52 protein-coding genes (1 of these 52 running past the window's edge) are annotated in these 49,556 nt (G+C 71.1%); 30 read left to right on the forward strand and 22 right to left on the reverse strand.

The features are described from left to right. The 3 genes from IE140_RS10000 to IE140_RS10010 all read left to right on the forward strand — a co-directional run. Window positions 1–673 carry the end of an ABC-F family ATP-binding cassette domain-containing protein gene (locus tag IE140_RS10000; RefSeq protein ID WP_032761379.1) on the forward strand. 926 nt of this gene lie to the left of the window's left edge, so the window shows 673 of its 1,599 coding nt (coding positions 927–1,599); its start codon lies off the left edge, out of view; the stop codon is at window positions 671–673. A 342-nt stretch (window positions 674–1,015) separates the two neighbouring features. After that, window positions 1,016–1,237, forward strand: coding sequence for a helix-turn-helix domain-containing protein (locus IE140_RS10005; protein WP_006123601.1), 222 nt, complete (start codon window positions 1,016–1,018; stop codon window positions 1,235–1,237). A 146-nt stretch (window positions 1,238–1,383) separates the two neighbouring features. Next, the gene (locus tag IE140_RS10010) at window positions 1,384–2,175 is read left to right on the forward strand and encodes an enoyl-CoA hydratase/isomerase family protein (protein ID WP_150193801.1); all 792 of its coding nucleotides are present in this window, start codon (window positions 1,384–1,386) and stop codon (window positions 2,173–2,175) included. A 17-nt stretch (window positions 2,176–2,192) separates the two neighbouring features. On the opposite strand, the gene IE140_RS10015 is transcribed toward IE140_RS10010, so the two are convergent. Continuing rightward, window positions 2,193–3,044 (reverse strand): hypothetical protein, encoded by an 852-nt coding sequence (locus tag IE140_RS10015; protein WP_150193802.1) that lies wholly within the window; start codon window positions 3,042–3,044, stop codon window positions 2,193–2,195. Window positions 3,045–3,138: 94 nt separating this feature from the next. Between IE140_RS10015 and IE140_RS10020 the strand changes: the two genes are divergently transcribed. The 5 genes from IE140_RS10020 to amaP are packed head-to-tail and all read left to right on the forward strand — an operon-like array spanning window position 3,139 to window position 5,454. Next, window positions 3,139–3,609 (forward strand): Asp23/Gls24 family envelope stress response protein, encoded by a 471-nt coding sequence (locus IE140_RS10020; protein ID WP_150193803.1) that lies wholly within the window; start codon window positions 3,139–3,141, stop codon window positions 3,607–3,609. A 45-nt stretch (window positions 3,610–3,654) separates the two neighbouring features. Further along, entirely contained in the window at window positions 3,655–3,846 is a 192-nt protein-coding gene (locus IE140_RS10025) for a hypothetical protein (protein WP_006123598.1), read from the forward strand. Continuing rightward, window positions 3,843–4,193 carry an Asp23/Gls24 family envelope stress response protein gene (locus IE140_RS10030; protein WP_030813868.1) on the forward strand — a complete coding sequence of 117 codons (351 nt, stop codon included), beginning with the start codon at window positions 3,843–3,845 and terminating at the stop codon, window positions 4,191–4,193. The genes IE140_RS10025 and IE140_RS10030 overlap by 4 nt, the downstream gene beginning before the upstream one ends. Further along, window positions 4,190–4,870: a DUF6286 domain-containing protein gene (locus tag IE140_RS10035; RefSeq protein WP_150193804.1), complete on the forward strand. Its 681-nt coding sequence runs from the start codon at window positions 4,190–4,192 to the stop codon at window positions 4,868–4,870. Before IE140_RS10030 ends, IE140_RS10035 begins: the two co-directional genes overlap by 4 nt. 5 nt (window positions 4,871–4,875) lie before the next feature. Next, window positions 4,876–5,454, forward strand: a complete 579-nt coding sequence (gene amaP / locus IE140_RS10040; protein WP_150193805.1) for an alkaline shock response membrane anchor protein AmaP — start codon at window positions 4,876–4,878, stop codon at window positions 5,452–5,454. Between the two features lie 28 nt (window positions 5,455–5,482). Here the strand turns inward: amaP and IE140_RS10045 are convergent, their stop codons facing one another. The 6 genes from IE140_RS10045 to IE140_RS10070 form a co-directional block, all read right to left on the reverse strand. Beyond that, window positions 5,483–6,238, reverse strand: a complete 756-nt coding sequence (locus tag IE140_RS10045; RefSeq protein ID WP_088573989.1) for an SDR family oxidoreductase — start codon at window positions 6,236–6,238, stop codon at window positions 5,483–5,485. 4 nt (window positions 6,239–6,242) lie between these two features. Continuing rightward, complete coding sequence (locus tag IE140_RS10050; protein WP_150193806.1) at window positions 6,243–8,036, reverse strand: glycoside hydrolase family 15 protein; 1,794 nt, start codon at window positions 8,034–8,036, stop codon at window positions 6,243–6,245. 70 nt (window positions 8,037–8,106) lie between these two features. Next, entirely contained in the window at window positions 8,107–8,913 is an 807-nt protein-coding gene (locus tag IE140_RS10055; RefSeq protein WP_150193807.1) for an SURF1 family cytochrome oxidase biogenesis protein, read from the reverse strand. A gap of 78 nt (window positions 8,914–8,991) precedes the next feature. Beyond that, entirely contained in the window at window positions 8,992–9,225 is a 234-nt protein-coding gene (locus IE140_RS10060; protein ID WP_150193808.1) for a metallothionein, read from the reverse strand. Window positions 9,226–9,288: 63 nt separating this feature from the next. Then, entirely contained in the window at window positions 9,289–10,320 is a 1,032-nt protein-coding gene (locus IE140_RS10065; RefSeq protein WP_150193809.1) for a DEDDh family exonuclease, read from the reverse strand. Between the two features lie 53 nt (window positions 10,321–10,373). Further along, window positions 10,374–13,466: an NACHT domain-containing protein gene (locus IE140_RS10070; protein ID WP_189460289.1), complete on the reverse strand. Its 3,093-nt coding sequence runs from the start codon at window positions 13,464–13,466 to the stop codon at window positions 10,374–10,376. A gap of 149 nt (window positions 13,467–13,615) precedes the next feature. On the opposite strand from IE140_RS10070, the gene IE140_RS10075 reads away from it, so the two are divergent. Together IE140_RS10075 and IE140_RS10080 are read left to right on the forward strand one after the other, a co-directional pair. After that, window positions 13,616–14,539 (forward strand): sterol desaturase family protein, encoded by a 924-nt coding sequence (locus IE140_RS10075; RefSeq protein ID WP_150193810.1) that lies wholly within the window; start codon window positions 13,616–13,618, stop codon window positions 14,537–14,539. Then, window positions 14,536–15,243, forward strand: coding sequence for a lysoplasmalogenase (locus IE140_RS10080; protein WP_150193811.1), 708 nt, complete (start codon window positions 14,536–14,538; stop codon window positions 15,241–15,243). Before IE140_RS10075 ends, IE140_RS10080 begins: the two co-directional genes overlap by 4 nt. Before the next feature lie 106 nt (window positions 15,244–15,349). On the opposite strand, the gene IE140_RS10085 is transcribed toward IE140_RS10080, so the two are convergent. Beyond that, window positions 15,350–16,888: a S8 family peptidase gene (locus tag IE140_RS10085; protein ID WP_150193812.1), complete on the reverse strand. Its 1,539-nt coding sequence runs from the start codon at window positions 16,886–16,888 to the stop codon at window positions 15,350–15,352. Between the two features lie 345 nt (window positions 16,889–17,233). Here IE140_RS10085 and IE140_RS10090 point away from each other — a divergent pair, with 345 nt between their 5' ends. The 3 genes from IE140_RS10090 (at window position 17,234) to moaA (ending at window position 20,424) form a co-directional block, all read left to right on the forward strand. Further along, window positions 17,234–17,602 (forward strand): DUF485 domain-containing protein, encoded by a 369-nt coding sequence (locus IE140_RS10090; RefSeq protein WP_032761361.1) that lies wholly within the window; start codon window positions 17,234–17,236, stop codon window positions 17,600–17,602. Next, window positions 17,599–19,242, forward strand: coding sequence for a monocarboxylic acid transporter (locus tag IE140_RS10095; RefSeq protein ID WP_093444435.1), 1,644 nt, complete (start codon window positions 17,599–17,601; stop codon window positions 19,240–19,242). Before IE140_RS10090 ends, IE140_RS10095 begins: the two co-directional genes overlap by 4 nt. Before the next feature lie 192 nt (window positions 19,243–19,434). Continuing rightward, window positions 19,435–20,424: a GTP 3',8-cyclase MoaA gene (gene moaA, locus IE140_RS10100; protein ID WP_032761358.1), complete on the forward strand. Its 990-nt coding sequence runs from the start codon at window positions 19,435–19,437 to the stop codon at window positions 20,422–20,424. 47 nt (window positions 20,425–20,471) lie between these two features. Here moaA and IE140_RS10105 read toward each other — a convergent pair whose 3' ends face one another. After that, window positions 20,472–20,735: a hypothetical protein gene (locus tag IE140_RS10105; RefSeq protein ID WP_150193813.1), complete on the reverse strand. Its 264-nt coding sequence runs from the start codon at window positions 20,733–20,735 to the stop codon at window positions 20,472–20,474. 241 nt (window positions 20,736–20,976) lie between these two features. Then, the gene (locus tag IE140_RS10110) at window positions 20,977–21,354 is read right to left on the reverse strand and encodes a DUF3099 domain-containing protein (RefSeq protein WP_032761356.1); all 378 of its coding nucleotides are present in this window, start codon (window positions 21,352–21,354) and stop codon (window positions 20,977–20,979) included. A 201-nt stretch (window positions 21,355–21,555) separates the two neighbouring features. Here IE140_RS10110 and IE140_RS10115 point away from each other — a divergent pair, with 201 nt between their 5' ends. Further along, window positions 21,556–21,834, forward strand: a complete 279-nt coding sequence (locus tag IE140_RS10115) for a GlsB/YeaQ/YmgE family stress response membrane protein (protein ID WP_006123578.1) — start codon at window positions 21,556–21,558, stop codon at window positions 21,832–21,834. A gap of 77 nt (window positions 21,835–21,911) precedes the next feature. Here the strand turns inward: IE140_RS10115 and tyrS are convergent, their stop codons facing one another. From tyrS to IE140_RS10130, 3 genes are all read right to left on the reverse strand, one after another. Next, a complete protein-coding gene (gene tyrS / locus IE140_RS10120; RefSeq protein WP_032761354.1) occupies window positions 21,912–23,183 on the reverse strand; it encodes a tyrosine--tRNA ligase in 1,272 nt (423 codons plus the stop codon). A 74-nt stretch (window positions 23,184–23,257) separates the two neighbouring features. Continuing rightward, on the reverse strand, window positions 23,258–24,652 hold the full coding sequence (locus tag IE140_RS10125; RefSeq protein ID WP_093444432.1) for a metallopeptidase TldD-related protein: 1,395 nt from the start codon (window positions 24,650–24,652) through the stop codon (window positions 23,258–23,260). Beyond that, complete coding sequence (locus tag IE140_RS10130) at window positions 24,649–26,172, reverse strand: TldD/PmbA family protein (RefSeq protein WP_150193814.1); 1,524 nt, start codon at window positions 26,170–26,172, stop codon at window positions 24,649–24,651. Before IE140_RS10130 ends, IE140_RS10125 begins: the two co-directional genes overlap by 4 nt. A 239-nt stretch (window positions 26,173–26,411) precedes the next feature. Here IE140_RS10130 and fabG point away from each other — a divergent pair, with 239 nt between their 5' ends. The 3 genes from fabG (at window position 26,412) to IE140_RS10145 (ending at window position 28,451) form a co-directional block, all read left to right on the forward strand. Continuing rightward, the gene (gene fabG, locus IE140_RS10135; protein WP_030813927.1) at window positions 26,412–27,131 is read left to right on the forward strand and encodes a 3-oxoacyl-[acyl-carrier-protein] reductase; all 720 of its coding nucleotides are present in this window, start codon (window positions 26,412–26,414) and stop codon (window positions 27,129–27,131) included. A 5-nt stretch (window positions 27,132–27,136) separates the two neighbouring features. Next, window positions 27,137–27,904, forward strand: a complete 768-nt coding sequence (gene fabI, locus IE140_RS10140) for an enoyl-ACP reductase FabI (RefSeq protein WP_093444429.1) — start codon at window positions 27,137–27,139, stop codon at window positions 27,902–27,904. A 175-nt stretch (window positions 27,905–28,079) separates the two neighbouring features. Continuing rightward, window positions 28,080–28,451: a hypothetical protein gene (locus tag IE140_RS10145; protein ID WP_093444428.1), complete on the forward strand. Its 372-nt coding sequence runs from the start codon at window positions 28,080–28,082 to the stop codon at window positions 28,449–28,451. A 25-nt stretch (window positions 28,452–28,476) separates the two neighbouring features. Here the strand turns inward: IE140_RS10145 and IE140_RS10150 are convergent, their stop codons facing one another. Then, a complete protein-coding gene (locus IE140_RS10150) occupies window positions 28,477–29,151 on the reverse strand; it encodes a FadR/GntR family transcriptional regulator (protein WP_150193815.1) in 675 nt (224 codons plus the stop codon). 127 nt (window positions 29,152–29,278) lie between these two features. Between IE140_RS10150 and IE140_RS10155 the strand changes: the two genes are divergently transcribed. The 4 genes from IE140_RS10155 to IE140_RS10165 all read left to right on the forward strand — a co-directional run bounded on the left by IE140_RS10155 (window position 29,279) and on the right by IE140_RS10165 (window position 31,676). After that, window positions 29,279–30,577 carry a CynX/NimT family MFS transporter gene (locus IE140_RS10155; RefSeq protein WP_150193816.1) on the forward strand — a complete coding sequence of 433 codons (1,299 nt, stop codon included), beginning with the start codon at window positions 29,279–29,281 and terminating at the stop codon, window positions 30,575–30,577. 17 nt (window positions 30,578–30,594) lie between these two features. Further along, window positions 30,595–30,711: an SGM_5486 family transporter-associated protein gene (locus IE140_RS36385; RefSeq protein WP_006123569.1), complete on the forward strand. Its 117-nt coding sequence runs from the start codon at window positions 30,595–30,597 to the stop codon at window positions 30,709–30,711. Between the two features lie 147 nt (window positions 30,712–30,858). Beyond that, window positions 30,859–31,065 (forward strand): hypothetical protein, encoded by a 207-nt coding sequence (locus IE140_RS10160; protein WP_010070308.1) that lies wholly within the window; start codon window positions 30,859–30,861, stop codon window positions 31,063–31,065. Between the two features lie 92 nt (window positions 31,066–31,157). Further along, on the forward strand, window positions 31,158–31,676 hold the full coding sequence (locus IE140_RS10165; RefSeq protein ID WP_109178081.1) for a SixA phosphatase family protein: 519 nt from the start codon (window positions 31,158–31,160) through the stop codon (window positions 31,674–31,676). An 82-nt stretch (window positions 31,677–31,758) separates the two neighbouring features. On the opposite strand, the gene serB is transcribed toward IE140_RS10165, so the two are convergent. Next, window positions 31,759–33,063 carry a phosphoserine phosphatase SerB gene (serB, locus tag IE140_RS10170; RefSeq protein WP_150193817.1) on the reverse strand — a complete coding sequence of 435 codons (1,305 nt, stop codon included), beginning with the start codon at window positions 33,061–33,063 and terminating at the stop codon, window positions 31,759–31,761. Window positions 33,064–33,432: 369 nt separating this feature from the next. On the opposite strand from serB, the gene IE140_RS10175 reads away from it, so the two are divergent. After that, window positions 33,433–36,048 (forward strand): ABC transporter ATP-binding protein/permease, encoded by a 2,616-nt coding sequence (locus IE140_RS10175; protein WP_150193818.1) that lies wholly within the window; start codon window positions 33,433–33,435, stop codon window positions 36,046–36,048. 93 nt (window positions 36,049–36,141) lie between these two features. Here the strand turns inward: IE140_RS10175 and IE140_RS10180 are convergent, their stop codons facing one another. The 3 genes from IE140_RS10180 to IE140_RS10190 all read right to left on the reverse strand — a co-directional run bounded on the left by IE140_RS10180 (window position 36,142) and on the right by IE140_RS10190 (window position 39,169). After that, complete coding sequence (locus IE140_RS10180) at window positions 36,142–36,918, reverse strand: transglycosylase SLT domain-containing protein (protein WP_006123564.1); 777 nt, start codon at window positions 36,916–36,918, stop codon at window positions 36,142–36,144. Window positions 36,919–37,190: 272 nt separating this feature from the next. Further along, on the reverse strand, window positions 37,191–38,450 hold the full coding sequence (locus IE140_RS10185; protein ID WP_189460291.1) for an S-adenosylmethionine:tRNA ribosyltransferase-isomerase: 1,260 nt from the start codon (window positions 38,448–38,450) through the stop codon (window positions 37,191–37,193). Continuing rightward, window positions 38,447–39,169 (reverse strand): SDR family NAD(P)-dependent oxidoreductase, encoded by a 723-nt coding sequence (locus IE140_RS10190; RefSeq protein ID WP_189460293.1) that lies wholly within the window; start codon window positions 39,167–39,169, stop codon window positions 38,447–38,449. The genes IE140_RS10185 and IE140_RS10190 overlap by 4 nt, the downstream gene beginning before the upstream one ends. Before the next feature lie 243 nt (window positions 39,170–39,412). Here IE140_RS10190 and IE140_RS10195 point away from each other — a divergent pair, with 243 nt between their 5' ends. From IE140_RS10195 to IE140_RS10205, 3 genes are all read left to right on the forward strand, one after another. After that, on the forward strand, window positions 39,413–40,558 hold the full coding sequence (locus tag IE140_RS10195) for a GAF domain-containing sensor histidine kinase (RefSeq protein WP_093444424.1): 1,146 nt from the start codon (window positions 39,413–39,415) through the stop codon (window positions 40,556–40,558). Beyond that, window positions 40,551–41,195 (forward strand): response regulator, encoded by a 645-nt coding sequence (locus tag IE140_RS10200; protein ID WP_150197634.1) that lies wholly within the window; start codon window positions 40,551–40,553, stop codon window positions 41,193–41,195. The genes IE140_RS10195 and IE140_RS10200 overlap by 8 nt, the downstream gene beginning before the upstream one ends. Window positions 41,196–41,342: 147 nt before the next feature. Next, window positions 41,343–41,594, forward strand: a complete 252-nt coding sequence (locus IE140_RS10205; RefSeq protein WP_093444423.1) for a chaplin family protein — start codon at window positions 41,343–41,345, stop codon at window positions 41,592–41,594. A gap of 285 nt (window positions 41,595–41,879) precedes the next feature. Here IE140_RS10205 and IE140_RS10210 read toward each other — a convergent pair whose 3' ends face one another. Next, entirely contained in the window at window positions 41,880–42,665 is a 786-nt protein-coding gene (locus tag IE140_RS10210; RefSeq protein WP_032761338.1) for an Rv1486c family protein, read from the reverse strand. A 144-nt stretch (window positions 42,666–42,809) separates the two neighbouring features. Here IE140_RS10210 and IE140_RS10215 point away from each other — a divergent pair, with 144 nt between their 5' ends. From IE140_RS10215 to IE140_RS10230, 4 genes are all read left to right on the forward strand, one after another. Next, complete coding sequence (locus IE140_RS10215; protein WP_150197633.1) at window positions 42,810–43,607, forward strand: ABC transporter ATP-binding protein; 798 nt, start codon at window positions 42,810–42,812, stop codon at window positions 43,605–43,607. A gap of 106 nt (window positions 43,608–43,713) precedes the next feature. Continuing rightward, window positions 43,714–44,142 (forward strand): NfeD family protein, encoded by a 429-nt coding sequence (locus tag IE140_RS10220; protein WP_093444422.1) that lies wholly within the window; start codon window positions 43,714–43,716, stop codon window positions 44,140–44,142. A 164-nt stretch (window positions 44,143–44,306) separates the two neighbouring features. Then, complete coding sequence (locus tag IE140_RS10225) at window positions 44,307–45,287, forward strand: SPFH domain-containing protein (RefSeq protein WP_032761334.1); 981 nt, start codon at window positions 44,307–44,309, stop codon at window positions 45,285–45,287. Window positions 45,288–45,365: 78 nt separating this feature from the next. Continuing rightward, window positions 45,366–46,139, forward strand: coding sequence for a sulfite exporter TauE/SafE family protein (locus IE140_RS10230; protein ID WP_373296152.1), 774 nt, complete (start codon window positions 45,366–45,368; stop codon window positions 46,137–46,139). Window positions 46,140–46,201: 62 nt separating this feature from the next. On the opposite strand, the gene IE140_RS10235 is transcribed toward IE140_RS10230, so the two are convergent. The 3 genes from IE140_RS10235 to IE140_RS10245 form a co-directional block, all read right to left on the reverse strand. Continuing rightward, window positions 46,202–46,714, reverse strand: a complete 513-nt coding sequence (locus IE140_RS10235) for an HNH endonuclease (protein WP_030586321.1) — start codon at window positions 46,712–46,714, stop codon at window positions 46,202–46,204. A 138-nt stretch (window positions 46,715–46,852) separates the two neighbouring features. Further along, window positions 46,853–47,389, reverse strand: a complete 537-nt coding sequence (locus IE140_RS10240; RefSeq protein ID WP_006123545.1) for a YbhB/YbcL family Raf kinase inhibitor-like protein — start codon at window positions 47,387–47,389, stop codon at window positions 46,853–46,855. Between the two features lie 96 nt (window positions 47,390–47,485). Further along, window positions 47,486–48,268, reverse strand: a complete 783-nt coding sequence (locus IE140_RS10245) for a sporulation protein (protein ID WP_032769970.1) — start codon at window positions 48,266–48,268, stop codon at window positions 47,486–47,488. A gap of 87 nt (window positions 48,269–48,355) precedes the next feature. On the opposite strand from IE140_RS10245, the gene IE140_RS10250 reads away from it, so the two are divergent. Continuing rightward, window positions 48,356–49,009, forward strand: coding sequence for a DNA-3-methyladenine glycosylase (locus IE140_RS10250; RefSeq protein WP_093444421.1), 654 nt, complete (start codon window positions 48,356–48,358; stop codon window positions 49,007–49,009). Window positions 49,010–49,556: the final 547 nt, after the last annotated feature.

Consider the following 49,556-nt stretch of genomic DNA (forward strand, 5'->3'; position numbering starts at 1 on the left):
GGTCGCCAAGCTCCGCTTCCCCGAGCCCGCCCCCTGCGGCAAGACCCCGCTGATGGCGGAGGGCCTGTCCAAGTCGTACGGCTCGCTGGAGATCTTCACCGACGTCGACCTCGCCATCGACAAGGGCTCCCGCGTCGTCATCCTCGGCCTCAACGGCGCCGGCAAGACCACGCTGCTGCGTCTGCTCGGCGGCGCCGAGAAGCCCGACACCGGCGAGATCATCCAGGGCCACGGCCTCAAGCTCGGGTACTACGCCCAGGAGCACGAGACCCTCGACCCCGAGCGCACGGTCCTGGAGAACATGCGCTCCGCCGCCCCCGACCTCGACCTCGTCGAGGTCCGCAAGACGCTCGGCTCGTTCCTCTTCTCCGGCGACGACGTCGACAAGCCCGCGGGCGTGCTCTCCGGCGGCGAGAAGACCCGGCTCGCGCTCGCGACCCTGGTGGTCTCCTCCGCCAACGTGCTCCTGCTCGACGAGCCCACCAACAACCTCGACCCCGCCAGCCGTGAGGAGATCCTCGGCGCGCTGCGCACCTACAAGGGCGCCGTCGTCCTCGTCACCCACGACGAGGGCGCTGTCGAGGCGCTCCAGCCGGAGCGGATCATCCTGCTCCCGGACGGTGTCGAGGACCTCTGGGGAGCGGACTACCGCGACCTCGTCGCCCTCGCCTGATCCATCGGAGCCCCTGCCCGATCCACCGGGGATGGATCATTCGGCCTACGCGTGATCCGTCATCTGCGTGAGAGCGTCTCGTACTCCGGTGGTGCGCCCGGCGCTCACCCGTCGCGCGCCCCATTTCCGGATGCTCCGCCCCGTACGGCCCTGACCTGCCGGTTCTCCGGTCGGTGAGGGCCGTGCGCCCTTGTGCGCCCGCAGGAATCAGGGATTCCGCTCGTGTTGACGCGCCTCTCGTCAGGGAAACCGCTCGCACGGACCTTGCCGAATGGGTGGCCAGGAAGCGCGGGAGGGGTGATCATGAGAAGTCCAGAGCGCACTTCCCATGAGGAGGCACGGGTGGCCGAGACTCTGAAGAAGGGCAGCCGGGTTACCGGCGCCGCGCGTGACAAGCTCGCGGCAGACCTGAAGAAGAAGTACGACTCCGGTGCGAGCATCAGGGCGCTGGCCGAGGAAACCGGCCGCTCCTACGGGTTCGTCCACCGGATGCTCAGCGAGTCCGGAGTGACGCTGCGGGGACGCGGCGGCGCGACACGGGGCAAGAAGGCCGCTTCGGCCTGAGGCCTCCGCGTTCTCGGCGCCATCGGCGTCATTCGGGACCGACGGATTTCGGGGTGGCCACCCGGCTGACCGCAAGGTCGCCCGGGTGGTTACTGTTCAGTCACTTAGTTTCTGAGTGCTGACTGCACCCGATCCGGAGGCGCCCCATGACCTCGCTCGACACTGTGCTCGACAAGGACGGCGTACGGCTCACCGTCGACGATGCCGTCGCCACGGTGACGCTCACCAACCCGGCCAAGCGCAACGCTCAGTCTCCCGCTCTGTGGCGGGCGTTGACCGAGGCCGGACGGGCGCTGCCCGGTACGGTGCGGGTCGTGGTGCTCCGCGGCGAGGGCAAGTCCTTCTCCGCGGGCCTCGACCGGCAGGCCTTCACCCCCGAGGGCTTCGACGGCGAGCCGTCGTTCCTCGACATGGCGCGCGGCCCGGAGGCCGAGCTCGACGCGACCATCGCCGAGTACCAGGAGGCGTTCACCTGGTGGCGCCGCAACGACCTCGTGTCGATCGCGACGGTCCAGGGCCACGCCATCGGCGCCGGCTTCCAGCTCGCCCTCGCCTGCGATCTGCGGATCGCCGCCGAGGACGTGCAGTTCGCCATGCGCGAGACCAGCCTCGGTCTCGTTCCCGACCTCACGGGCACCCACCCCCTGGTGAACCTCGTGGGGTATGCCCGCGCGCTCGAAATCTGCGCCACGGGCCGCTTCGTCCACGCGGAGGAGGCCGAGCGCACCGGCCTCGCCAACCTCGTGGTCCCCGCCGACCAGCTCGACGCGGCTGCCCGCGACCTCGCGGGGGCCCTGGTGGCAGCGCCCCGCGACGCCGTCGTCGAGACGAAGGCCCTCCTCGCCGGTGCGCTCTCGCGCGACTACGAACAGCAGCGCGTCGCCGAGCGCGCCGCCCAGGGCCGCCGGCTCCGCGACCTGGCGGGCATCACCGACTGACGCCCCGGCGGGGGCGGTCAGGCGTCGGTGCGGCCGGGCTCGCCCGCCGGCGCCCCGCCCGGCCCCACCACATCCGTGACCAGCACCGACACCGGCAGCCGTTCCTCCGTGACCGCCGCCACCGCCGTACGCACCGACCGGGCGACATCCAGCGCCCGGCGGTCCCCGGCCGTCGCCACCTCGACCCGGACGTGGTCCCGCGCGGTATGTACCGGGCTGCCCAGGACCCGGGTCAGCGAGACGACGCCCGGCGTCCCGGCGGCCGCCGTCGCCACCGGGTCCTGCGGCTCCGCGATCCCTGCGGTCGGCGCGGCCGGGGACGCGGTCACCTGATCGGACGCACCGCCCTCCAGCAATGCCGTCACCGTCAGGTCCACCTCGGTGATCTCCAGGCCCAGCCGGGCGGCGGCGGCCGTCAGGAGTGCCGCGCGCAGGGCCGCCGCGGTGTCCGGCAGCGGCCGGTCCGGGACCGCCGAGAACTCCGCCTCGATCCGCAGCGGCCCCGTCGGCAGAGCGCTCGGCGGAGCCGGAGGCGCCTTTGCGCCTCTCCTGCCCACCGCGCCTCCTCGGTCCGCCGGGGCTTGCGGTCCGCCGGGGCCGCCCCCGCCCCCGGCCCTCGCGCCCGTCACCGTACCGACCGCCACCGAGTCCTCCCCGGGGGCCGCCTCCACCGCCAGGCCGATCCTCAGCTCCCCGAGCACCGCCCCGGGACGGGCCGCCGCCCCGCGCAGCACCGACGCGGCAGCCGTCTCGGCGATCCACACCCCGTCCGCCGGATCACCCAGCGGCAGCAACCGGCCGAGACCCAGCCGTTCCCGTACCCCAGCGGTCCATCCGTCGGCCCTCCGCGGGCCCCGCTCCGTCGTCATCGCCCCAGCCTGCCGCATCCACGGCGCGGGATGGGGAAAGCGCACTTAACGTGGGCAGGGAAGTCCACCCCCTGTCCCGAAGGGAAGAGCGGCGATGACTGAGAGTTCCCAGCGCAACAACCCCGGCGGCGGTTCGGGCGACAAGTCCCTCGGCAAGCGCGGCGGCGGTGACCCCGGGACCCGGGGCCGTACGACCATCGCCGACGGCGTCGTCGAGAAGATCGCCGGGATGGCGGCACGCGATGTCGTCGGCGTCCACGCCATGGGCAGCGGCCTGTCGCGGACGTTCGGCGCGGTCCGCGACCGGGTCCCCGGCGGCGGCAAGTCCGTCACCCGCGGTGTGAAGGCGGAGGTCGGCGAGTCCCAGGCGGCCCTCGACCTGGAGATCGTCGTCGACTACGGCGTGTCCATCGCCGACGTGGCCCGGGACGTCCGCGAGAACGTCGTCTCCGCGGTGGAGCGTATGACGGGTCTCGAAGTCGTCGAGGTCAACATCGCGGTCAGCGACGTCAAGCTGCCCGACGAGGACGACGACGAGGACGAGACCGAGCAGCGGGTCCAGTAGCCCTTCCGCACCTTCCGTCGCACGGCAGTTGAGGAGAGAGACACGATGAGCATGGCTGTCGCCGGTCTGCTGGCCGGCATGGCGCTCGGGTTCGCCGGATACTTCGGTGGCTTCGGAGCCTTCGTCCTGGTGGCCGCGCTGGGCGCGATCGGCTTCATCGCCGGCCGCTTCCTGGACGGTGACCTGGAGCCCGGCGACTTCTTCCGGAGTCGCGAGCGCGGCGACCGGCGACGGTGACGGCGGTGACCGGCCGGGTCGCCGCCGCCGAACGGGGCGAGACCCGGATCGCCGACCGAGTCGTCGCCAAGATCGCCGCCCAGGCGGCGAAGGAAGCGGTCGAGGAACCGCCCGCGGACGGGGCGTCCCCGCGTGCCACGGTCACCGTGCACCGTGACGCCGCCCGGGTCCGGGTCAGCCTGGAGCTCGGCTACCCCAGCGACATCGGCCGCCAGTGCGGTGCCGTACGCCGCCGGGTCGCCCAGCGGGTCAAGGCGCTGGCCGGCATGGAGGTGCCCGAAGTGGCCGTCCAGGTCGAACGGCTGCACCCCGCCGGAGCGAACGCCGCACACGGGAGGATCCGATGACCGAACCCGGCGAACCGACCGGCTCCACCCGGCGGATGCCCACCGTGGAGCAGAGCGACGACGCGCACACCCCCGCCCCGGACGGGCCGGCCGATGCCCGTGGACCGGTCCCGACCCTGGAACAGGGCGACGGCCGGGCCGGCCGCTTCTGGTCCGCGCGCCGGGTCCCGGCCGCGCTGCTGGCCCTCGTGCTCCTCGGCGCGGCCGGACTGCTCCTCTACGACATCGCCGCCGTACGGGCCGATCACCCGGCCATGCAGTGGCGCCGCTCGCTGGCCGACGGCCTGGCCGAACAGCGCCTGGACGACACCCCCGTGCTCGTCGGCGCCGGGGTGGCCGCGGCGATCGGTCTCTGGCTGATCCTGCTGGCCCTCACCCCCGGACTGCGTGACCTGCTGCCGATGCGCCGCGACCGCGCCGACATCCGGGCCGGACTCGACCGCACCGCCGCGGCCCTCGTGCTGCGGGACCGGGCCGTCGAGGTGTCCGGCGTGCAGTCCGTACGGGTCAGGATGGGACGGCGGAAGGCGAAGGTGCGGGCGCTCTCGCACTTCCGGGCACTCGACGACGTACGGACCGACCTGGACGCCGTGCTGAAGGAGGCCGTCCGGGAACTGGGCCTGGCCAGGCCGCCGGCCCTCTCCGTCCAGGTGCACCGACCGGCGAAGAAGGGATGAGCCGCATGCGCTCCACCGTCAACCGGGTCCTGCTGGCCCTGGCCGGGCTGGTGCTGGTCGTCGTCGGCGGAGCCGTGCTCGCCACCGGACTCGGCGCGTCCGTACCGTCCTGGTGGCCCTGGGACGGCAGACACGACGTGCTGCTCAGCGCGGCCGACCGGCACCGCTGGCGCGACGACGGCTGGTGGTGGCCGACGGTGATCGCCGTCCTGGCCGTCCTCGTGGTCCTCGCCCTGTGGTGGTTCCTCGCCCAGCTCCGCCGCGGCCGGCTCACCGAGATCCTGGTGGACAGCGGCGACGGCGAAGGGGCCCGGCTGCGGGGCCGCGCCCTGGAGGGCGTGCTCGCCGCGGAGGCGGGCGAACTGGACGGAGTGGCCCGCGCCCAGGCGATGCTGACCGGCCGCCGCACCGAGCCGCGGGCCCGGCTCCGGCTGCTGATGGAGCCGCACGCGGCCCCGCTCGGCACGCTGAACGCGGTCGCCGACGGGGCGCTGGCGCACGCCCGAGTCTCGGCCGGTCTGGGCGAGCTCCCCGCCGAGGTGCGCCTCAAGGCCGTCAAGCACCGCGCGGAACGGGTGTCCTGACGGCCCTTCGGCGTACCGGAGCCTGTCGTCAGAAGCCGTGCCGGAACCCGCCGTCGACCGGGACCATGATCCCCGTGAGGTACGAGGCGGCGGGGGAGAGCAGGAAGGCCGCGGTCTTCCCGAACTCCTCCGGCGTCCCGTAGCGCCGCAGCGGGATCCGCGCCTCGTTCGCGGTACGGGCGGCCTCCGCGTCGCCGGACAGCGCGTCCAGCTCGCGGACCCGGTCGGTGTCGATCCGGGCGGGCAGCACGCCCACCACCCGGATGCCGCGCGGGCCCAGCTCGTCGGCGAGCGACTTGGCGAAACCGGCGAGACCGGGACGCAGCCCGTTGGAGATGGTCAGCCCTGCGATCGGCTCATGGACCGACCCGGAGAGCACGAAGCCGATCACGCCGCCCTCGCCGAGCGCGGCCGCCGCCGTCCGGGCCAACCGCACCGCACCGAGGAACACCGTCTCGAACGCCGTCTGCCACTGGTCGTCCGTGTTGTCCGCGAGGAAGCCGGGGGCGGGTCCGCCGACGCTGACGAGGATGCCGTCGAGCCGCCCGAAACGTTCCCGCGCGGTGTCCACCAGGCGCTGGGCGGCGCTCGGGTCGGCGTTGTCGGCGGCGAGCCCCAGCACGTCCCCGCCCAGCTCGGCGGCGGCCTCCTCGACGGACTTCTCGTCCCGGCCGGTGATGATCACTTTCGCGCCGTCGGCGGCCAGCGCCCGTGCCGTGGCGTTGCCGAGGCCCCGGGTCGCTCCGGTGACGATGTAGACGCGGTCCTTCAGTCCAAGATCCATGGCCCTATCCTGCCGGGTCGTCCCCGGCCAGGTCGACAGCGGAGTTCACCAGTCCGATATGGCTGAAGGCCTGCGGGAAGTTGCCGAGCTGCCGCCCCGCCGCCACGTCGTACTCCTCAGCCAGCAGCCCCATGTCGTTGCGCAGCTGAAGCAGATGCTCGAACAGCTCCCGCGCCTCGTCCGGCCTGCCGATCCGCTCCAACGCGTCCACCAGCCAGAACGAGCAGGCGAGGAAGGCCCCCTCATCGCCCGGCAGTCCGTCCACGGAGGCGCCCTCGGTGCTGTAGCGGCGGACCAGCCCGTCGCTGCCCAGCTCGGCGCGGACCGCGTCGACCGTGCCGATCACCCGGGGGTCGTCCGGCGGCAGGAACCCGGTCCGCACGATGAGCAGCGTCGCGGCGTCCAGCTCCCGTGACCCGTAGGACTGGGTGAAGGTGTTCCGCTCGGGGTCGTACCCCTTCTCGCAGACCTCGGCGTGCACGGCGTCCCGCATGGCCCGCCACCGGTCGGCGTCGCCGGGCAGCTCCGGGTTCTCCTCCAGCGAGCGCACCGCCCGGTCGGCGGCGACCCAGGCCATCACCTTGGAGTGCACGAAGTGCCGCCGCGCGCCCCGGATCTCCCACAGCCCCTCGTCCGGCTCGCGCCAGCTCGACTCCAGGAAGCCCAGCAGGCTGAGCTGGAGGTTCCAGGCGTGCGGCTTGTCGTCGAGCCCGGCGACGCGGGCCAGCCGGAGCGCGTCGATGACCTCGCCGTACACATCGAGCTGACGCTGCCGCACGGCCGCGTTCCCGATCCGCACCGGACGGGAGTGCTCGTATCCGGCGAGCCAGGGCAGCTCCATCTCGGGGAGCCGGCGCTCGCCCGCCAGCCCGTACATGATCTGGAGGTCGGCCGGGTCCCCGGCGACGGCCCGCAGCAGCCAGTCCCGCCAGGCCTCCGCCTCCGCCAGATAGCCGGCCGAGACCATCGCCCCGAGGGTCAGCGTGGCGTCCCGCAGCCAGCAGAAGCGGTAGTCCCAGTTCCGTACGCCGCCGATCTCCTCCGGCAACGAGGTGGTCGGGGCCGCCACGATGCCGCCGGTCGGGGCGTACGTCAGCGCCTTGAGCGTGATCAGCGAACGCAGCACCGCGTCGCGGTAGGGCCCCTCGTACGTGCACCGCTCGGTCCACTTCGCCCAGTCGTGCAGCGTGTGCTTCAGCGCCTTGTGCGGGTCGATCAGCTTCGGGCGCGGCGAGTGCGAGGGGTGCCAGGTCAGTACGAACGCCACGCTCTCGCCCTCGGCGACGGTGAACGAGGAGCAGGTGCTGAACTGCTGGCCCCACGTCTTGACCGGCGGCTCGCTGCGCAGCCACACGGAGTCGGGTCCCGCGACGGCGACCCGGTGGCCGTGGGACTTGCGCACCCAGGGCACCACGGACCCGAAGTCGAAGCGCAGCCGCAGCACCGAACTCATGTCGACGGTGCCGCTGACACCCTCGACGATCCGCATCAGGTCCGGCGCCTTGTCGCGCTGCGGCATGAAGTCGACGACCTTCACCGTGCCGGTCCGCGTCTCCCAGTACGTCTCCAGGACCAGGGAGTCCTTCACATACGCACGCCGGGTACAGGTGTCCGAGGGGCCCGCTCCCTTGGGCGCGATGCGCCAGTGGCCGTTCTCCTCGGTGCCGAGCAGGGCGGCGAAGCAGGCGCCGGAATCGAAGCGGGGCAGGCAGAGCCAGTCGACGGAACCGTTCCTGCCGACGAGCGCGGCGGTCTGGAGATCGCCGATCAGGGCGTAGTCCTCGATGCGTTGGGTCACGCCTGGCGTTTTCCCGAACCGGGCGGTCGTCAACCAGCCCGTGCCCCCCGACGGGTGTGTGCCGTGAGTCTCAGGCGCTCGCCGGCTCGGGCTGCTCGGAGGTGTCGGCCGTGGCCTTCTTCTCGGCCGCGGCCTCCTCACGGTCGCGCTTCTCCCGGCGTACGAGAACGATCCACCCGACCGGGACGGCGGCGACGAACAGCCACCACTGGACGGCGTAAGCCATGTGCGGGCCGATCGAGCTGTCGTCGGGGCGGGCGATCTGCTCGGGCAGATCACCGGACGGCACGGGCTCGGTCTGCTCGATGTATCCGCCGAGGACCTTCCGGGACAGCAGCTGGGACTGCTGCTCGCTGTTGATCAGCATCACCTGCCGGTCCGGCAGTCCCGCCAGGTCCTTGATGCCGCTGCTGCCGGTCGTCTCGTCCGCCTTCAGACGGCCGGTGACGGTCACTTCGCCCCGGGGTGCGGGCGGCACGTCGGGGAAGGAGGTCTGGTTCGGCGCGGCCGGGACCCAGCCCCGGTTGACCAGGACGGTACCGCCGTCCTTGAGGTCCAGCGGGGTCAGGACGTGGACGCCGATGCGGTCGTCGTCCGAGGTCCGGCGGCGGACGACCACCTCGTGCTCGGTGTCGAACGTGCCCGTCGCGGTGACCGTCCGCCAGTAGTCCGAGCGGGGGACGGTGTGCCCGGTGGAGGTGAGGTCGGTGACGGGGACCGGCTGCGCGTCGAGGTTCCGCGAGATCAGCGCGTTCTGCTCGACCCGGTGCTCGTGCTTGTGGAACTGCCAGAAACCCAGCTCGATCATCGTCGGGATCAGCGCGAGGCCGAGCAGGGTGAGGATCACCCACTGCCGGGTCAACAGGAAGCGGTACACCCCATGACCGTACAACCGGGGCCATGGGGTGCGGCACTCAGGGGTGCTGCCGGGCAAGCCCGACAATGAGGCGAATCGTCACACTTTGTCCACGATGCCCGCCTTCCCTTCGGCGCGGGCGCAGTGGGCGCCGCAGTACCAGTGCCCGTCGGCCTCGACGCCCTGCCCGATCACCTGGACCCGGCAGTGCTCGCAGATCGGCGCCATGCGGTGGATGGCGCAGGAGAAGCAGTCGAAGATGTGCACCGCACCTTGTGCGTGCACCTCGAAGGACATGCCGTAGTCGTTTCCGCAAACCTCACAACGTGCCATGCGCCACAGGGTGGGACGCCGGGCGGCCCCGGGCGAGCGGCTGCCGGGCGAGTCGTGCCCGGTTCACTCCGATGACGCGGTCGCCTCCGGTGGCGGCGGGGACGCCTGCTGCGGAAGGACGGCCCCGTCGACGGGGGCCACATCGCGCAGCAGATGGGTGAAGGCGCTCTCCTCCAGGATCGGCGTGCCGAAGGACTTGGCCTTCTGCGTCTTGGAGGTGGCCGCGTCCGGATCGTTGGTCACCAGCAGACTCGTCAGCCGCGACACGCTGGTCGCCACATGGAGCCCGGCCTCGATCGCCCGGTCCTCCAGCAGCTCCCGGTCGATCGAGGTGTCCCCGGAGAACGCCACCCGCATCCCCTGCTTGAGCGGCTTCTCCTTCTCGTACCGCCCCGGATTGGGATACGGGCAGGCCGGCCGCTTCCGCGAGGGCCGCCAGCTGTTCGGCTGCCGCACGGCCCGATACCCGACGCGCGGGGTGACGGGGGAGTCGGACCACTCGGTCAGCGGCCGGCACTCCAGCAACGGCAGCCGCACCCCGCCCCGGGCCGCCGCGTGCAGACTCGGCCGGAACGCCTCGGCCAGCACCCGGGCGTCGTCCAGGGCGTGGTGGGCCTGCTGCTGGACGACCCCGAAGTGCGCGGCGAGGGAGGCCAGCTTGTGGTTGGGCAGCGGCAGCCGCAGCTCCTTGGCGAGCGCGATCGTGCACAGCCGCTGCTCGACCGGGGCGACCACGGAGGCCCGTGCGTACTCCCGGGCGATCATCGACCAGTCGAACGCCGCGTTGTGCGCCACGAGCACCCGGTCCGCGAGCCGCACGGACAACTCCTCGGCCACCTCGGGAAAGAGCGGAGCCCCTTCGAGCACGTCGCTCGTCAGCCCGTGGATCCAGACGGGCCCGGGGTCGCGCTCCGGGTTGACCAGCGTGTACCAGTGGTCCTCGACGTTGCCCAGGGCGTCCAGCCGGTAGACGGCGGCGGAGATTATCCGGTCGTCGCGGGCGAGGCCGGTGGTCTCCACGTCGACGACCGCGTACCCCTGGGGGTAGGCGGTCGGCCACGGTGCGGCTGTCTGGCGGTCGTCGAGCATGGTCACAGAGAATACGGGCCGGGACTGACAGGGCTCTATTCGGTGGCTCCGGGGGCCGGTCAGGGGAGGTGGACGATGCGCTCGGGCGGGAAGAGGAGGGTGCCGGTGGCGTGGGTGTTGTGGGCCAGGCGGATCGTCAGGTTCTCGCAGGAGGCGAGCGGTGTGAGGTCGTAGGGCACCGGCACCTCGCCGTAGAGCACCAGCGACTCCAGGGAGGGCAGATCGGCGAGGGGGCTCAGATCACAGGGCGGGTCGTCGACCAGGAGAATGAGGGTCCGCAGTTCGGCGAGGGGAGCTGTCCACCGCAGGTCCGTACGGGGAATCCGTATGAGGCGCAGGTGCTCCAGACCGTGCAGGGAAGGCATACGGCTGAGCTGGCGGAGATGACTGGCGCCGTACAGGGCCAACAGCCGCAGACTCCTCCATGCCTCCAGGCCCTCCAGGTTCATGTAGCGGGTCTCCCCCATGAGGTCGAGCCCGGTAACCTGTGTACAGACGGGGAGTTCGCCGATGCTCTCGACGACGAAGGGGTGGCCGAGAGTCAGGTACCGAAGGTCCGGCAGGTCCGCGAGAGGCCCGGGGTCGAGCGAGGGATGGAGCTCGACGAGGGAGAGCCACTCCACCCCTGGTCGTGCGAGAGGCTCGATGCTTCGGATCTGCGGGCAGTGGCTCAGCCCGATCTCCCTCAGCGCCGGCATGGCGGCCAGCGCGTTCACGTCCGCGATCCGGCTGTTGTCGTAGACGAAGACCCGCTCCACAGCGGGCGCGGAGGTCACGGCCGACAGATCCTGGTGATCGCCCGACACGTGCACGTTGTGCAGATCCGGAATGAGGTGCAGTGCGGAGAGCTGCGCGGCAGTTCTGACCATCGCGTGTTCTTCCACCCAGACGCGACCGGCCATCACCTCCCGGGCGTACACATCCGCGTCGAACTGCTCCCAGGCGGCGGACAGGGCGCTGGCGACCCAGCCCCGCTCGTCGCCCCGGAACTGCTTCACCAGTTCGTACGCTGACTCGGTGCCCACCGCCGCGGCGGTACGCACCACTGCGGCCGCTTCGGTCTCCGTCAGGTTGTCGATCATCGACGACAGCAGCTCCAGAGCCAGGTTGCCCACCTTGGCCAGCTCATCGATGCTCTCCTGCCCGTCCGGCGGCAGCAACCGCTCGGTCCGGGCCTCAACCTCCGCCCGAATGTTCGGGTTCAGCTCCGGAGCATGCCCCAGACTCCCCGCCGCCAGCAGCACCAGCCGGTGTCCGTGCTCCGGTTCCGCGTCCGCCCGCTTCAGCAACTCCCGCAACAGCACCGCCCGCTCGTCCGGCCGGGCGTGCCCCACCGCCATCTGGACCACGTCGTCCCACTGGTCCTCGTGCGCGTGGCGGACCAGAACGCCGAAGTCACGGGCCTCCACCGCGGCCTTCGCGCCCAGGTAGTCCTGGAAGGTGCGGTGCACGAACCCCACCGCGCCCGCGGCCGGTTCGCGCAGCAGGCCGCTGCGGTTGAGCAGATGCGCGAAGACCTGTTCGGGGTCGCCCCGGACCTGTGACATGGCCCGCAGCCAGTCCGCGATCAGGGCCACCACCTCGTCCTGCCCCGCCTCGACCAAGCCGTTACGGATCAGCCAGTACGCCAACCGCTGGAGCAGCGCCGTCTGCTCCTCGCGGGTCAGGTCGACGCCCTCAACCCCGACGATCTCGCGCTCCGTATCGCGCCGGACCAGCAGCATGTCGAGCGCCGCGTCGTACAGCTCCTTGCGCGCCCGGGGCAACTGCATCCGGCGGTCCCGGTTCAGCGCGCAGAGCAGCGCGCACATCAGCGGGTTCGTCGCGAGCAGCCCCAGGTCCCGGCGGGTGCCGACGGCCCGGCGCAGGGCGTTCTCGTACCGGTCCAGCTCGGCGTGCTCCTCCTCCGACCGGCACTCCGACTTCGCCGCGCGGTGCCAGTGGCCGATGAAGGCGCGGACGTCCTCCTGACGCATCGCCAGCAGCGTGTGCGGCTCGAAGCCGGAGCCCGACAGCCAGGTCCCGGGGACGGCGGAGGGGCGGGTCGTCACCACGTACTTGGCTCGGGGATACGCGATGATCAGGTCCTTCAGCCAGCGCTCCGTGCGCTTGCGCAGCCGGTCCGGCACCTCGTCGACCCCGTCCACCAGGACCAGCGCCCGGCCCTGCTGCAACAGCCGGTCCGCCCACCCGGCCGGGGCCGAGCCGTGCAGCGGGACACCGGCCGCGCGCAGGAAGTCCGCCGGGGCGGGCAGCGACTCCTGGGCCGTGAAGGCACGCAGTCGCAGCACGAAGGGGACGCACCGGTTCCAGCCGGTCAGCTCGTCCCCGAACGACTGCCGGGCCGCGTTCAGCGCCAGCCACTGCACCAGCGTGCTCTTCCCGGAACCGGCCGGACCGCGCAGCAGCAGTCGCTCGTGTTCGCCGAGGGCCTGCTCGATCCGGATCGTGGTCCGGACCGGATGGTCGAGGCCGTAGCGATCGGCCTCGTACTCCCCACTGACCTCAAGACCGATGTACGCCGTCTCCAGCGGCCACCCGCCCGCCGACCGCCCCAGCGTCAGCCCGAACAGCTCCACCCGGGCGTTGGCGTTCGCGATGAACTCCGCGTACCGCCCCTCGAACTCCAGGTCCGCCGCGTCCGGGCGCGGCCCCACCCGGTCCCGTACCTCCTCCACCAGCTCCCGCGTCCGCCCCGCCGCACGGACCTGCTCCACCGCCGCCCGCGCCGCGAACGACGGGTGGGCGGTCAGCTGCTCCACCAGATGCGCGCAGCAGCGGCCGAGGAGGTCCTCGTACAGATCGAGGGACCGGGCCGAGAGCCCGGCTGCGGGCGCCGACAGCTCCGCCCGTAGTCGCTCCGGAGCCAGCTCCAGCGCGAACAGCCGGTCGGTGTCCGGGACGCCGGCCGCGAACGTGTCCTGCACGGAGATGAGCGCGGCCAGCCGCTCGTGCTCGGGCAGGTCCGCGTACGACTCCGACACGCGGCCCGCGAGCACCTTCGCGAGCCGGTCCGGCTTCGGCGGGCGGGGGAGCGGACGGATCGGGTCCGGGACCAGGCCCGCGCCCGGCCGAGGGGTCAGCAGCGCCTTGGCCGCCGCGCCGACCACCGTCGTTGCCAGCCGTAACAGCGCAACCTCCGTACCGGACACGCGCGTTCCTCCCCCTCGGCGACCCGTGTCCGCAGATCCTACGACGCCGACTCTTGGCAGAAGGAGCCAAAGACTGCTGACAGCAGGTCTCGCATACTTGTGGGTAACAACCTCTAGCCCTCACCGACCGACGGCCCTACGGTGCTCGCATGGAGCCGAACCTGCCCGACGTCGTGCTGTGGTCGATACCGGCCTTCGTGCTGCTCACCGTGATCGAGATGGTCAGCTACCGCCTCCATCCGGACGAGGACGCGGCCGGATACGAGACCAAGGACGCCGCCACCAGCGTCACCATGGGGCTCGGCAGCCTGGGCTTCGACCTGCTGTGGAAGATCCCCATCCTGGCGATCTACATGGGGGTCTACGAGCTGACGCCGCTGCGGGTGCCCGTGGTGTGGTGGACCGTCCTGCTGATGCTCCTCGCGCAGGACTTCTTCTACTACTGGTCCCACCGCGGCCACCACGTGATCCGGATCCTGTGGGCCTGCCATGTGGTCCACCACTCCAGCGAGAAGTTCAACCTCACCACCGCGCTGCGCCAGCCCTGGACCTCCGCGACCGTCTGGCCCTTCTACCTGCCGCTGATCGCCTGCGGCGTGCACCCGGCGGCGCTCGCGTTCTGCCAGTCGGCCAACCTCGTCTACCAGTTCTGGGTGCACACCGAGCGGGTCGGCAAGCTCCCGCGCCCCTTCGAGTACGTCCTCAACACCCCCTCCCACCACCGAGTCCACCACGCCTCGCAGGGCGGCTACCTGGACCGCAACTACGGCGGCATCCTGATCATCTGGGACCGGATGTTCGGGTCCTTCGCGGCGGAGGTCGAGCGGCCCGTCTACGGGCTCACCAAGAACATCTCCACCCACAACCCGCTGCGCGTCGCCACCCACGAGTACGCGGCCATCGCCCGGGACGTCCGGGCCGCCGACACCTGGAGCGAGCGGGCCGGCCGGGTCTTCCGCGGCCCGGGCTGGCAGCCGGCGGCGAAGGCGGGAGCGCCTGCGCACGGTCCGACACCCGTGCCGGCCGCGGTATCCGTACCGGACCAGGCCTCCGCTCCGGAACGTGCCCTGTGACCGCCACCGCCGCCCGCCCCGGCTCCACCGGGGCCGGCGGGCGAGCCGAGCGCTTCGCCCGCCCCGTGCTCCTCGCTTTCCTCCTCGTCGCCGCGGCCGACCTGGCAGGGCTCCTCGCCGGGGCCGAGACCGTCCACCTGATCGCCAAGCCGCTGTTGATGCCGCTGCTCGCCGGGTACGCGGCCCTGCGCGGCGCACCCCGACTGCTCGTCGCGGCCCTGCTGTTCGGGTGGGGCGGCGATGTCTTCCTGCTCGCCGACAACGACCTGGCCTTCCTCGTCGGCATGGGGTCGTTCGCCGTCGGCCATGTCGGCTACCTGACACTGTTCGGGCGGGGGGAGGGGCGGAACCGAGGCGTTGGCCGCTCTCCGTCCGGTCTGGCCACCGGGGGCGGGTACGCCCTCGTCCTCGTCGTCTTCCTCGTGCTGATCTGGCCCGACCTCCCGGCGGACCTGCGGATCCCGCTCACCGGCTACAGCCTGCTGCTCACCGCCATGGCCTGGCGGGCGGGCGTGTTCGGACCGTACGCGGCGGTCGGCGGCGCGCTCTTCCTGCTCTCCGACGCCCTCATCGCCACCGGCATCGCCGAGTGGCCGCAGGCGCCCGCCCCCGACTTCTGGGTCATGCTCACCTACATCGCCGCACAGGCCCTGCTGACCCTCGGGGTGCTCGGGGTTCCCGCACAGCACAAGCCGGGGGCGTGAGCCGGGGAAGACCCGAGGGGCCCGGGAACACCCGGGCCCGGGGAAGACCCTAGGGGCCCGGGGAGAACGATCTCCCCGGGCCCCTCGGCCGTACCGCGACGTGCTGTTACCAGCGCACCGCGTCGAGCGCGTCCACCACGCCGGCTCCGTAGAAGCCGTTGTAGCTCTTGCCGCCCTCGCAGACCGCGTCGATGACGCCGTCACCGTTGATGTCGTACGGTTCGCCGCACGCCTTCGCGTCCGCCTCCAGCGTCAGCAGAGCCTTGACCGCGGCGGGCGAAGCGTAGGGGTGCTTGGACTTGATCAGCGCCACGACGCCCGCGACGTGCGGGGACGCCATCGACGTACCGGCCTTGTAGCCGAACTTGCCGCCGGGCAGCGTGGAGAGGATCAGCCCGTTGACGGCGGGCGGCTCGGGGGTCTGGTAGACCGTCGAGTCACCGCCCGGGGCCGCCACGTCGATGATGCCCTTGCCGTAGTTCGAGTACGAGGACTTCAGGCCCTTCGCACCCGTCGCGGAGACCGTCACGACGCCCGGCAGCATGGTCGGGATGTCCGGGCAGGCGCTCGGGTCGATCGTCCGGGTGACCGGCTCGGTGTCGTTCGGGCTGGTCGTGTCCTCGATCGCGTCGACCGCCAGGTCGTGGCGGGAGTTGCCCGCCGCCGCGACGTTGACCGTACCCCTGCGCTCCGCGTACTTCACGGCGCGGGTGAGCGCGTCTACCAGGGCGCCCTGGTCGGCGTCGTTCTTGCAGTTGAACAGCCACGGGTCGGTGTAGTAGCTGTTGTTGGTCACCTCGACACCGTGCTCGGCGGCCCAGAGGAACCCGCAGACGACGGCCTCGGTGTAGAAGAACCCGTCCGGGTTCGACACCTTGATGCCCGACACCTTCACGCCCGGGGCGACACCGGTGACGCCGGCGCCGTTCTTCGCGGCGGCGATGGTGCCCGCCACATGCGTGCCGTGGTCGCTCTCGCCCGCCGCCGGACGCCAGGAGCCGGCGGTGGTGTCCGGGGCGCCCGACACGCAGTTCGCCGAGGCGCGCTCGTCGAAGTTCGGGGCCAGGTCCGGGTGGGTGTCGTCGACGCCGGTGTCGATGACGGCGACCGTCACCTTCTTCGAGCCCAGCGACTTCTGGTGCGCCTTGTCCGCCTTGATCGCGGGCAGCGACCACTGGAGCGGCTCCAGCGGGTCCTCGCCGGCCTTCGCGTCCGCGGCGGCGGCCGCCGCCTGCTCGGCGGTGAGCGGCTCCGCTATCGAGCCGATGTCCTTCGTGGCCTGGGGCACGATCGGATTCGTGCGGGTGGCGCCCGCCGACTCCACGCCCCGTGCGCGGCGGATCGTTTCGCCGAAGGCCGGGTTCTGCGAGTGGACGACTATGACGCCGATCTGCTCATAGGCGATGAGGACGGTGCCGCCCGCCTTGGCGATCGCCTTCTGGACGTTCTTCACCGTGCCGTGGCCGCCCTTGACGTTGACCACGTAGGACAGCTTCGGCCCGTCGGTCCGCACGCTCGCGGCGGCCTGCTCGCCGGTGGGCGCCGCCGTGGCCGTCGCCGTCGGCAGGAAGCCGAGCGAGGCGGTCAGCGCGAGTCCGACGGGCACCGCGAGTGCGCGGGTCCGTCTGGTTGCCAGATGAGCCATGGGTTCTCCACATCATCCGTGCCGAACGACCGGACACCTGGCGTGTTCGGTCGCGTACATGACGAGTGAAGCTATCGCTGATCATCCCGGCGCATCAATGTTTACGGGCAAGTGAGTTCGAAGAGTGACCGATGCGGCCGAATGTGAACGGGTGACGCGCCGCCAACCGGCCGAACGCCGACGCCTCCGGGAAGGCGAACGAGAACGCGAAAGACGCGGTGAACCGCTTCGTCGCGCCTTCCGTGCCGTTGTCCAGGAGGTACATCACCGTCCCCGCCGGTAGAGAGGCCTCCCTTGACACCCAACGTCCCCCAGATCACCGCACCCGCGTCGCGAGGAGATTCCGTGGCTACCGATGCACCGCCGCCCCCCGAGGGCACATCGCCCACCGGGCCCGTCCAGCCCACCACCGAGGCGTTCGTCGCGGTGCAGTCGAGCCAGGAGTTCGCCGACCTGCGCCGCTCCTTCCGCTCCTTCGCCTTCCCCCTGACCATCGGCTTTGTGACCTGGTACCTGCTCTACGTCCTGCTCTGCAACTACGCGGGCGGATTCATGGCCACCAAGGTCGTCGGCAACATCAACATGGCGCTCGTCCTCGGACTCGCCCAGTTCGCCACCACCTTCCTCATCGCCTGGCTCTACTCCCGGCACGCCGCCGGCAAGCTCGACCCCAAGGCCGAGGCGATCAAGTCCCGTATGGAGGCCGACGCATGAGCGCCGCCCACGCCCTCTACCCCACCGTCCAGCTCGCCGCCACCGAGGGGGCGAGCGAGCACCGGCCGCTGATCATCACGCTGTTCGCCGCTTTCGTCGTCGCCACCCTCTTCATCACCGTGTGGGCGGGCCGCCAGACCAAGAGCGCCTCCGACTTCTACGCGGGCGGCCGCCAGTTCACCGGATTCCAGAACGGACTCGCGGTCTCCGGCGACTACATGTCCGCGGCGTCCTTCCTCGGCATCGCCGGCGCCATCGCCCTCTTCGGCTACGACGGCTTCCTGTACTCCATCGGCTTCCTCGTCGCCTGGCTCGTCGCCCTGCTCCTGGTCGCCGAACCGCTGCGCAACTCGGGCCGCTACACGATGGGCGACGTCCTCGCCTACCGGATGCGCCAGCGCCCCGTCCGTACCGCCGCCGGCACGTCCACGATCGTCGTCTCGATCTTCTACCTGCTGGCCCAGATGGCCGGTGCGGGCGTCCTCGTCTCGCTGCTGCTCGGCATCACCAGCGACGCCGGGAAGATCCTCATCGTCGCCCTGGTCGGCGTGCTCATGATCCTCTACGTCACCATCGGCGGCATGAAGGGCACCACCTGGGTGCAGATGGTCAAGGCGGTCCTGCTCATCGCCGGCACCCTGCTCATCACCTTCCTGATCCTGCTGAAGTTCAACTTCAACATCTCCGACCTGCTCGGCACCGCCGCCAGCAACAGCGGCAAGGGCGCGGCCTTCCTGGAGCCCGGCCTGAAGTACGGCGTCGACGGCGTCTCGAAGCTGGACTTCATCTCGCTCGGCGTCGCCCTGGTCCTCGGCACCGCCGGTCTGCCGCACATCCTGATCCGCTTCTACACCGTGCCCACCGCCAAGGCCGCCCGTAAGTCCGTGAACTGGGCGATCGGCATCATCGGCGCCTTCTACCTGATGACGATCGTGCTCGGCTTCGGCGCCGCCGCGATCCTCAAGCCCGGCGACATCATCGCCTCCAACAAGGCGGGCAACACCGCGGCGCCCCTTGCCGCACTGGAGATCGGCGGCGGCTCCGGATCCACCGGCGGCGCCATCCTCCTCGCGGTCATCTCCGCGGTCGCCTTCGCCACCATCCTGGCCGTCGTCGCCGGACTCACCCTCGCCTCCTCCTCGTCCTTCGCGCACGACATCTACGCCAACGTCATCCGCAAGGGACAGGCCACCGAGAAGGAGGAGGTACGCGCGGCGCGCTGGGCCACCGTCGCGATCGGCATCGTCTCCATCGCGCTCGGCGCACTCGCCCGCGACCTGAACGTCGCCGGACTCGTCGCCCTGGCCTTCGCGGTCGCGGCCTCCGCCAACCTGCCGACGATCCTCTACAGCCTCTTCTGGAAGCGCTTCACCACCCAGGGGGCCCTCTGGTCCATCTACGGAGGCCTCGCCTCCTCCGTCCTGCTGGTGCTGTTCTCGCCGGTCGTCTCCTCCAAGCCCAGCTCGATGTTCCCCGACGTCGACTTCGCCTGGTTCCCGCTGGAGAACCCCGGCCTGATCTCGATCCCGCTCGGCTTCCTCCTCGGCTGGATCGGCTCGCTGATCTCCAAGGAGAAGGCCGACTCCGACAAGTACGCCGAGCTGGAGGTCAAGTCCCTCACCGGCGTCGGAGCCCACTGAGCACACGGGAGCGGGCGCGCCCGTTCGGCCCATCACCCACCACCCGCGGCCGGGCCGCGTCGTAGAGTCCTACGACGCGGCCCGGCCGCACCTCGTGGCAAACGGGCCACGCCGTTGTCACACGTCTCACGTAGGCTCGGAAGTACGAGAAGCGAAGAAGACCGATCGCACCACCCGGGGGAGGGACCCACCGTGCTCATCGACACCTACGACCGGGTCGCCACCGACCTGCGCGTGTCACTCACCGACAAGTGCAATCTGCGCTGCACGTACTGCATGCCGGAAGAGGGTCTGCAGTGGCTCGGCAAGAGCGAGCTGCTCTCCGACGACGAGATCGTGCGCCTGATCCGTATCGCCGTCACCCGGCTCGGCATCACCGAGGTCCGCTTCACCGGCGGCGAGCCCCTGCTCCGCCCCGGCCTCGTCTCCATCGTCGAGCAGTGCGCCGCGCTCACCCCGCGCCCCCGCATGTCCCTCACGACCAACGGCATCGGACTCAAGCGGACCGCCACCGCCCTCAAGGCGGCCGGTCTCGACCGGGTCAACGTCTCGCTGGACACCCTGCGACCCGACGTCTTCAAGACCCTCACCCGCCGTGACCGCCACAAGGACGTACTGGACGGCCTGGAGGCCGCCCACGAGGCCGGGCTCACCCCGGTGAAGGTCAACTCCGTCCTGATGCCGGGGCTCAACGACGACGAGGCCCCCGAGCTGCTCGCCTGGGCCGTGGCCCACGGCTACGAGCTCCGCTTCATCGAGCAGATGCCGCTCGACGCCCAGCACGGCTGGAAGCGCGACGGCATGATCACCGCCGGCGACATCCTCGCCTCGCTGCGCACCCGCTTCACCCTCACCCCCGAGGGTGACGCGTCCCGTGGCTCCGCCCCCGCTGAACGCTGGACCGTCGACGGCGGCCCGCACCGGGTCGGCGTGATCGCCTCGGTCACCCGCCCGTTCTGCCGCGCCTGCGACCGCACCCGGCTCACCGCCGACGGCCAGGTCCGCACCTGCCTCTTCGCCCGCGAGGAGACGGATCTGCGCGGGGCGCTGCGCGGGGACGCGCCGGACGAGGAGATCGCCCAGCTCTGGCGGACGGCCATGTGGGGCAAGAAGGCGGGCTCCGGACTGGACGACCCGTCCTTCCTGCAGCCCGACCGCCCGATGTCGGCGATCGGCGGCTGACACGGAGCGACCGGCCGCCGACGCTCAGGCGTCCCGCGAGCCGGTGCTCAGGCGTCCCGGGCTCCCTCGCCCCCGGGACCGTGCTCCCAGTCCTTCAGTGCCACGACGTCCTTGAGGAAACCCCGCACATCGAGGAACGAGGACAGGTGCTCCCGGTGCTCGTCACAGGCCAGCCAGGTCTTGCGCCGCTCGGGCGTGTGCAGCTTCGGGTTGTTCCAGGCGAGCACCCACACGGCGGCGGCCCGGCAGCCCTTGGCGGAACAGAGCGGGGCACCGGTGGGACTCTCGGCGGACGTCTCGGGAAAAATCACAGGTCCCAGCCTAAAACAGGTGCCCCGGAGCCAAGTCAGGTGGATCGCAAGCCTTCTGACGCACCCCCGGCCGGAGAAAAGGCGACGCCGAGCAGCCACGGGGGGAGCTGCCCGGCGTCGGTCCGTCGCTCCGACGGGGGATGCGGAGCGCTTTCGCAGTATGTCACGGGGACCGGGGTGCGGTGCACCGGAACGTCATGATTGATCTGAGCTTTTCTTGAGCTTCGCGCAACGCCCGTGCTCAGTCGGCCTCATGTGGCGGCGGGACCCGGCCGGACGCTCCCCGCGCGTCCCCCGACTCCGTCGAACCTGCCACGGGGGCGGCCTCCAGGGCCGGGCGCATCGGCATCGGCACGAACGTCGTCGGCAGCGAAGTCGCGTTCTCCCGGCCCGCGTTGGCGATGACCACCGCCACGTACGGCAGCAGCACGCCCAGCACGAGCGCGACGATCGCCACATGCCGCTCCACGTTCCACAGCACCGCGGCCAGCACCACCGACACCGTGCGCACCGACATCGAGATCACATAACGCCGCTGCCGGCCGCGGACGTCCTCCGTCAGCCCCTGACGGGCGCCCGTGATCCGGATGACCTCCGAATCCGCGTTCTTCCGCAGCATGCTCCACCACCAGATGTCGTCGCCGGACGCTCACGGACCGGGCCGCATCCACGGTACGCCCGGCATCCGCCGGGCAGGCGACCGGGGCCCGCCCGACGGATGAGACCCGGGGTCCCCCGGACGGCCCAACCGGGCATGCGGCGCCCGGACGGCGGGCCAAGACTGGGCGGACGCGCACTCCGCGCCGTACGAGGAGGCGAAATGAGCTGGTTGTGGGCGATCATCGTGGGATTGGTGCTCGGTGTCATCGCCAGAGCGATCCTGCCGGGCAAGCAGGACATCCCGCTCTGGCTGACGGCCGTGTTCGGCATCCTCGGCAGCATCCTCGGCAACGCCGTGGCGGGCTGGATCGGTGTGGAGGACACCAAGGGCATCGACTGGATCCGCCATGTGCTCCAGCTGGCGGGCGCCGTGGCGGTCGTCGCCGTCGGCGACATGGCCTGGCAGAAGATCCGGGGCGGTCGCAGTCAGAGAACCTGACCGGTCACCGCTCCACCGAACGCCGCGGCCGGACACGCGAGGAAAGCGTGTCCGGCCGCGGCGTCGTGCCGACCGGGTCAGCCCGCCGGGCTGACCTCCACGGCCGCCAGGTTCTTCTTGCCGCGGCGCAGCACCAGCCAGCGCCCGTGCAGCAGTTCCCCGGCGTCCGGCGCGACCTCGCCGTCGACGACCTTCACGTTGTTCACGTAGGCGCCGCCCTCCTTGACCGTACGGCGGGCCCCCGACTTGCTCGGCGCGAGACCGACCTCCACCAGCAGGTCCACCAGCGGGCCCAGCTCGGCGACGGTGGCGTGCGGCACCTCGGACAGGGCGGCGCTCAGCGTCGCCTCGTCCAGCTCGGCCAGGTCGCCCTGCCCGAACAGCGCCTTCGACGCCGCGATCACGGCCGCGCACTGCTCGCCGCCGTGCACCAGCGTGGTCAGCTCCTCGGCCAGCGCCCGCTGCGCGTTGCGGGCCTGCGGCCGCTCCTCGGTCAGCCTCTCCAGCTCCTCCAGCTCCTCGCGGCTCCTGAAGCTGAGGATGCGCAGGTAGCGGGAGACGTCCCGGTCGTCCACGTTCAGCCAGAACTGGTAGAACGCGTACGGCGTCGTCATCTCCGGGTCGAGCCAGACCGCGCCGCTCTCCGACTTGCCGAACTTCGTCCCGTCCGCCTTCGTCATCAGCGGCGTCGCCAGCGCGTGCACGACCGCGCCCGGCTCCAGCCGGTGGATCAGATCGATGCCCGCGGTGAGGTTGCCCCACTGGTCGCTGCCGCCCTGCTGAAGGGTGCAGCCGTGCCGGCGGTACAGCTCCAGGAAGTCCATGCCCTGGAGCAGCTGGTAGCTGAACTCGGTGTAGCTGATGCCCTCCTGCGACTCCAGCCGCCGGGCGACCGAGTCCTTGGTGAGCATCTTGTTGACCCGGAAGTGCTTGCCGATGTCCCGCAGGAACTCGATCGCGGACATGCCCGCGGTCCAGTCCAGGTTGTTGACCATCGTCGCCGCGTTCGGGCCCTCGAAGGTGAGGAAGGGCTCGATCTGGCCCCGCAGCCGCTGCACCCAGGCGGCGATGGTCTCCGGGTCGTTCAGCGTGCGCTCGGCGGTGGGCCGCGGGTCACCGATCTGGCCCGTGGCCCCACCGACCAGCGCCAGCGGCTTCAGCCCGGCCTGCTGGAGCCGCCGCATGGTGAGCACCTGGACGAGGTGTCCCACGTGGAGGCTGGCCGCGGTCGGGTCGAAGCCGCAATAGAAGGTGACGGGACCGTCCGCGAGAGCCTTGCGCAATGCGTCCTCGTCAGTGGACTGGGCGAACAGCCCGCGCCACTTCAGCTCGTCGACGATGTCCGTCACGGTTCCGGTGCTCCTTATGACTGGTAGAGATGTACGTGATCCCTGGTAGAGATGTACGTGTCAGTCTAGGCGGGTCACACCCCCAGGCTGACCGAGCTCATGTTGAAGTCCGGGATGCGCAGCGCCGGCATCGCCGCCCGGGTGAACCAGTCGCCCCACTCGCGCGGCAGCGTCTTCTCCGTACGGCCCGCCTCCGAGGCCCGCGACAGCAGGTCCACCGGCGACTCGTTGAACCGGAAGTTGTTCACCTCACCGACCACCTCGCCGTCCTCGACCAGATAGACGCCGTCCCGGGTCAGCCCGGTCAGCAGCAGCGTCGCCGGGTCCACCTCGCGGATGTACCAGAGGCAGGTCAGCAGCAACGCCCGCCCGGTCGTCGCGGCGACCATCTCCTCCAGCGACTTCTCGCCGCCGCCCTCCAGGAGCAGGTTGTCGATGCCCGGGGCGACCGGGAGGCCGGTCAGGCCCGCCGAGTGCCGGGTCGTCGTCAGCCGCTCCAGCTTCCCGTCCCTGACCCAGTCCGTCGGGGCCAGCGGCAGCCCGTTGTCGAAGACGGAACCGCTGTCGCCGGAGGAGTGGGCGATCACGAACGGCGCCGACTCCAGACCCGGGGCGTGCGGGTCGCTGCGCAGGGTCAGCGGGAGCGGCGTGAGCTGCTCGCCCAGCCGGGTCCCGCCGCCCGGCGTCGAGAACACCGTCCGGCCCTCCACCGCGTCCCGCGCGGTCGACGACCAGAGCTGGTAGATCAGCAGGTCAGCCACCGCGGTCGGCGGCAGCAGCGTCTCGTACCGGCCGGCCGGCAGCTCGATGCGCCGCTCCGCCCAGCCCAGCCGCTGGGACAGCTCCGCGTCCATCGCCGCCGGGTCGACGTCCTTGAAGTCCCGGGTCGCCCGGCCCGCCCACGCGGAGCGCGTCCGGTCCGGGGACTTCGCGTTCAGCTCCAGCGTCCCGTTCGGCTGGTCGTGGCGCAGCCGCAGCCCCGTCGACGTCCCCACGTAGGTGGAGGTCAGCTCGTGGTTGGCGAAGCCGTACAGCTCACGGCCCCCGGAACGGGCGCGCGCGAAGGCGTCGCCGAGCGCCGGGGCGAAGTCCGCGAAGACCTCCGAGCCGGTCTCGGCGGGCGCGTCCGTGAAGTCAGGGGATGCGGGCACCCCGCTCACCAGCGGCTGCGCGTCCTCCGCCGGACCCGCGCCCCGGGCGGCGGCCTCGGCGGCGCGCACCAGCGGCTCCAGGTCGTCGGTGGTCACGGCGGACCGGGAGACGACACCGGAGGCGGTCCCCTCGGCCCCGTCCACGGTCGCGACGACGGTCAGGGTCCGCCCCCGGGTCACCCCGTTCGTGGTGAGCGCGTTGCCCGCCCAGCGCAGATTGGCGGAGGACTGCTCGTCGGCGATGACCACCAGACCGTCCGTGGTGGACAGCTCCAGAGCCCGCTCGACGATCTCGTACGGCTTGCTGACGCGGCTCATCGCCCGGCCTCCTGCGTCGTGTTGAGGATGTTGACGCCCCGGAAGAGGGCGGAGGGGCAGCCGTGCGAGACCGCCGCGACCTGGCCCGGCTGGGCCTTGCCGCAGTTGAACGCGCCGCCGAGTACGTACGTCTGCGGGCCGCCGACCTTCTCCATCGAGCCCCAGAAGTCCGTGGTCGTCGCCTGGTACGCCACATCGCGCAGCTGTCCGGCGAGCCGGCCGTTCTCGATGCGGAAGAACCGCTGCCCGGTGAACTGGAAGTTGTAGCGCTGCATGTCGATGGACCACGACCGGTCGCCGACCACGTAGATCCCGCGCTCGACCCCGCCGATCAGGTCCTCCGTGGAGAGCCCGCCCGGATCCGGCCGCAACGACACGTTCGCCATGCGCTGGACGGGGACATGGCCCGGCGAGTCCGCGAACGCGCAGCCGTTGGAGCGGCCGAGCCCGGTGAGCTTCGCGATCCGGCGGTCCAGCTGGTAGCCGACGAGCGTGCCGTCCTTCACCAGGTCCCACGACTGCGCCTCGACGCCCTCGTCGTCGTACCCGATCGTCGCGAGCCCGTGCTCGGCCGTGCGGTCGCCGGTCACGTTCATCACGGGGGAGCCGTACGCCAGCTTGCCGAGCTGGTCGAAGGTGGCGAACGAGGTCCCCGCGTACGCCGCCTCGTACCCGAGCGCCCGGTCCAGCTCCGTGGCGTGGCCGATCGACTCGTGGATCGTCAGCCACAGGTTCGACGGGTCGACGACCAGGTCGTACGCCCCCGCCTCGACGCTCGGCGCCCGCATCTTCTCCGCCAGCAGCCCGGGGATATGCTCCAGCTCGGCGTCCCAGTCCCAGCCGGTGCCGGTCAGATACTCCCAGCCCCGGCCCACCGGCGGCGCGATGGTGCGCATCGAGTCGAACTCGCCGGTCGTGCCGTCCACCGCGACGGCGGTGAACTGCGGGTGGATCCGCACCCGCTGCTGCGTGGTGACGGTGCCCGCCGTGTCCGCGTAGAACTTGTTCTCGTGCACGGCCATCAGAGACGCGTCCACATGCGCGACGCCCTCCGCGCCCAGCAGCCGCCCGCTCCACTCGGCGAGCAGCGCCGCCTTCTCCTCGTCCGGTACGGAGAAGGGGTCGACGTCGTACGCCGAGACCCAGGTCCGCTCACCGTGCGACGGCTCGTCCGCCAGCTCCACCAGCTCGTCCGAGCCGGCCGCCGCGATCACCTTCGCCGACAGCTTCGCCATCGCCACCGCCTGCGAGGCCACCTTCGCGGCCGCGTCCATCGTCAGATCGACCCCGGACGCGAACCCCCAGGCCCCGCCGTGCACCACGCGCACCGCGTACCCGAGGTCCGTGCTGTCGGACGCCCCGGCGGGCCGCGCGTCCCGCAGCCGCCAGGTGGCGCTGCGGACCCGCTCCAGCCGGAAGTCGGCGTGCGTCGCGCCGAGGGCCCGCGCTCGGGCGAGCGCCGCGTCGGCCAGCGCGCGCGACGGCAGGGCCAGGAATGACTGATCTACCTCGTGGGGCACAGGGAGTTCCCTTCTCGATACACCTCGGCAGTGAACCACGCCGGAGGGTGACCGCACCGGGGGATATCGCGGACGCGTGGGCCGGCCACGCATCGGGCGCGGACTGTAGGAACCCCACAGCACCCCGGACAAGCCACTGTCAGGGCCCGATTCCCCGATCGGAGCACGGTACCGATAGGTTTTCGACGTACCCGACCGCCCGGGAACACGCACCAGACCGCCAAGGAAAGGGTGATCCGTTGAGCCGCTCGGTTCTCGTCACCGGAGGAAACCGGGGCATCGGCCTCGCCATCGCCCGCGCCTTCGCCGACAACGGCGACCAGGTCGCGATCACCTACCGCTCCGGCGAGCCCCCTCAGGCCCTCACCGAAGCCGGTGTCCTCGCGGTCCGCTGCGACATCACCGACGCCGAACAGGTGGAGCAGGCCTACAAGGAGATCGAGGACAAGCACGGTCCCGTGGAGGTGCTCGTCGCCAACGCGGGCATCACCAAGGACCAGTTGCTGATGCGGATGTCGGAGGAGGACTTCACCTCCGTCCTCGACACCAACCTCACCGGCACCTTCCGGGTCGTCAAGCGTGCCAACCGCGGCATGCTGCGCGCCAAGAAGGGCCGCGTCGTCCTGATCTCCTCCGTCGTCGGCCTCCTCGGCTCGGCCGGTCAGGCCAACTACGCCGCCTCCAAGGCCGGGCTGGTCGGCTTCGCCCGGTCGCTGGCCCGTGAACTCGGTTCGCGGAACATCACCTTCAACGTCGTCGCCCCCGGTTTCGTCGACACCGACATGACCCAGGTGCTCACCGAGGAGCAGCGCAAGGGCATCGTGGCCCAGGTGCCGCTCGGCCGCTACGCGCGGCCCGAGGAGATCGCCGCCGCCGTGCGGTTCCTCGCCTCCGACGACGCGTCGTACATCACTGGAGCCGTCATTCCCGTTGACGGCGGATTGGGCATGGGTCACTGATCACCATGAGCGGAATTCTCGACGGCAAGCGCATCCTCATCACCGGGGTGCTGATGGAGTCGTCCATCGCGTTCCACGCCGCGAAGGTGGCCCAGGAGCAGGGCGCCGAGGTCATCCTGACGGCCTTCCCGCGTCCCACCCTGACCGAGCGCATCGCCAAGAAGCTGCCGAAGCCGGCCAAGGTCATCGAGCTGGACGTGACCAACCAGGAGCACCTGGACCGGCTGGCGGGCCTGGTCCGCGAGGAGCTCGGTTCGCTCGACGGCGTCGTCCACTCCATCGGCTTCGCGCCGCAGGACGCGCTCGGCGGCAACTTCCTCAGCACCCCGTTCGAGTCCGTCGCCACCGCGATGCACGTCTCGGCGTTCTCGCTGAAGTCGCTGGCCATGGCCTGCAAGCCGCTGATGAGCGAGGGCGGCTCGATCGTCGGCCTCACCTTCGACGCCCAGTACGCCTGGCCGCAGTACGACTGGATGGGCCCGGCCAAGGCCGCGCTGGAGGCCACCTCCCGCTACCTCGCCCGTGACCTGGGCAAGGACGGGCTGCGCTGCAACCTGATCTCCGCCGGACCGCTGCGCTCCATGGCCGCCAAGTCCATCCCGGGCTTCGAGGAGCTGGCCGACGTCTGGAACACCCGCGCCCCGCTGGCCTGGGACATGAACGACCCGGAGCCGGCCGGCCGCAGCATCGTCGCCCTGCTCTCCGACTTCTTCCCGCGCACCACGGGCGAGATCATCCACGTCGACAGCGGCGTGCACATGATGGGCGCCTGACCGCGCACTGCGTCAGCTGAACGGCCCCCGGCCGCGTCACCCCTCCCGCACACGGAGGCGGTGGCGCGACCGGGGGCCGTCGCCGTGCGTGGTCGCTCCGGTCGAAAAACCGGCCGACCCACCACAGAATAAGGAGGAACCGGACTTCTGGTCAGGCTGCGGGAGGGAGACTGCTGTGCGCCCCACGCGTCGACGAACCCGTCTCCTCCTGGCCGTACCGGTGGCCGTCGCCGCCCTCGCCGTACCCCTGGGCGTCCACGCCGCCAGGGGAGCCGACTCCGGTACGGGAACGGCGCCCCCGAAGCCCGAACCGGCCGGCTCGGAGTGCCGTACGACCGTCGAGGGCTCCCGGGTCGTCGCGTACTGCCACAACCCGTACCCCTCCGTCGACCTGGTCCGGCTGCACACCGAGTGCGACCGGTGGTGGGACGTCGACGCGGACGGCGAGGTGGTCGCGGTGGAGCCCGGCCGGACCGTACGGCTGGAGGACCGCTGCTGGAAAGAGGTCACCACCGCCTGGGTCAGCCACCGCCCCGCCCCGTTGTGAGCGAGACCCCGAGCCGCGCCGGGTGCTACACCCGGTCCGTCAGGCAGTGCAGCGCGTGGCTCGCCGCCTCGGCGGCCGCCGTCTCCGCGTCCCCGGCCCGGATCGCCTCGACCAGCCGGCCGTGGTCCATGTGGTTCTCCGGTCGCAGCTCGGGGCCCACGTCGCCGCGCAGATAGTCGCGCAGCAGATCCCCGAGGTCGGCGTAGAGCCCGGTCAGGACGTCGTTGTGCGAGGCGGCGACGACCGCCAGGTGCAGCGTCGCGTCCGCCGCCACGAACGCCTCCGCGTCACCCGACTCCCAGGCCCCCTCCCGGCGCGCCATCAACGCGTCCAGCTGCCGCAGATCCCGGTCCGTGCGCCGGACCGCCGCCAGCCGGGCCGCCGACGACTCCAGCGTCGAGCGCAGCTCCGCGACATGCCGGGGGTCGGCCGCCGCGAACCTGCGGTGCATCACCCCGGCCAGCTCGCTCGTGGCGATCACATACGTGCCGGAGCCCTGCCGGATGTCCAGCAGCCCGTTGTGCGCGAGCGCCCGCACGGCCTCTCGGACGGTGTTACGGGCCACGCCCAGCTGCTCGACCAGCTCGGGCTCGGTCGGAATCCGCGAGCCGACCGGCCACTCGCCCGAGGTGATCTGGTTCCGCAACTGGGCGATCACCTGGTCGGAGAGTGCCGAACGCCGAGGAGACGTCAGCGCCATGGTGCTCCTTGCTCGTGAGCTTGAGGTCCGGGCCGGATTCTCTCCCGCATTCTCTCAACGCGTGCGGGGGATGCCGGGCTATGGCCGGATTGGACAATCAATCATCCCATGATTCTATGATGGCTCCATGCCGGACGACGAGACGCAGACCCCGACCCTGAACCGCGAGGCCATCGCGCGCACGCCCCACGACAGCCGGGCCGGGGCGCTCCCCGGAGCCGCCGAGGGGCCCTCGCCGTGGCTGCTGCGCCTCATCGCCGTGGGGCTCGTCCTGGCCGCGCTCAACCTCCGCCCCGCCATCACCAGCCTCGGCGCCCTCCTCGAAGAGGTCCGCGAAGGGCTGCACATGAGCGGCAGCGTGGCCGGCGTCCTCACCTCCGTACCGCCCCTGTGCTTCGCCGTCTTCGGCGTCATGGCGCCGCGCCTCGCCCGCCGCTTCGGCGCGGGCGCCGTCGTCTGCGCGGGCATGGCCGCGATCGCCGTGGGCCTGGTCGTCCGCCCGTACATCGGCTCCACCGCCGGGTTCCTGGCCGCCAGCGCCCTGGCCCTGATGGGCATCGCCGTCAGCAACATCCTGATGCCGGTGATCGTCAAGCGCTGGTTCCCCGACCGCGTCGGCACCATGACCGGCCTCTACTCCATGGCCCTGGCCCTCGGCACCGCCCTGGCCGCCGCCCTCACCGTCCCCGTCACCGGGGCGCTGGGCGGCAGCTGGCAGACGGGCCTGGTCGTCTGGGCCGTGCTCGCCGCCGTCGCCGTACTGCCCTGGATCGTGCTCGTGCGCGACCGCACCCCGGCCCCCGGGCAGCCGGCGCCGGTCGCCGCGAACGCCACCGAGGCGCCGGCCCTGAAGATCACCCGCAGCCGGACCGCCTGGGGCCTCGCCTGCTTCTTCGGGCTCCAGGCCACCGCCGCGTACATCACCATGGGCTGGATGCCGCAGATCTTCCGCGACGCCGGGGTCTCCGCCGGCACGGCCGGACTCCTGCTCGCGGTCACCATGGCGATGGGCGTCCCGCTGGCCTTCGTCATCCCCCGGGTCGCCTCCCGGCTCAAGAACCAGGGCCCCATCGTCGTCGTCCTCGGTCTGTGCGGCCTGATCGGCTACAGCGGCCTCTACCTCGCGCCCGCCGCCGGAGCCTGGGCCTGGGCCCTGCTCCTCGGGGTCGCCAACTGCGCCTTCCCGCTCGCCCTCACCATGATCGGCATGCGGGCGCGGTCCGGCGCGGGTGTGGTCCGGCTCTCCGCCTTCGCCCAGTCCACCGGCTACCTGCTCTCGATCCCCGGCCCGCTGCTGGTCGGCGTGCTCTACCAGCACAGCGGCGGCTGGGGGCTGCCGATCGCCCTGATGGCGGGCCTCATGATTCCCCAGATGGTGGCCGGGATCCTCGCCGGCCGGGACCGGACGATCGAGGACGAGTGCTGAGATGCGACACTGGCCTCATGCCAGTGCTCGATCCGAATCCCCAGAACGGCCAGAAGAAGCTTCTCCTCGTGTTCGGCGCGATGCTTCTCGTCACCGTCGTCATCGGTGTCATCGCCACGATCGCCTCGCCCTGACGCCCCCGAACCCCCGAGGGTGGGGCTAGCCCCACCTTCCCCTAGGGGGCCAGGGTCAGGGTGAAGTGGGTGGATCACCGGATGGGACCGGCCGTCCCCGTTCCGTAGGTTCTTCGGTAACGACCCGATGACTTGACGGAGGCGCACATGCCGGCACCGACGCACACCAGGTCCCACCGACCGGCCGCCGACGGTGTCGAGATCCGGCTGCCCTGGTGGGCGGTCGCCCTGCCCGCCGTCGTCTTCGCCGCGCTGCTGCTGATGATCCTCAGCCCCGGACAGGCCCAGGCCGCCACCGCCGACCCCGCGCTCGGACAGCTGATCGAGCGCACCTACCAGCTGCTGTTCCGCTGAGCCGGAGCCGCCCCGGACCAGCGCGTGAACTGTCCGGACGAGCCCGTCAACACCCTGCGCCGTAGGGCGCGTTTCATGCGAAGCTGAGATGTATGAGCGTCGAGACACCTCGCAGGATCGTCCTTCTCCGGCATGCCAAGGCGGAATGGTCACAGGCTTCCGACCATGAGCGCCCGCTGGCCGAGCGCGGCCGAAAGGACGCGCCCGTCGCCGGCCGCAGGCTCGCCGATTCCGGCATCGACTTCGATCTGGCCCTCTGCTCCAGTGCCGCCAGGACACGGGAGACCTGGAAGCTGGCGGTCCATGAATTCTCCCAGCGCCCCCGGACCGTCTATGAGGAGAGGCTGTACGAGGCCTCCCTCGGCGACCTGATCGCCCTGTTCAACGAGACCCCCGACGACGTGCGCAACCTCCTGGTCATCGGCCACAACCCCGGAATGCACGGGGCCGCCGACGCCCTTTCCGGCTCGGCAGAGGGCGACACCCTGGCCCGGATGACCCGGGACGGTTTCCCCACCGCCGCCTACGCCGTGGTGGAGTTCCCCGGCTCCTGGAAGAGCGTGGAGCACGGGGCGGGCAGACTCACGGAGTACTGGACCCCGAACGACTGATCACGCGCAGAACCACTGAGCACGCGCACAGGGCCCCGGCACCACTGCGGTGCCGGGGCCCTGTGCGCGCGCTCGGACGGGTTCAGTCGACGAGCCCGTCCGCCGCCTCGACCTCTTCCCGGGTGATGCCGAGCAGATAGAGCACGGTGTCCAGGAACGGCACGTTCACCGCGGTGTGCGCCGCCTCGCGGACCAGCGGCTTGGCGTTGAACGCGACGCCGAGCCCGGCGGTGTTCAGCATGTCGAGATCGTTCGCCCCGTCCCCGATCGCCACCGTCTGGTCCAGTGGTACGCCCGCCTGCTCGGCGAAGCTGCGCAGCAGCCGGGCCTTGCCCGCCCGGTCCACCACCTCGCCGACGACCCGGCCGGTGAGCTTGCCGTCCACCACTTCCAGGGTGTTGGCCGAGGCGAAGTCCAGGCCGAGCCGCTCCTTCAGGTCGTCCGTGACCTGGGTGAAACCGCCGGAGACGACGCCGACCTGGTAGCCGAGCCGCTTCAGCGTACGGATCAGGGTGCGGGCGCCGGGGGTGAGCCGTACCTCGGTGCGGACCTTGTCCACCACCGACGCGTCCAGCCCGGCCAGCAGCGCGACCCGGGCGTGCAGCGACTGCTCGAAGTCCAGCTCGCCACGCATCGCCTGCTCGGTCACCTCGGCGACCTTGTCCTCGCAGCCCGCGTGCGCGGCGAAGAGCTCGATCACCTCGTCCTGGATCAGCGTGGAGTCGACGTCCATGACCACCAGCCGCTGGGCCCGCCGGCTCAGCCCGGCCGAGACCACCGCGACATCCACGCCGATCTCGGCGGCCTCGGTCGCGAGCGCGGTCCGCAGCTCCGCGGTCCCGGTCCCCGACACCGCGAACTCGACGGCGGTGACCGGGTACTTCGCCAGCCGGAAGATACGGTCGATGTTCCCGCCGGTCGAGGTGATGGTGGCCGCTATGGCGGCGGTCGACTCGGCGGTGAGCGGGTGCCCCAGCACCATCACATGGGAACGGCCGTCACCGCGGGGCCGGTTGTCACCGATGCCGGAGATGATCTCGGCCTGCAGCTTCAGGGAGTCGGCCCAGCTGTGCACGGTCGCCCGCAGGTCACCCTCGGTCGTCCCGCCCGCCGTGGGCGCGGTGACCAGGGCGCACAGCACGATGCGGCCACGGGTGACGACCTGCTCGATGTCCACGACGTCGACCGCGTACGCGGCGAGGGTGTCGAAGAGCCCGGCGGTGATACCGGGACGGTCCTTGCCGAAGATCTTGACCAGCAGCGTGGGTGCGTCGCTGCCCGGAGGGGGCCCGTCGCCGGTCCCGCCGACCCGACGGGGCCCGAGGGGCTCAAGGGACTCAGAGGGCTCAGAAGAGGAGGGGTGCTCAGGTGGCTGAGATGCGCTCATGGTGCTTCCACCGTATCGGTCCCGCCCTCTCCTCCGGCCGCCCGTCCCGAGTACCGGACGGAATCCCACCGGTACCGCCGACGACGCGTCCGGATCTGGCCGGTACGCGTCTTGCGCCCGGCCGCGTCGGCTGTCTCGTATCTTCCGATATCGCGTCACTGGAGATCTTCTGGGCGATAACCAACCATTCGCTCGACCTTGGTGGTGTCCGGGACCTTTTCACCCCCCCCGCTGTCGGGGTGTTCGCGCAGGTCTCCCCGCGCTCTTCACCCGCCCGACTTTCGGATCGGGGACAGGTCCTGGAATAGTTCCCCACGATGTTCAGCATCCCTAGACTCCCTGCGACGGGGGTATCACGGGGGACAACTAGTGGGGCGCGGAGTGCCGGAACTCGTACTGGAATTGAATGGCAGCACCTGGACGCTCGATCCGTCCAGGTCGTACACCCTTGGACGTGATCCGCAGGGCGACCTGACGATCGACGACGCCAGAGTGTCGTGGCGGCACGCCACGATCAGCTGGAACGGCCGGAGTTGGTCCATCGAGGACCACGGCAGCACCAACGGCACCTATGTGCAGGGCCGACGCATCCAGCAGGTGGAGCTCGGCGCCGGTTCGGTGCTGCACCTGGGCAACGCCACCGACGGGCCCCGGGTGAGCCTCAGCGCCGCCGCGGGAGCCGGCGTGGCCGGCGGCCAGGCGGCCGGCGCGCAGCAGGCCCCGGCGCACCAGCCCCACCAGCAGCCCCAGGGCGGCGCCGCGGGCTGGCACGGACAGCAGGCGCCCGCCCAGCACCAGGCGCCGGCGCACCACCAGGCCCCTGCCCAGCAGCAGGCCTGGCAGCAGCCGCAGGCCCCCCAGCAGCAGGTCCCGCACCAGCAGCCCGTGCACCAGAACGTGCCGCACCAGCAGAACCCCGGGCAGCAGGGCGGACCCGGACAGGGCGATGCCGCGGGGGCGCCGCCGGTCTACGGCGACCGCAGCCCCACCACGTTCCACCAGCTGGCCCTCGGCCGGGTCATGCGCATCGGTCGCGCGCTGGAGAACGAACTGGTCGTCTCCGACCTCCAGGTCTCCCGCCACCACGCCGAGTTCCACGCGACGCCCGACGGCCGCTTCGAGATCCGCGACCTCGGCTCGCACAACGGCACGTACGTCAACGGTCTGCCGCTCCACAAGTCCGGCTCGGCCCTCATCGGCCCGAACGACATCGTCGGCGTCGGCCACTCGACGTTCCGGCTGGTCGGCGACCGGCTGGAAGAGTTCGTCGACACCGGTGAGGTCTCCTTCTCCGCCCGCCACCTCACGGTGACGGTCGACGGCGGCAAGCAGATCCTCAAGGACGTCTCCTTCGGCGTCCCCGAGAAGTCGCTGATCGCGGTCATCGGCCCGTCCGGTTCCGGAAAGTCCACCCTGCTCAAGGCGCTCACCGGCTACCGGCCCGCCAACCAGGGTGACGTCCTCTACGACAACCGGAACCTGTACAAGCAGTTCGCCGAGCTCCGCCAGCGCATCGGTCTGGTCCCGCAGGACGACATCCTGCACAAGGAACTGACCGTCGCCAAGGCCCTCAAGTACGCGGCCAAGCTCCGCTTCCCCGCGGACACCACCGAGGCCGAGCGCCAGTCCCGGATCACCGAGGTCCTCGCCGAGCTCAAGCTCGACATCCACAAGGACAAGAAGATCACCTCGCTCTCCGGCGGCCAGCGCAAGCGCGTCTCGGTCGCCCTGGAGCTGCTCACCAAGCCGTCGCTGATCTTCCTGGACGAGCCGACCTCCGGCCTCGACCCGGGCATGGACCGCGATGTCATGCAGCTGCTGCGCGGCCTCGCCGACGACGGCCGCACCGTGCTCGTGGTCACGCACTCGGTCGCCGAGCTGGCGATCTGCGACAAGCTCCTCGTGATGGCGCCCGGCGGTTCCGTCGCCTACTTCGGTCCGCCGGAGGAGGCGCTGAACTTCTTCGGCTACACCAGCTGGGCCGACGTCTTCTCCGCCTTCGAGAACTACCGCGACTACGACTGGGCGGGCCGCTGGCGCGGTTCGCAGCACTACCAGATGTACGCCGCCGACATCGACGCGGTCGCGGCCCAGCCGGTCAACATGCCCCCGCCCCAGCAGATGAGGCCCCCGAAGGCGCAGAGCTGGGGTACACAGCTGTGGACCCTGGTGCGCCGGTACACCTCCGTGATCGCCTCCGACAAGGCCTTCCTCGGCCTGATGGTGGCGCTGCCCGCGGTGATCGGTGTGCTGGCCGCGGTCATCCCGGCGGACTTCGGGCTGGCCCCGCCCACCCCGCCGACCCAGTTCAACGGCAAGGCCGGAATGATCCTGCTGATCCTCGCGGTCGGCATCTGCCTGGCCGGATCGGCCAGCTCCGTACGAGAACTGATCAAGGAACGCGTGATCTACGAACGGGAACGGGCCACCGGCCTCTCCCGCTCGGCCTATCTGACGTCCAAGGTGATCGTCCTCGGCGTGATCACGGCCTTCCAGAGCGTCATCCTCTGCGGCATCTGCTTCGCCGTCCGTGATCTGCCGGAGGAGGGGCTGTTCATGCCTCCGGCCGTCGAGATCTGCATCTCGATCGTGGCCCTCGGGTTCACCTCGATGATGTTCGGCCTGATGATCTCCGCGATGGTCAAGACCTCCGAGATGACCATGCCCCTGCTGGTCATGTTCGCGATCGTCCAGCTGGTGTTCACCGGCGTCCTCTTCCAGGTGTACGGCACCCCCGGCCTGGAGCAGCTCACCTGGCTGATGCCGTCCCGCTGGGGCGTTGCCGCGGCCGGCAGCACGCTGGACCTGGCCCACCTGATGCCGCCGTGGGACCCGAAGAACCCGACCGACCTGGACCCGCTCTGGGAGGCCACGGCGACCCAGTGGGGGATCAACATCTTCGTGCTTCTGGTGATCGGCCTCGTCTGCGCCGTCGCGGTCGCGCGCCTGCTGCGCCGCCACGAGCCCGAGGTCATGCGCAAGTAAGGACCGGGTACGACACCGAGGCCGGCACCCCCGCGGGGGTGCCGGCCTTCGGCGTGCGTACGGCTGGTCTCGGAGAAGCGGAGACCCGGCGGATCAGTACGCGCTGTTCACGTTGTCCATGGAGCCGTAGCGGTCGGCCGCGTAGTTGCAGGCGGCGACGATGTTGGCGACCGGGTCGTACAGGTCCTTCTTGGTGCCCGCCACGTGGTAGCGGTCGAAGGTCGGCTGGATCACCTGGAGCAGACCCTTGGACGGGACGCCGTTGCGGGCGTTGATGTCCCAGTTGTTGATCGCCCAACGGTTACCGCTGGACTCACGGATGATGTTGCGGTGGATCCCCTCGTAGGAACCGGGGATGCCTTCCTTCTTCATGATCGCCATGGCCTCGCGGATCCAGCCGTCCAGGTTGTTGGCGTAGACGGGCTTGCGCGCGGTGGAGCGGTTGGCCTTCTCGGACGCGCGCTTCTTCGCGTCCGCCTTGGCCTTGGCGGCCTTCTCGGCCTTGTCCTTCGCGTCGGCGGCGGCCTTGGCCTTCGCCTCGGACGCGGCCTTCGCCTTCGCCGCCTTGGCCTTGGTCTCGGCGGCGGCCTTCGCCTTGGCGGCGTCGGCGGCCTTCACCAGCTTCTCGGCGGTGGAGTGCTGCTCGATCATGCTGTTCTGCACGGTCTTGGCCTGGGCGGTTCCCGTGGCGTTGGTGAAGGCCACGGGCGCAGCGGCGGCTGCCGCCTGCGGGGCAATCTCGGCATCGGCGTTCGACGGGACGAGCGAGAAGGTCAGGGCGGCGACGCCCAGGGCCGACACACCGGCCACGGAGATCTTCTGGACCTTGTTAAGACGACGGAGACGACTGGGAATGCGAGTCGCAGACATGTAGGGCTACCTCTTCGAATGCTCAGGTGTCCTCACGGAGGACGAGACCGGAGGCGGTGATGCGTACCTCCGTCGGGGACGAGAGCAATTCTTAGCGGCAGCAAAATGCTGTGGCAAAGGTGTGACGTACGAAGCCGGGTAGTGGAGAAGGGTCCTGTTCGCCCGAAATGACCCTCGTGCGCTCCTGCTCAAAACGCCCTTATGGGCCCACTAGGTACGTTCGTAAGTGATGTGCACCCTATGCCTGGGCTCACATCGGCCAGGTAACAGTCTCACCACTCGTTGCTGAAGCAATTCGGAGCGTTACGTTCCTCATCCGGCAGGATGAGGTGGACGTCCCCGAACTCATGCCAGAGGTACCGCTCCTGGAGCGCCGCCTCGTACCCATGGCGCAGCGCCTCGCGCCCCGCCACCGCCTCCAGCATCAGCAGATGCGAGGCCTGGGGCTCGTGCAGCCCGGTCAGCAGCCCGTCCACCACCCGCACCCCCCGCCGCGGCGTCACCACGAGGTCCGTCCACCCCTCGGCGGGCCGCACCACCCCGTCCGGGCCCACCGCCGACTCCAGCGCCCGCACGGCCGTCGTCCCCACCGCGACCACCCGCCCGCTTCCCGCCGCCCGCACGGCGTTCACCAGCCAGGCGGTCGCCGCCGGCACCGCGAACCGCTCCGGGTACGGCGGCTCGTGCGCCTCCGCCGAGGCCACCCCCGTATGCAGGGACAGCGGAGCGAACAGCACCCCCCGGCGCACCAGCTCCGCCACCAGCGGGACCGTGAAGGGACGCGCGGCGCTCGGCATCTCCGCCGAACCGCTGCCGTCCGGGGAGGGAACCGCGAACACCGTCCGGTACGCCGACAGCGGCTGATCCCGATCCGTGTACCCGTACCGAATGGGCCGCCCGTACCGCCGCAGCAGCTCCGGCACCGCCTCCGGCACCCGCGCCCACCACAGCCGGGCCCCGGCCGAGGGCCCCAGCGGATCCTCCAGCACCAGGGCCCGCCCGCCCGGCAGCCGCACCACCGTCCCCGCCGGACCCCCGCGCCGCGGCCCGGTGACACCCGCCCCGACAGGCGCCCGCAGCTCCACCGCCCACCGCCCGTCCGCACCCCGCGTCGAGAAGTGCACGACGACCCGCTCCCCGCCGACCCGCCCGTTCACCGCGGCGGGCAACGTCATGGACGTGTTCACCACCAGCACGTCACCGCGCCGCAGCTGCTCCGGCAGCTCCCGAAACGCATGGTGCGCCACGGAACGCCCCCGGGACACGAGCAGCCGCACGTCATCACGCCCCGCCCCACGCTGCTCGGCCGGCACCCGAGCCGACAAGGCGTCCGGCACCCGCAGGGCCTCCAGCGAGGTGACCCCGTCGACCGGACCGGTCCCGGCCCCGGCCGGGCGCGCGTCCAGGTCCGGAGAATCCGCGCCCGCCGCCGTCCCCGCCCCACCCGGGCCGGACGAGTCGGACGGTTCCCCGCCCGCCCCCGGCACGACGAGGGCCACGTCGCCGCTCCCGCACCGCCCCCGCGCGGTCATCGCGCACCCCCGCCCTGCCCCGCCGGCCCCTCCAGCAGGGCCGGAGCCGCGTACCGGCCGCCGGCGGGCCGCTCCCGCACCAGCCGCAGGAACGCCGGTACCACGCTCTCCGGCGACGGCCGCGGATCCGCGTCCTCCGGCACCGCCGCGGCGTACAGGTCCGTCGCCATGTCACCCGGGTCGACGGCCCACACCCGCAGCCCCGGCTCCTCCTCGCCCAGCACCGCCGCCAGCTGGTCCAGCGCCGCCTTCGACGCCCCGTAACCGCCCCACGTCGGATACGGCTCCGCCGCCGCGTCCGAGCTGACCACCACCACCGCCCCCGCCTCCGAGACCCGCAGCAGCGGCAACGCCTCCTGTACGAGACCGAGCGCCGCCACCACATTCGTCTCCAGCGCCCGCCTGAGCCCCTCCAGCGGCAGCACGTCCAGCCGTACCAGCGGCTCCGCGCCCAGCACGCTCGCGTTGCTCACCAACAGGTCGAGCCCGCCCAGCGAACCGGCCGCCGCCACCAGATCCGCCCGGTGCGCCGCATCCGTGACGTCCCCGGGGACCGCCATCACCCGCGCCCCGTACCGCTCGCGCAGCTCCCGCGCCGTCTCCTCCAGCACCCCGGCGGTCCGGGCGTCCAGCACCAGATCCCAGCCCTCCCCGGCCAGCACCTGAGCCAACGCCCGTCCCAGCCCCTTCGAACCACCCGTGATCATCGCGACCGGCATGGTGACCGTCCCCTTCGTACCCTCGGCGTCCACCGGGAGACCCCGGCGACTTCACCGTAGGAAGACCCGGCCGCACGGCGCCTCGCCCTGGAGCCGCACCCGTACCCGGCACTTCGGCGTAGGTCCCGGGAGGTCCTACGACCTCCGGCCGAGGGCTCGCCCGGCCCGGGCCTAGGCCCCCGCCCACCGGGCCCCGACCCGGGCCCGATACGACGGCCCGGCCCCCGCCGGTACGGTGATCCCATGAGTCATCGCCCACCGTCGGGCCTCGCCGCGGTGAGTGCCGCGCTGCTCGCCATGAGCCGGCACCTCGAAGTGGGCGACGTCCTGAAGACGATCGTCGCCTCCGCCCGCGAGCTGCTCGACGCCCAGTACGCGGCCCTCGGCGTCCCGGACGACCACGGCGGCTTCGCCCAGTTCGTGGTCGACGGCGTCAGCGACGAACAGTGGAAGGCCATCGGCCCGCTGCCCCGCCAGCACGGCATCCTCGCCGCGATGCTCCACCAGGCGAAGCCCGAACGCCTCGCCGACGTCCGCGAGGACCCCCGTTTCGAGGGCTGGCCCGACGCCCACCCCGACATGTCCGACTTCCTCGGCCTGCCCATCACGGACGGCGACGAGATCATCGGCGCGCTCTTCCTCGCCAACAAGATGTGCCCCAAGCCCGACGGCGGCTGCGGCTTCACCGCCGAGGACGAGGAACTGCTCTCGATCCTCGCCCAGCACGCCGCGATCGCCCTCACCAACGCCCGCCTCTACGAACGCAGCCGCGAGCTGACCATCGCCGAGGAACGCTCCCGCCTCGCCCACGAACTGCACGATGCGGTCAGCCAGAAGCTGTTCTCGCTCCGCCTCACCGCCCAGGCCGCCGCCGCCCTCGTCGACCGCGACCCCGGCCGGGCCAAGGGGGAGCTCCAGCAGGTCGCCGCCCTCGCCGCCGAAGCCGTCGACGAACTACGGGCGGCGGTCGTGGAGCTGCGACCGGCCGCCCTCGACGAGGACGGTCTGATCGCCACCCTCCGCACCCAGATCCAGGTCCTGGACCGGGCGCACACCGCAGAGGTCGCCTTCGAGAGCTGCGGAGTGCGCGCGCTGCCCGCCGCGCAGGAGGAAGCGCTGCTCCGGGTCGCCCAGGAGGCCCTCCACAACGCCCTGCGCCACTCCGGGGCCGAGCGTGTGAGCGTCACCCTGGCCCGGCGCGGCCCCGCCACCGTCCTGCGCGTCACCGACGACGGGGACGGCTTTGATCCCACCGCCGTCCGGCGGGCGGGCCGCCACCTCGGCCTCGTCTCCATGCGCCACCGGGCGAACAGCGTCGGCGGCCGACTCACCGTTGCATCGGAGCCCGGCAAGGGCGCCACGATCGAGATGGAGGTCCCCGGTGGCTGACAAGATCATCAGGGTGCTGCTGGTCGACGACCACCAGGTGGTCCGCCGCGGACTGCGCACCTTCCTGGAGATCCAGGAGGACATAGAGGTCGTCGGCGAGGCGCCCGACGGTGCGGAGGGCGTGGCCCGGACCGAGGAACTGCGCCCCGACGTCGTGCTCATGGACATCAAGATGCCCGGCACCGACGGCATCGAGGCGCTGCGCCGCCTGCGCGAGCTCGACAACCCGGCCAAGGTCCTCATCGTCACCAGCTTCACCGAACAGCGCACCGTGGTCCCCGCCCTGCGCGCCGGAGCCTCCGGTTACGTCTACAAGGACGTCGACCCCGACGCCCTGGCGGGGGCGATCCGCTCCGTCCACGCCGGACACGTCCTGCTCCAGCCCGAGGTCGCCGGCGCCCTCCTCGCCCAGGAGGACACGGGCACCGGCACGGGGCGGGGGAGCACCCTCACCGAACGGGAACGCGAGGTCCTCGGCCTCATCGCGGACGGCCGTTCGAACCGGGAGATCGCCCGGGCCCTCGTCCTCTCCGAGAAGACGGTCAAGACCCACGTCTCGAACATCCTGATGAAACTCGACCTGGCCGACCGTACCCAGGCGGCGCTGTGGGCGGTACGCCACGGAGCGGTGGGCTGACGTCGTCGGCGCCGGCGGTTCCCGTCCGGACTGAGATTCATACTGTCGGGTGTATGTCACCCGAACGGCGCATCCTTCCGGGCGGCACGGCGTTCTCCAGGGCGTGCTGCGGCGGCTTGCCGCAGCCCTTTCTAGGAGGATCCTGAAGTGAAGAACCTGAAGAAGGCCGCCGCCGTCACGATGATCGCGGGCGGGCTCATCGCCGCCGGCGCCGGTGCCGCCTCCGCCACCGGCCACAGCGGTGCCGGCGCCCACGGCGTCGCCACCAACTCCCCGGGCGTCGCCAGCGGCAACCTCGTGCAGGTTCCGGTCGCCGTCCCGGTGAACGTGGTCGGCAACACGGTCAACGTGGTGGGCCTCCTCAACCCGGCCTTCGGCAACCTGGGCCTGAACCACTGACGACCCCTGACGCCGGAAGCCCCGCTGCGCCAACTGTTCCAGCCCGCCCGGGCACCTCACCCAGCCCGTCCGGCGTTTGAGGACGGAACCGCCAAGGCGGGGCTCCCGCACTCAATGGGCTCCCCGCCCGGGGTCCTATCCCAGCCCTCCGGGCACCCACTCCAGCCCGTCCGGCGCTTGAGGACGGCCCCCCCCACGGCGGGGCTCCCGCACCAGAACAGGCCCCCGGCCCGGGGCACCGCACCCCCAGCCCGTCCGGCACCTGAGGACTAAGGGCCCGCAGCCCTACCGCCGCACCTCCCCGCCCTCCACATACGCGTTGTACGCCGCCACCAACGCCCGCCGAGCCACCCGCTCCACCGGCCGCAACGCCTCCCCCCGCGCCGCGATCTCCGACGCGCTCACCGCGCCGCCGTGCCCGTTCTCGTACGCCACCGAGACCAGCAGCCCCACCCGCTGCGCCATCTCCAGCACCCGCACCGCCCGCGGCGGATACCCGGGCGCCAGCACCTCGCGCCCCCGCTCCACCCGCGCCCGGTACGCGTCCACCGCCGCCTCCGCCACCGGCCCGGAACCGGCCACGTCCAGCCGCGACAGCACCGCCGTCGCATCCCGCAACGCCTCCGCCAGCTCCCGCTCCGCCTCGCCCAGCGACGGCACATCCGCGGGCGGCGCCTCCCTCACCGGCAGCACCCGCCAGACCACCTCGACGTGCAGATCCCCCTCCGGCCCGGCCTCGCTCACCTCCGGCACCAGCCCGTACGGCACCCCGTATGCGACCACGGCCTCCTCCGCCTCCAGCGCCCGCGCGTTGAAGTCCGGCGGACCGCTCAGCCCCAGCGGATGCCCCGGCACCGGCAGCGCCACCCGGAAACCGGTCGCCCCCAGCCCCCTCAGCCGGCCTAGCGCCAGCGTGAGCCCGACCGGCCCCGCCTCACCCGGCAACCCCTCGACGCGGTGCACCGCGTCCTCTCCGACAATCGCGAGGGCCGCCTCGTCCGGCGAGACGAGTCCCGCCAGAAGCGCGTTTCCCCAAGCGGCCAACAACCCTGAACGTGGTTCGACAAGCATGCCGACAGCCTAGGGAACGCCCGGCCCGTGCCTGCCGTACGGACCTCACGCCCGAACCACTCGCGCGGTGGCGTAGGTTTTCCCTGGGAGCCGTGCCCACCGGCACGCGACGATCGACGAGACTGCTTGGGGAGACAACGCGCCATGAGCGATGTACTGGAGCTGGTGGACGTATCCGTGGTCCGCGACGGACGCGCTCTGGTGGAAGACGTCTCCTGGTCGGTCAAGGAGGGGGAGCGCTGGGTCATCCTGGGCCCCAACGGCGCCGGCAAGACGACCCTCCTCAACCTCGCGTCCAGCTACCTCTTCCCGAGCAAGGGAACGGCGAGCGTCCTCGGCGAGAAGCTCGGCGGCGTCGGCACCGACGTCTTCGAGCTCCGCCCCCGCATCGGCATGGCGGGCGTCGCGATGGCCGACAAGCTGCCCAAGCGCCAGACCGTCCTGCAGACCGTCCTCACCGCCGCGTACGGCATGACCGCCACCTGGCACGAGAACTACGAGGCCGTCGACGAGGAGCGCGCCCGCGCCTTCCTCGACCGCCTCGGCATGACCGAGTACCTGGACCGCAAGTTCGCCACGCTCTCCGAAGGAGAGCGCAAGCGCACGCTCATCGCCCGCGCCATGATGACCGACCCCGAGCTGCTGCTCCTCGACGAGCCCGCCGCCGGGCTCGACCTCGGCGGGCGCGAGGACCTCGTCCGCCGCCTCGGCCGTCTCGCCCGTGACCCCTTCGCCCCCTCCATGATCATGGTCACCCACCATGTCGAGGAGATCGCGCCCGGCTTCACCCACGTCCTGATGATCCGCCAGGGCAAGATCCTCGCCGCCGGCCCCATGGAGACCGAGCTCAGCTCCCGCAACCTCTCCCGCTGCTTCGGCCTGCCGCTCATCGTCGAGCACACAGGCGACCGCTACACCGCCCACGGCCTCCCGCTCTCCTGACCGAAGCCGCCGCACGAGGCCATCTCACCCCGACCGGCAGGCGGTTCACCGCAGTTGACCCCCGTGCGCCCTGTCGGTGACGCACCGACAGTCCTACGATGACCATGTGGACATCGACGCATGGGTGTGGTGGCTGATCGGCGCGGTGGGACTGGGCATCCCCCTCGTCCTGACCGCGATGCCCGAATTCGGCATGTTCGCCGTCGGGGCGGTGGCCGCATCGGCCGTCGCGGCCCTCGGCGGCGGAATCGTCGCCCAAGTGCTGGTCTTCGTCCTGGTCTCGGTCGCGCTGATCGCCGTCGTGCGCCCGATCGCCGCCAGACACCGGGCCGGACAGACCGGGCAGGCCAGCGGCATCGACGCCCTGAAGGGCCGTCAAGCGGCCGTGCTGGAACGGGTATCGGCCGACGGCGGCCGCATCAAGCTCGCCGGCGAGGTCTGGTCCGCCCGTTCCTACGACCCCGACCAGGTCTTCGAGCCCGGCACCCAGGTCGATGTCATCGACATCGACGGAGCGACGGCCGTCGTCATGTGACCGAAGTGCGCACGGGGCGGGCCCACGTCTGCCAGACTCGAAGTCGATCATGTCGATCATCGGAGACCCCGGCCCGGACGGCAACCCACCGACCACCGGACACACCTGAGGACCGACCCCGATAACCGCGATCCACCGGCCAACCGAAGGGCACCAGAGACACCATGAATGCGATCGTCATCGTCCTGATCATTCTGGTGGTGCTCGTCTTCATCGCCCTGATCAAGACGATTCAGGTCATCCCGCAGGCCAGCGCCGCCATCGTGGAGCGATTCGGCCGCTACACCCGCACCCTGAACGCCGGCCTGAACATCGTCGTACCGTTCATCGACTCGATCCGCAACCGGATCGACCTCCGTGAACAGGTCGTGCCCTTCCCGCCGCAGCCGGTGATCACCCAGGACAACCTGGTCGTCAACATCGACACCGTCATCTACTACCAGGTGACCGACGCCCGCGCCGCGACCTACGAAGTGGCCAGCTACATCCAGGCGATCGAGCAGCTCACCGTCACCACCCTCCGCAACATCATCGGCGGCATGGACCTGGAGCGGACCCTCACCTCCCGCGAGGAGATCAACGCGGCCCTGCGCGGCGTCCTCGACGAGGCGACCGGCAAGTGGGGCATCCGCGTCAACCGCGTCGAGCTCAAGGCGATCGAGCCGCCCACCTCCATCCAGGACTCGATGGAGAAGCAGATGCGCGCCGACCGCGACAAGCGCGCCGCGATCCTCACCGCCGAGGGCATCCGGCAGTCCCAGATCCTCACCGCCGAGGGTGAGAAGCAGTCCGCGATCCTGCGCGCCGAGGGTGAGGCCAAGGCCGCCGCCCTGCGCGCCGAGGGTGAAGCCCAGGCCGTCCGCACGGTCTTCGAGGCCATCCACGCCGGAGACCCGGACCAGAAGCTTCTCTCGTACCAGTACCTGCAGATGCTCCCGAAGATCGCCGAGGGCGACGCCAACAAGCTCTGGATCGTGCCCAGCGAGATCGGCGACGCCCTCAAGGGCCTCAGCGGAGCCTTCGGCAACCTCGGCGGCGGCGTACCCGGCTTCAACACCGGCGGCGACGGCGGCAACGGCGGCGGCCCCAAGGGCGGCATCCCGGCCCCCGCGATGGAACGACGCGAGGAACCCCCGGTCTCCTGACCCGGAAACCCCTTCGTGCATGATCAGTGAGGCCCCTCGACCTTCACGGCGGGGAGGCGTCACTGACCACCGAAGGAGATGGCCTTGTCCATCTGGGAAATACTCGCCGTCTTCGCGGCCGGAGTCGGAGCCGGCACGATCAACACGATCGTCGGCTCCGGCACCCTGATCACCTTCCCCGTCCTGCTCGCCACCGGCCTCCCCCCGGTCACCGCGACGGTCTCCAACGCGCTGGGCCTCATCCCCGGCTCCATCAGCGGAGCCATCGGCTACCGCAGGGAACTCGCCGGCCAGCGCCGCCGGATCATCAGACTGGGCATCGGAGCCGCCATCGGCGGCCTCACCGGAGCCACGCTCCTGCTCGCCCTGCCCACCACGGCCTTCGAGACGATCGTCCCGGTCCTGGTCGCCATGGCGCTCGTCCTGGTGATCCTGCAACCACGCATCAGCAAAGCCGTGCAGCGCCGCCGTGAACACACCGGCACCGTGGCCCGCACCGACGGCGGCCCGCTCCTGTTCACCGGCCTGATGCTCGCCAGCGTCTACGGCGGCTACTTCACCGCCGCCCAGGGGATCATCTACCTCTCCCTGATGGGCATGCTGCTCGACGACACGATGCAGCGCCTCAACGCCGTCAAGAACGTCCTGGCCGCAGTCGTCAACAGCATCGCCGCGCTGTTCTTCCTCTTCGTCGCCCACTTCGACTGGACGGCCGTCGTCCTCATCGCGGTCGGCTCGGCCATCGGCGGCCAGATAGGCGCCAAGGTCGGCCGCCGCCTGAGCCCCACCGTCCTGCGCGCCCTCATCGTCGCCGTCGGCACGGTGGCCATCGTCCAGCTGCTGCTCCGCTGACAGACGGTGGGCCCGCCCCCACCGGGGACGGGCCCACCTCTACGTCATCAGGCGTACGTCGACTAAGCCGCTGCCGCCGCCCGGTCCAGCCACTCGGGCAGCTCCGCCCGGTCACCGGCCCCCATCGCCAGCAGCATCGCCTCGGCGGGGGAGGGGACGAACGGCTGCTTCAGCAACGGCATCCCCGCCTGCTCCGGCGTACGGGCCGCCTTGCGGTGGTTGTCCTCGGCGCAGGAGGCCACCGTGTTCAGCCAGGTGTCCTGCCCGCCCTGGGCACGCGGCACCACGTGGTCGACGGTGGACGCCCGCCGCCCGCAGTACGCGCACCGGTGCTGGTCCCGTATCAGCACACCCCTTCTGGACCACGGGGCCTGTCTTCGGAACGGCACCCGTACGTACCGGCAGAGCCTGATCACCCGGGGCGCCGGAATGTCCACGGCGGCACCACGCATACGGAGTTCGGGATGCGACTGCTCGACGACGGCCTTGTCCGTCAGGATCAGGACCACCGCACGGTTGAGCGTCACTGTCGACAGCGGCTCGAAGCTCGCGTTGAGAACCAGCGTGTCACGCATCCCGCCCACCTCCCGTGTGCCGCCCGCCCCCTGGCAGGCCCGGATCAACTCTGGCTGGGCAGGCCGCGATGGACAACGCAATAAAAAATGCCCTGCTCTGATCTCTCCAAGACCAGAGCAGGGCAAACAGCAGACGAACTAATCGCCGGCGGGAGCCCGGTACTCACCGATCAGCTGCGCACGCCCGAGCGTGTGGAACCGGAGGTTGAACCCGACCACCGCGGGCGAGGAATCACTGTCGATCCCGAGCTTCTCGGTGTCCACCGCGTACACGGTGAACACATACCGGTGGTTCTCGCCGGCCGGCGGCGCGGCGCCGCCGAAATCCTTCGACCCGTAGTCGTTGCGCGCCTGGACGGCGCCCTCCGGCAGCCCCTTGAACTCCCCGCTGCCCGCACCGGCCGGCAGCTCGGTCACCGACACCGGGAGGTCGAAGAGCACCCAGTGCCAGAACCCGCTGCCCGTCGGCGCGTCCGGGTCGAAGCACGTCACGGCGAAGCTCTTGGTCCCCTCGGGGAAACCCTCCCACCGCAGCTGCGGCGAAGTGTTCCCGGCCGCAAGCACCTGGGCGTCACCCAGCACGGCCCCGGGCGCGAGGTCGTCGCTCACCACGGTGAACGCCGGCACCTCCGGATGGAAGTCGTGCGGCAGCGGGGCCCTGTTCGGCTCGGTCACGTCTGGCACCTCTCCTGATCGGTTCGTCTGCCTTCCTCCCCCGACTGTAGGGGGCGTACGTACGCCCCCCCCGCTCCGGAGGGCGTACCGCCGCGCCTAGAGCCAGTTGCGCTGGCCGCCGACCTGGGCGAGCCACTGGTTGAGGTACGCCGCCCAGTCGGTCTGCTGGTAGTCGTGCAGCCCGACCTTGAACGCCCGGTAGGAGTCGCTGCCCTCGCTGAACAGCCCCGGCTTCTTGTCCATCTCCAGGACGACGTCCATCTCCCGGTCGTCGGCGACGAAGGTCAGCTCCACCTGGTTCAGCCCGCGGTACTGCGTCGGCGGGACGAACTCGATCTCCTGGTAGAACGGCAGCCGCTGACGCGTCCCCCGGATGTGGCCCCGCTCCATGTCCGCGCTGCGGAATCCGAAGCCGAGCTGCCGGAAGGCGTTGAGGATGGCCTCCTGGGCCGGCAGCGGGTGCACGTTGATGGGGTCCAGGTCACCGGAGTCCAGTGCCCGGGCGATCTCCAGCTCGGTGGTCACACCGATGTTCATGCCGCGCAGCTGCTGGCCGCCGAACATCGTGATCGGCGTCTCCCACGGGATCTCCAGACCGAACGGCACCACATGCACCGCGCCCGCCTGCACCTCGAAGGCGCCGCCGAGGTTCAGCTTGGTGAACTCGATGTCCTGCTTGGTCTCCTGGTCGCCGCTCTCCACCTCGACCCGCGCCTGGAGTCCGACGTTGAGTCCCTCGATCTGCTGGGCGACCGAACCGCCCTGGATCCGCACCTCGCCCTGGACGACCCCACCGGGGACGACATTCACCTCGGTGAGCTCGGTCTCCACCGAGGCACCGCCGGCACCCATGCTCGCGAGCAGCCGCTTGAAGCCCATAGTCACTCCTTCTTGGTTCTGACCCCTACATACGCGCCACGACGGTAGCCGGTTCCCGCCGGAGCGATCCCAGTACCCTCGGACCCCATGACCAAAAGCCCCGACCGCACTCCACTGACGCGGGACTTCTTCGCCCGCGACGTCCTGGAGGTCGCCCCCGACCTGCTGGGCCGCACCCTCGTACGCCGGGAGCCGGGGGGCACGATCGAGCTGCGCCTGACCGAGGTGGAGGCGTACGCGGGCGAGATCGACCCCGGCTCGCACGCCTTCCGAGGCCGCACCGCCCGCAACGGCGTGATGTTCGGCCCACCCGGCCACACGTACGTCTACTTCACGTACGGGATGTGGCACTGCCTCAACCTGGTCTGCGGCCCGGACGGCCACGCCAGTGGAGTCCTGCTCCGGGCCGGCGAGATCAACGTCGGCGCCCACCTGGCCCGAGACCGGCGCAGCTCGGCCCGCAACGACAAGGAACTGGCCAAAGGCCCGGCCCGTCTCGCCACCGCCCTCGACGTCGACCGCGACCTGAACGGCAGCGACCTCTTCGGCGGCCCCACCTCGGCGCTGTCCATCCTTTACGGCACCCCACCGCCCCGTGACCTCGTACGGAGCGGCCCCCGCACCGGAGTGGGCGGCGACGGAGCCCACCAGCCGTGGCGCTTCTGGATCGAGGGAGACCCCACGGTGAGCCCGTACCGCGCCCACGCTCCGCGCCGTCGGCCCAGCCGCAAGGCGACTTGACGCGCCCTCGGCGGACGCCTAATGTAGTCCGAGCCGCTTGACACGGGTACAGCTCTCGGCACAGTCCATCGGACCGGACCGAGCCACTCGAAGCGGCCACACCACTACCGACGACTCACCCTGGCGGGTGCGAATTCGGCATGCCCGTAATTCGCCCTATCAGCTCGATTATGAGCTGCCAAGAGAATCGGTTAACGTAGTGGACGCGCCGAAAGGCAAGGCCACTCCACGGGCCACCGGAAATCGAATTCGGACCGGAAACGGAACGAAAAAGAGTCTGGTAAAGTTGGAACCGCCGGAAAGGGAAAGCGCGAAAGCGAAAAACCTGGAAAGCGAAACTGCACGGCCCGCTTCGACCGGGAATCGGACACGAAAGAGTCTGATAGAGTCGGAAACGCAAGACAGCAAGACAAAGAAGTAAAACGAAGGGAAGCGCCCGGAGGGCCCCGGTGATACGGGACCGAAGGAAGCGTCCGTTCCTTGAGAACTCAACAGCGTGCCAAAAGTCAACGCCAGATATGTTGATACCCCGTCTCCGGCCGTTTTG

Origin of the sequence: Streptomyces parvus (assembly GCF_014648875.1) — a bacterium.
GTDB classification, from domain to species: Bacteria; Actinomycetota; Actinomycetes; order Streptomycetales; family Streptomycetaceae; genus Streptomyces; species Streptomyces parvus.

Bases quoted from the DNA above. Each gene is read 5' to 3' on its own strand.
- IE140_RS10010 (WP_150193801.1), top strand. From the start codon at position 1,384: ATGACCTCGCTCGACACTGTGCTCGACAAGGACGGCGTACGGCTCACC.
- IE140_RS10015 (WP_150193802.1), bottom strand. From the start codon at position 3,044: ATGACGACGGAGCGGGGCCCGCGGAGGGCCGACGGATGGACCGCTGGG.
- IE140_RS10020 (WP_150193803.1), top strand. From the start codon at position 3,139: ATGACTGAGAGTTCCCAGCGCAACAACCCCGGCGGCGGTTCGGGCGAC.
- IE140_RS10025 (WP_006123598.1), top strand. From the start codon at position 3,655: ATGAGCATGGCTGTCGCCGGTCTGCTGGCCGGCATGGCGCTCGGGTTC.
- IE140_RS10035 (WP_150193804.1), top strand. From the start codon at position 4,190: ATGACCGAACCCGGCGAACCGACCGGCTCCACCCGGCGGATGCCCACC.
- amaP (WP_150193805.1), top strand. From the start codon at position 4,876: ATGCGCTCCACCGTCAACCGGGTCCTGCTGGCCCTGGCCGGGCTGGTG.
- IE140_RS10045 (WP_088573989.1), bottom strand. From the start codon at position 6,238: ATGGATCTTGGACTGAAGGACCGCGTCTACATCGTCACCGGAGCGACC.
- IE140_RS10060 (WP_150193808.1), bottom strand. From the start codon at position 9,225: ATGGCACGTTGTGAGGTTTGCGGAAACGACTACGGCATGTCCTTCGAG.
- IE140_RS10075 (WP_150193810.1), top strand. From the start codon at position 13,616: ATGGAGCCGAACCTGCCCGACGTCGTGCTGTGGTCGATACCGGCCTTC.
- IE140_RS10085 (WP_150193812.1), bottom strand. From the start codon at position 16,888: ATGGCTCATCTGGCAACCAGACGGACCCGCGCACTCGCGGTGCCCGTC.
- IE140_RS10095 (WP_093444435.1), top strand. From the start codon at position 17,599: ATGAGCGCCGCCCACGCCCTCTACCCCACCGTCCAGCTCGCCGCCACC.
- IE140_RS10110 (WP_032761356.1), bottom strand. From the start codon at position 21,354: ATGCTGCGGAAGAACGCGGATTCGGAGGTCATCCGGATCACGGGCGCC.
- IE140_RS10115 (WP_006123578.1), top strand. From the start codon at position 21,556: ATGAGCTGGTTGTGGGCGATCATCGTGGGATTGGTGCTCGGTGTCATC.
- IE140_RS10125 (WP_093444432.1), bottom strand. From the start codon at position 24,652: ATGAGCCGCGTCAGCAAGCCGTACGAGATCGTCGAGCGGGCTCTGGAG.
- fabI (WP_093444429.1), top strand. From the start codon at position 27,137: ATGAGCGGAATTCTCGACGGCAAGCGCATCCTCATCACCGGGGTGCTG.
- IE140_RS10150 (WP_150193815.1), bottom strand. From the start codon at position 29,151: ATGGCGCTGACGTCTCCTCGGCGTTCGGCACTCTCCGACCAGGTGATC.
- IE140_RS10155 (WP_150193816.1), top strand. From the start codon at position 29,279: ATGCCGGACGACGAGACGCAGACCCCGACCCTGAACCGCGAGGCCATC.
- IE140_RS36385 (WP_006123569.1), top strand. From the start codon at position 30,595: ATGCCAGTGCTCGATCCGAATCCCCAGAACGGCCAGAAGAAGCTTCTC.
- IE140_RS10160 (WP_010070308.1), top strand. From the start codon at position 30,859: ATGCCGGCACCGACGCACACCAGGTCCCACCGACCGGCCGCCGACGGT.
- IE140_RS10165 (WP_109178081.1), top strand. From the start codon at position 31,158: ATGAGCGTCGAGACACCTCGCAGGATCGTCCTTCTCCGGCATGCCAAG.
- serB (WP_150193817.1), bottom strand. From the start codon at position 33,063: ATGAGCGCATCTCAGCCACCTGAGCACCCCTCCTCTTCTGAGCCCTCT.
- IE140_RS10180 (WP_006123564.1), bottom strand. From the start codon at position 36,918: ATGTCTGCGACTCGCATTCCCAGTCGTCTCCGTCGTCTTAACAAGGTC.
- IE140_RS10185 (WP_189460291.1), bottom strand. From the start codon at position 38,450: ATGACCGCGCGGGGGCGGTGCGGGAGCGGCGACGTGGCCCTCGTCGTG.
- IE140_RS10190 (WP_189460293.1), bottom strand. From the start codon at position 39,169: ATGCCGGTCGCGATGATCACGGGTGGTTCGAAGGGGCTGGGACGGGCG.
- IE140_RS10195 (WP_093444424.1), top strand. From the start codon at position 39,413: ATGAGTCATCGCCCACCGTCGGGCCTCGCCGCGGTGAGTGCCGCGCTG.
- IE140_RS10210 (WP_032761338.1), bottom strand. From the start codon at position 42,665: ATGCTTGTCGAACCACGTTCAGGGTTGTTGGCCGCTTGGGGAAACGCG.
- IE140_RS10215 (WP_150197633.1), top strand. From the start codon at position 42,810: ATGAGCGATGTACTGGAGCTGGTGGACGTATCCGTGGTCCGCGACGGA.
- IE140_RS10225 (WP_032761334.1), top strand. From the start codon at position 44,307: ATGAATGCGATCGTCATCGTCCTGATCATTCTGGTGGTGCTCGTCTTC.
- IE140_RS10230 (WP_373296152.1), top strand. From the start codon at position 45,366: ATGGCCTTGTCCATCTGGGAAATACTCGCCGTCTTCGCGGCCGGAGTC.
- IE140_RS10235 (WP_030586321.1), bottom strand. From the start codon at position 46,714: ATGCGTGACACGCTGGTTCTCAACGCGAGCTTCGAGCCGCTGTCGACA.
- IE140_RS10245 (WP_032769970.1), bottom strand. From the start codon at position 48,268: ATGGGCTTCAAGCGGCTGCTCGCGAGCATGGGTGCCGGCGGTGCCTCG.
- IE140_RS10250 (WP_093444421.1), top strand. From the start codon at position 48,356: ATGACCAAAAGCCCCGACCGCACTCCACTGACGCGGGACTTCTTCGCC.